The sequence below is a fragment of the Streptomyces sp. NPDC007929 genome (genome assembly GCF_042959065.1).
GTDB lineage: Bacteria > Actinomycetota > Actinomycetes > Streptomycetales > Streptomycetaceae > Streptomyces.
The window spans coordinates 332100-376637 of the sequence record NZ_JBIBKD010000006.1; the positions used below are offsets into that span (position 1 = coordinate 332100).

At 72.9% G+C, this 44538-nt stretch carries 40 protein-coding genes; 15 read left to right on the plus strand and 25 right to left on the minus strand.

Features of this window, described 5'->3' with window-relative positions; translation table 11 throughout:
• Positions 1 to 43 precede the first annotated feature (43 nt).
• The gene (locus ACFZDE_RS22295) at positions 44 to 448 is read right to left on the minus strand and encodes a nitroreductase/quinone reductase family protein (RefSeq protein WP_391202059.1); all 405 of its coding nucleotides are present in this window, start codon (positions 446 to 448) and stop codon (positions 44 to 46) included.
• Positions 449 to 490: 42 nt separating this feature from the next.
• The gene (locus ACFZDE_RS22300; RefSeq protein WP_391202062.1) at positions 491 to 2005 is read right to left on the minus strand and encodes a CehA/McbA family metallohydrolase; all 1515 of its coding nucleotides are present in this window, start codon (positions 2003 to 2005) and stop codon (positions 491 to 493) included.
• 197 nt (positions 2006 to 2202) lie between these two features.
• On the opposite strand from ACFZDE_RS22300, the gene ACFZDE_RS22305 reads away from it, so the two are divergent.
• Both ACFZDE_RS22305 and ACFZDE_RS22310 read left to right on the plus strand, forming a co-directional pair.
• Positions 2203 to 3051: a TIGR03619 family F420-dependent LLM class oxidoreductase gene (locus ACFZDE_RS22305; RefSeq protein ID WP_391202065.1), complete on the plus strand. Its 849-nt coding sequence runs from the start codon at positions 2203 to 2205 to the stop codon at positions 3049 to 3051.
• Positions 3052 to 3253: 202 nt separating this feature from the next.
• Positions 3254 to 5839, plus strand: a complete 2586-nt coding sequence (locus ACFZDE_RS22310; RefSeq protein WP_391202068.1) for a bifunctional FO biosynthesis protein CofGH — start codon at positions 3254 to 3256, stop codon at positions 5837 to 5839.
• Between the two features lie 4 nt (positions 5840 to 5843).
• On the opposite strand, the gene ACFZDE_RS22315 is transcribed toward ACFZDE_RS22310, so the two are convergent.
• A complete protein-coding gene (locus ACFZDE_RS22315) occupies positions 5844 to 7253 on the minus strand; it encodes a hypothetical protein (RefSeq protein WP_391202071.1) in 1410 nt (469 codons plus the stop codon).
• Positions 7254 to 7271: 18 nt separating this feature from the next.
• Positions 7272 to 7742, minus strand: coding sequence for a GtrA family protein (locus ACFZDE_RS22320; RefSeq protein ID WP_391001076.1), 471 nt, complete (start codon positions 7740 to 7742; stop codon positions 7272 to 7274).
• Between the two features lie 133 nt (positions 7743 to 7875).
• On the opposite strand from ACFZDE_RS22320, the gene ACFZDE_RS22325 reads away from it, so the two are divergent.
• Together ACFZDE_RS22325 and ACFZDE_RS22330 are read left to right on the plus strand one after the other, a co-directional pair.
• Positions 7876 to 8874, plus strand: a complete 999-nt coding sequence (locus ACFZDE_RS22325; protein WP_391001079.1) for a glycosyltransferase — start codon at positions 7876 to 7878, stop codon at positions 8872 to 8874.
• A gap of 84 nt (positions 8875 to 8958) precedes the next feature.
• The gene (locus ACFZDE_RS22330) at positions 8959 to 9513 is read left to right on the plus strand and encodes a hypothetical protein (RefSeq protein ID WP_391202074.1); all 555 of its coding nucleotides are present in this window, start codon (positions 8959 to 8961) and stop codon (positions 9511 to 9513) included.
• Here the strand turns inward: ACFZDE_RS22330 and ACFZDE_RS22335 are convergent.
• From ACFZDE_RS22335 to ACFZDE_RS22345, 3 genes are read right to left on the minus strand one after another with little or no spacing between them, the layout of a single operon-like run.
• Positions 9506 to 10018, minus strand: coding sequence for a DUF2165 family protein (locus ACFZDE_RS22335; RefSeq protein ID WP_391202076.1), 513 nt, complete (start codon positions 10016 to 10018; stop codon positions 9506 to 9508). The genes ACFZDE_RS22330 and ACFZDE_RS22335 overlap by 8 nt on opposite strands.
• 45 nt (positions 10019 to 10063) lie before the next feature.
• A complete protein-coding gene (locus ACFZDE_RS22340) occupies positions 10064 to 10246 on the minus strand; it encodes a DUF397 domain-containing protein (protein ID WP_391001087.1) in 183 nt (60 codons plus the stop codon).
• Positions 10243 to 11055, minus strand: coding sequence for a Scr1 family TA system antitoxin-like transcriptional regulator (locus ACFZDE_RS22345; RefSeq protein ID WP_391001090.1), 813 nt, complete (start codon positions 11053 to 11055; stop codon positions 10243 to 10245). The genes ACFZDE_RS22340 and ACFZDE_RS22345 overlap by 4 nt, the downstream gene beginning before the upstream one ends.
• Before the next feature lie 113 nt (positions 11056 to 11168).
• On the opposite strand from ACFZDE_RS22345, the gene ACFZDE_RS22350 reads away from it, so the two are divergent.
• Positions 11169 to 11624, plus strand: coding sequence for an ATP-binding protein (locus ACFZDE_RS22350; RefSeq protein WP_391202079.1), 456 nt, complete (start codon positions 11169 to 11171; stop codon positions 11622 to 11624).
• Positions 11625 to 11628: 4 nt separating this feature from the next.
• Positions 11629 to 12525 (plus strand): amidohydrolase family protein, encoded by an 897-nt coding sequence (locus ACFZDE_RS22355; RefSeq protein WP_391202082.1) that lies wholly within the window; start codon positions 11629 to 11631, stop codon positions 12523 to 12525.
• Here the strand turns inward: ACFZDE_RS22355 and ACFZDE_RS22360 are convergent.
• Together ACFZDE_RS22360 and ACFZDE_RS22365 are read right to left on the minus strand one after the other, a co-directional pair.
• Positions 12515 to 12937 carry a glutaredoxin domain-containing protein gene (locus tag ACFZDE_RS22360; protein ID WP_391202084.1) on the minus strand — a complete coding sequence of 141 codons (423 nt, stop codon included), beginning with the start codon at positions 12935 to 12937 and terminating at the stop codon, positions 12515 to 12517. The genes ACFZDE_RS22355 and ACFZDE_RS22360 overlap by 11 nt on opposite strands.
• A gap of 37 nt (positions 12938 to 12974) precedes the next feature.
• Positions 12975 to 13814, minus strand: a complete 840-nt coding sequence (locus ACFZDE_RS22365) for a hypothetical protein (protein ID WP_391202087.1) — start codon at positions 13812 to 13814, stop codon at positions 12975 to 12977.
• An 84-nt stretch (positions 13815 to 13898) separates the two neighbouring features.
• Here ACFZDE_RS22365 and ACFZDE_RS22370 point away from each other — a divergent pair, with 84 nt between their 5' ends.
• Positions 13899 to 14684 carry an SDR family oxidoreductase gene (locus ACFZDE_RS22370; RefSeq protein WP_391202090.1) on the plus strand — a complete coding sequence of 262 codons (786 nt, stop codon included), beginning with the start codon at positions 13899 to 13901 and terminating at the stop codon, positions 14682 to 14684.
• A 126-nt stretch (positions 14685 to 14810) separates the two neighbouring features.
• Complete coding sequence (locus ACFZDE_RS22375) at positions 14811 to 16379, plus strand: sodium:solute symporter family protein (protein WP_391202092.1); 1569 nt, start codon at positions 14811 to 14813, stop codon at positions 16377 to 16379.
• A 61-nt stretch (positions 16380 to 16440) separates the two neighbouring features.
• Here the strand turns inward: ACFZDE_RS22375 and ACFZDE_RS22380 are convergent, their stop codons facing one another.
• From ACFZDE_RS22380 to ACFZDE_RS22390, 3 genes are all read right to left on the minus strand, one after another.
• The gene (locus ACFZDE_RS22380; RefSeq protein ID WP_391202095.1) at positions 16441 to 17556 is read right to left on the minus strand and encodes an ADP-ribosylglycohydrolase family protein; all 1116 of its coding nucleotides are present in this window, start codon (positions 17554 to 17556) and stop codon (positions 16441 to 16443) included.
• Between the two features lie 92 nt (positions 17557 to 17648).
• A complete protein-coding gene (locus tag ACFZDE_RS22385; protein ID WP_391202594.1) occupies positions 17649 to 19343 on the minus strand; it encodes an MFS transporter in 1695 nt (564 codons plus the stop codon).
• 406 nt (positions 19344 to 19749) lie between these two features.
• Positions 19750 to 22521 (minus strand): D-alanyl-D-alanine carboxypeptidase, encoded by a 2772-nt coding sequence (locus ACFZDE_RS22390; RefSeq protein ID WP_391202098.1) that lies wholly within the window; start codon positions 22519 to 22521, stop codon positions 19750 to 19752.
• A gap of 236 nt (positions 22522 to 22757) precedes the next feature.
• Between ACFZDE_RS22390 and ACFZDE_RS22395 the strand changes: the two genes are divergently transcribed.
• From ACFZDE_RS22395 to ACFZDE_RS22405, 3 genes are all read left to right on the plus strand, one after another.
• On the plus strand, positions 22758 to 23513 hold the full coding sequence (locus ACFZDE_RS22395; RefSeq protein WP_391001114.1) for a GPP34 family phosphoprotein: 756 nt from the start codon (positions 22758 to 22760) through the stop codon (positions 23511 to 23513).
• Between the two features lie 245 nt (positions 23514 to 23758).
• Positions 23759 to 24616 carry a Scr1 family TA system antitoxin-like transcriptional regulator gene (locus ACFZDE_RS22400; protein WP_391001116.1) on the plus strand — a complete coding sequence of 286 codons (858 nt, stop codon included), beginning with the start codon at positions 23759 to 23761 and terminating at the stop codon, positions 24614 to 24616.
• Between the two features lie 214 nt (positions 24617 to 24830).
• Complete coding sequence (locus tag ACFZDE_RS22405) at positions 24831 to 25022, plus strand: DUF397 domain-containing protein (RefSeq protein WP_391001119.1); 192 nt, start codon at positions 24831 to 24833, stop codon at positions 25020 to 25022.
• Between the two features lie 106 nt (positions 25023 to 25128).
• On the opposite strand, the gene ACFZDE_RS22410 is transcribed toward ACFZDE_RS22405, so the two are convergent.
• The 6 genes from ACFZDE_RS22410 to ACFZDE_RS22435 form a co-directional block, all read right to left on the minus strand.
• Positions 25129 to 26025: a MerR family transcriptional regulator gene (locus ACFZDE_RS22410; protein WP_391202101.1), complete on the minus strand. Its 897-nt coding sequence runs from the start codon at positions 26023 to 26025 to the stop codon at positions 25129 to 25131.
• Positions 26026 to 26094: 69 nt separating this feature from the next.
• On the minus strand, positions 26095 to 26598 hold the full coding sequence (locus ACFZDE_RS22415) for a glutathione peroxidase (RefSeq protein ID WP_391001125.1): 504 nt from the start codon (positions 26596 to 26598) through the stop codon (positions 26095 to 26097).
• Positions 26599 to 26648: 50 nt separating this feature from the next.
• Positions 26649 to 27332: a hypothetical protein gene (locus ACFZDE_RS22420; RefSeq protein WP_391202104.1), complete on the minus strand. Its 684-nt coding sequence runs from the start codon at positions 27330 to 27332 to the stop codon at positions 26649 to 26651.
• 205 nt (positions 27333 to 27537) lie between these two features.
• Complete coding sequence (locus tag ACFZDE_RS22425) at positions 27538 to 28338, minus strand: SAM-dependent methyltransferase (protein ID WP_391202107.1); 801 nt, start codon at positions 28336 to 28338, stop codon at positions 27538 to 27540.
• Between the two features lie 130 nt (positions 28339 to 28468).
• Positions 28469 to 28960 carry a hypothetical protein gene (locus ACFZDE_RS22430; RefSeq protein WP_391202110.1) on the minus strand — a complete coding sequence of 164 codons (492 nt, stop codon included), beginning with the start codon at positions 28958 to 28960 and terminating at the stop codon, positions 28469 to 28471.
• A gap of 87 nt (positions 28961 to 29047) precedes the next feature.
• Positions 29048 to 30301, minus strand: coding sequence for an FAD-dependent monooxygenase (locus tag ACFZDE_RS22435; RefSeq protein WP_391202113.1), 1254 nt, complete (start codon positions 30299 to 30301; stop codon positions 29048 to 29050).
• A 292-nt stretch (positions 30302 to 30593) separates the two neighbouring features.
• On the opposite strand from ACFZDE_RS22435, the gene ACFZDE_RS22440 reads away from it, so the two are divergent.
• From ACFZDE_RS22440 to ACFZDE_RS22450, 3 genes are all read left to right on the plus strand, one after another.
• Positions 30594 to 31592, plus strand: coding sequence for an ATP-binding cassette domain-containing protein (locus ACFZDE_RS22440; protein ID WP_391001139.1), 999 nt, complete (start codon positions 30594 to 30596; stop codon positions 31590 to 31592).
• A complete protein-coding gene (locus ACFZDE_RS22445; protein WP_391202116.1) occupies positions 31589 to 32422 on the plus strand; it encodes an ABC transporter permease in 834 nt (277 codons plus the stop codon). Before ACFZDE_RS22440 ends, ACFZDE_RS22445 begins: the two co-directional genes overlap by 4 nt.
• A gap of 87 nt (positions 32423 to 32509) precedes the next feature.
• Complete coding sequence (locus ACFZDE_RS22450; RefSeq protein ID WP_391202118.1) at positions 32510 to 33028, plus strand: YceI family protein; 519 nt, start codon at positions 32510 to 32512, stop codon at positions 33026 to 33028.
• 92 nt (positions 33029 to 33120) lie between these two features.
• Here the strand turns inward: ACFZDE_RS22450 and ACFZDE_RS22455 are convergent, their stop codons facing one another.
• Genes ACFZDE_RS22455 through ACFZDE_RS22480 form a run of 6 tightly spaced genes read right to left on the minus strand, consistent with a single transcriptional unit; the run spans position 33121 to position 43422 of the window.
• Entirely contained in the window at positions 33121 to 34053 is a 933-nt protein-coding gene (locus ACFZDE_RS22455) for a thiopeptide-type bacteriocin biosynthesis protein (RefSeq protein ID WP_391001148.1), read from the minus strand.
• 41 nt (positions 34054 to 34094) lie between these two features.
• Entirely contained in the window at positions 34095 to 35642 is a 1548-nt protein-coding gene (locus ACFZDE_RS22460) for a nitroreductase family protein (protein WP_391202121.1), read from the minus strand.
• A complete protein-coding gene (locus tag ACFZDE_RS22465; RefSeq protein ID WP_391202124.1) occupies positions 35639 to 37582 on the minus strand; it encodes a TOMM precursor leader peptide-binding protein in 1944 nt (647 codons plus the stop codon). The genes ACFZDE_RS22460 and ACFZDE_RS22465 overlap by 4 nt, the downstream gene beginning before the upstream one ends.
• Positions 37569 to 39740, minus strand: coding sequence for a hypothetical protein (locus tag ACFZDE_RS22470; RefSeq protein ID WP_391202127.1), 2172 nt, complete (start codon positions 39738 to 39740; stop codon positions 37569 to 37571). Before ACFZDE_RS22470 ends, ACFZDE_RS22465 begins: the two co-directional genes overlap by 14 nt.
• The gene (locus ACFZDE_RS22475) at positions 39737 to 42349 is read right to left on the minus strand and encodes a lantibiotic dehydratase (RefSeq protein WP_391202130.1); all 2613 of its coding nucleotides are present in this window, start codon (positions 42347 to 42349) and stop codon (positions 39737 to 39739) included. The genes ACFZDE_RS22470 and ACFZDE_RS22475 overlap by 4 nt, the downstream gene beginning before the upstream one ends.
• Positions 42346 to 43422, minus strand: a complete 1077-nt coding sequence (locus ACFZDE_RS22480; protein WP_391202133.1) for a hypothetical protein — start codon at positions 43420 to 43422, stop codon at positions 42346 to 42348. Before ACFZDE_RS22480 ends, ACFZDE_RS22475 begins: the two co-directional genes overlap by 4 nt.
• Positions 43423 to 43752: 330 nt before the next feature.
• On the opposite strand from ACFZDE_RS22480, the gene ACFZDE_RS22485 reads away from it, so the two are divergent.
• Positions 43753 to 44349, plus strand: a complete 597-nt coding sequence (locus ACFZDE_RS22485; protein ID WP_391202136.1) for a DUF7010 family protein — start codon at positions 43753 to 43755, stop codon at positions 44347 to 44349.
• Positions 44350 to 44454: 105 nt separating this feature from the next.
• Here ACFZDE_RS22485 and ACFZDE_RS22490 read toward each other — a convergent pair whose 3' ends face one another.
• Positions 44455 to 44529, minus strand: a complete 75-nt coding sequence (locus ACFZDE_RS22490; protein ID WP_234325538.1) for a thiopeptide-type bacteriocin — start codon at positions 44527 to 44529, stop codon at positions 44455 to 44457.
• Positions 44530 to 44538: the final 9 nt, after the last annotated feature.

The window sequence follows — 44538 nt, forward strand, 5'->3', positions numbered from 1 at the left end:
CCCGAGGTACGGGTGACCATTCCAGTAAGCAGGTGACGCAGTGTCAAGAGCCGCTGCCGGGCCGTAGATCCACCCGTACGGTGAGCAGGTCCGTGCCCAACGCCCGTACTCCCAGGCTGTTGAGCCGGGGCAGTCGGCGCAGCCGGGCCACGGGGTCGTCGCCGGGCATCAGATGGGCCGTCCCCGTGTGCCAGCGCCCCCGGATCCGTACGCGCACCCGCGGATCGGCCGTGATGTTGCGCACGTACTGCGACCGTTCGCCGAACTCCGACACCAGCCAGAAGTCGTCGCCGACCCGGCGCCCGCCCACCGGCGTCCGGCGGGGCAGCCCGGAGACGCGGCCCGTGGTCTCCAGGAGCGTCTGGAGGGGGAGGCGGCGCAGCAGCGGGTTGATGCGGCGCTGTACGGACGTGGTGGCGCGGAACCGCAGGTCGGTGAGGCGGGGCATGGGGGTTTGGGCTCCTTCGTGGCTCTCGGGGGCGCGTCGGGGTCAGACGGCCGGGCGTCCGAGGAAGATCGGGTTGGTGAACGCCGCCAGTGCGCCGGGCAGCGGTCCCGCGGCCGCCTCGTGGCGCAACTCGGCCCGTACGTACGCCGCGTACGACGGGGTCGTGCGCCACTCGACCGCACCCGAGCCGGACACCGGCAGCGGGGGGCCGGTGTGGACGACGCCCTGGTCGGTGACGAGGCGGACCGTGCAGCGCGGGGCGCCGGTGACCTCCAGGCGCACGGTGACCGGGGTGTCGCGGCCGACCGGGAGCCGCTCGCCGATGCCCGCGTGCTCACCGCGCCCGCCGGACGCCCGGAAGGACAGCGCGACCCGCGCGGACTCGGCGACGTAGGACCGCCCGGCCCGGATGCCCTCCTGGATCGCCTCCCGGGTCAGGTCGTCGGCGAGGACGACCGTCTGCGGGCTGCCCACCGCGTCCGGGGAACGGTGGGCGTCGCTGCCGCCCATCGCGGGGAGCCAGCCGCGCCCGTCCCGCACGGACGCCACCAGCATGCTGTCCCAGTCGGCCAGCGCGACCTCGTCGTCGGGCGTGTAGGGGCCGTTCCACACCTCCACCGCGTCCGCCTCGCCGAAGCCGAACTTCCAGTTGCAGCCGATGCAGGTGGCGTGCGGGTGGGCCGGGACGACCAGGCCCCCGGCGCGGCGGATCTGCCGGGCGAACCGGCCGAAGCGGTTGTCGCGGGCCCGGTAGCGCCAGTCGACGAAGGTGCCGGGGTCGGTGCCGAGCGCGACCACGTGCCCGTTCCTGGTCGTGATCTCCTCACCGAGCAGGACGAGCAGGTCGTCCCCGGCCACGTCGGCCCAGTGGGGGTGCGCGGAGTGCGTGTTGTGCTCGGAGGAGTTGATGAAGTCCAGCCCCGCGGCCCGGGCGAGTTCCCCGATCTCGGCGGGGGTGCGGCGGCCGTCGGAGTGCCAGGAGTGCAGGTGGCAGTCGCCCCGGTACCAGGCCCGGCCCCGCCCCTTCGCACGCTCCGGCGGATACACCGGCCGGGCGGCCTCGCCCGGCGCCCCGTAGGTCAGCGTGATCGTGATCTCGTACGACAGGCCCTGCGGGGCGACGGTGTACGGGCCGAGCGTGATGTGCCAGGTGCCCTCGCGCACCGGGCCCGGGAGGTAGCCGGGCGTCGCGTCGTCCGCGCGCAGGAAGAACTCGGTGCGCGCCCCGCCGGACCAGCCCCGGAAGCCCCGGCCGCCGAGCTCGGTGCCGCGCTCGTCGAAGACGCCGATGTCGAGGGCGTTGCCCAGCGTCCCGGCCGGGACGGAGGGCCGGTCGTAGCGGTAGGCGACCTTGAGCTCCCGGACACCGGCCGGGACCTCGACGGGCACGTACACGAAGTCGGGGGAGCCCGGCGGCAGGGTGCCCCTCACCGTCCTGCTCTCCCGGTCCCCGTCGGCCGCTGAAGCGAAGCTCACGCTTCCCAAGGTAAGCGCGGCCGCCGCTCCCGTCATGAACAGAGCGCGCCGGCCGAGCCCACCGTGGCTGTCCTCGCACATGCTGCTGCTCCCCGGGTGTCGTCGGTGACGTGGCGTGGGTGGTGCGGGGGTGGAGCGGGGTGGTGCGGGGGTGGTGCCCCGCAACCCTTGTATTGAGTGGTGAAGTCGCGCGCAAGGGAGGGGAACCGGACGGCGAACGGACGATCGTCCGACCGGTCGGTATGGACACGTGGAGCGCTCTCGGGTACAGAGGAGCCATGCGCATCGCCGTGACGATCTTCCTCACCGACGAGACGATCACCCCGACCCGGCTCGCCCGGGAGCTGGAGGACCGCGGATTCGCCGGGCTGTATCTGCCCGAGCACACGCACATCCCGGTGGAGCGGACCACCCCGTACCCGGCCGGGGGCGATCTGCCGCCCGAGTACGGGCGCACCCTCGACCCGTTCGTGGCCCTCGGTCAGGCCGCCGCCGTCACCGAGCGGCTCGGGCTCGGCACGGGCATCACGCTCGTCGCCCAGCACGACCCGATCGCCCTGGCCAAGCAGATCGCCACGCTCGACCACCTCTCCGGCGGCCGGTTCACGCTCGGGCTCGGCTTCGGCTGGAACGTCGAGGAGGCCGCCGACCACGGCGTGCGGTGGGGCGCCCGGCGCGAGCTGGTCCGGGACCGGATGGGCCTGATGCGGGCCCTGTGGTCGCGGGAACCGACCGCGTACGAGGGGGAGTTCGGCGGCGTCCGGGCCAGCCACGCCCACCCCAAGCCCGTGCAGCCACCGCGCGGCCCGGTCGTCGGCCCGCGCACGCTCGTCGGCGGGGCCGCGGGGCCCAAGCTGTTCGCGCACATCAGCGAGTACGCCGACGGCTGGCTGCCGATCGGCGGGCGTGGTCTGGGCGAGGCGCTGCCGCTGCTGCGCACGGCCTGGGCGGACGCGGGCCGTGACCCGAAGGCCCTCCAGGTGGTCCCGTACGCCGTCCACCCGTCCCCCGGCAAACTCGCCCACTACGCCGACCTCGGCATCGAGGAGGTCGTGGTGCAGCTGCCTCCGGCGGGGGAGGCGGAAGTTCTGAAGGTGCTGGACCAGTACGGGGCGTTCGTGGTGTAGCCGGCCTCTCGTCTGCCGGGAGGGGTGCGTGGCCGTGTGCGGGTTCGTCGCGGCTGGTCGCGCAGTTCCCCGCGCCCCTGAAGGGCCGCAAGGCCTTCCTTCAGGGGCGCGGGGAACTGCGCGCGCAACCACGTACCACCCGCAGCCGCCGACGCAGCAGCCGCTGCCCCGGTCCTGATCAGCGCACTCGTATGCTCGAAGGATGACGACCTCCGCGAGCTCCGGAACCGGACCCACCGAGAACTCCATGCGTCGCGCCCTGAAACGGGCCAGGGACGGTGTCTCGCTCGACGTCGCCGAGGTGGCGGTGCTGCTCCAGGCCCGGGGGGAGCAGCTGGAGGACCTGTCGGGCTCGGCCGCCCGGGTGCGGGACGCCGGGCTGGAGGCGGCCGGGCGGCCCGGTGTCATCACGTACTCCAAGTCCGTCTTCATCCCGCTGACCCGGCTGTGCCGGGACAAGTGCCACTACTGCACCTTCGTCACCGTCCCGGGCAAGCTGCGCCGGGAGGGCCACGGGATGTTCATGTCGCCGGACGAGGTGCTGGACATCGCCCGCAAGGGCGCGGCCCTCGGCTGCAAGGAAGCCCTCATCACCCTCGGCGACAAGCCCGAGGACCGCTGGCCGGAGGCGCGCGAGTGGCTCGACGCGCACGGCTACGACGACACCCTCGCCTATGTGCGGGCGATCTCCATCCGGATCCTGGAGGAGACCGGGCTGCTGCCGCACCTGAACCCCGGCGTCATGAGCTGGTCGGACTTCCAGCGCCTCAAGCCCGTCGCGCCCAGCATGGGCATGATGCTGGAGACCACCGCGAGGCGCCTCTGGTCGGAGCCGGGCGGCCCCCACCACGGCTCCCCGGACAAGGAACCGGCGGTGCGGCTGCGGGTGCTGGAGGACGCCGGGCGGTCCTCGGTGCCCTTCACCTCGGGCGTCCTGATAGGCATCGGCGAGACCTACGAGGAGCGCGCCGAGTCGCTGTTCGCGCTGCGGAAGGTGTCGCGGGCCTACCACGGCGTCCAGGAACTGATCATCCAGAACTTCCGTGCCAAGCCGGACACCGCCATGCGCGGCATGCCCGACGCGGAACTCGACGAACTGGTCGCCACCGTGGCCGTCGCCCGGCTCCTCATGGGCCCGGGCGGCAACATCCAGGCCCCGCCCAACCTCGTCGACGACGAGTACGAGCGGCTGATCCGCGCCGGGATCGACGACTGGGGCGGGGTCTCCCCGCTGACCATCGACCACGTCAACCCCGAGCGCCCCTGGCCGCAGATCGAGCAGCTCGCCGAGAAGTCCCGGGCGGCGGGGTTCGAACTGCGTGAACGGCTCTGCGTCTACCCGGAGTTCGTGCGGCGCGGCGAGCCCTGGCTGGACCCGAGGCTGCGTCCGCACGTGGCCGCGCTGGCCGACCCGGAGACCGGCCTCGCGCGCTCCGAGGCGCTGCCGCGGGGCCTGCCGTGGCAGGAGCCGGAGGAGGTCTTCACGGCGTCCGGCCGCACCGACCTGCACAGCTCCATCGACACCGAGGGCCGCACCTCCGACCGCCGGGACGACTTCGACGAGGTGTACGGCGACTGGGGCGCCCTGCGCGAGGCCGCCGCCCCGGGCATGGCCCCCGAGCGCATCGACACCGACGTGCGCGAGGCCCTGCGCACGGCGGCCGACGACCCCACGCGGCTCACCGACGACGAGGCCCTCGCCCTGCTGCACGCGGACGGCCCGGCGCTGGACGCGCTGGCCCGGGTCGCCGACGACGTACGCAAGTCGGCCGTAGGGGACGACGTCACCTACATCGTCACCCGCAACATCAACTTCACCAACGTCTGCTACACCGGCTGCCGCTTCTGCGCCTTCGCCCAGCGCCGCACCGACGCCGACGCCTACACCCTCTCCCTGGACCAGGTCGCCGACCGGGCCCAGCAGGCCTGGGAGGTGGGCGCGGTGGAGGTGTGCATGCAGGGCGGCATCCACCCGGACCTGCCCGGCACGGCGTACTTCGACATCGCGCGGGCCGTGAAGGAACGCGTCCCGGGCATGCATGTGCACGCCTTCTCCCCGATGGAGGTCGTCAACGGCGCGACCCGCACCGGCATGTCGATCCGCGAGTGGCTGACAGCCGCCAAGGATGCGGGCCTGGACACCATCCCGGGCACGGCCGCCGAGATCCTCGACGACGAGGTCCGCTGGATCCTCACCAAGGGCAAGCTGCCCGCCGCCGACTGGATCGAGGTCGTCAGCACCGCCCACGAGCTGGGCATCCGCTCGTCCTCGACGATGATGTACGGCCATGTCGACCAGCCCCGGCACTGGCTCGGGCACCTGCGCACCCTCGCCGGCATCCAGCAGCGCACGGGCGGCTTCACCGAGTTCGTGACGCTGCCGTTCGTGCACACCAACGCGCCGGTCTACCTCGCGGGGATCGCCCGCCCGGGCCCGACCATGCGGGACAACCGCGCGGTCACCGCCATGGCCCGGCTGCTGCTGCACCCGCACATCCCCAACATCCAGACCAGCTGGGTGAAACTGGGCACCGAGGGCGCCGCCGAGATGCTCCGCTCCGGCGCGAACGACCTGGGCGGGACGCTCATGGAGGAGACCATCTCCCGTATGGCGGGCTCGTCGTACGGCTCGTACAAGTCGGTGAAGGACCTCATCGCGGTGGCGGACGCGGCAGGGCGTCCCGCCCGGCCCCGCACCACCCTGTACGGGGACGTCCCCGAGGAGCGGCAGCGGGCGGCGGCGGCCTCGGACGGGCATCTGCCCGAGCTGCTGCCGGTGCTGGACTGACGCGCTACTGGCCCCCGGCGTCCGCCGGCTGGTGCACCGTAAGGGTGCGGCCGGTCGCGGCGCCGGGGTCCGCGGGGGGCGGCGGCAGCGGGCGGCGGCCCAGGAGGAGCAGCAGCAGGCCGAGGGTGCAGGCGAGCGCGGGCCAGTACACGTAGCGGAAGTCCGTCGCGGGCATGATCGGCAGATAACCGAGGATGTAGGCGGCCGAGCTGATGCCCAGGGCCCGCACGGGCATGGCGAACAGGCCCCGGCCGGGGCGGACGGCCAGCACCAGCGCGACCGTGAGCCAGAACCAGCCGCGGAACAGCCACCGCAGATCCGCGGCCATGCCCTCGACGTACGTGCCGAGCGTGGCCGCCAGCTGAGGGTGCGCCACCTTGACGCCGAGGTCGTTGCGGGTGATGCCCGCCTTGTACACGTAGTCGGTCTCGAACAGCAGCGTCGCGAAGAGCCGCAGCCGGTACTGGAGATAGCCCGGCACATGCCCGCTCATCTCACGCAGCCACAGCGAGGTGATCTCGCCGGAGTCCCCGCGCAGCCCGTCCGCCGGGCGCTGGTAGCAGGCCCAGTAGGCGTCCGACAGGGCCCCGACCCGGTCGCACTCCCGCGCGGAGGCCACGAGGCGGTCCCGCAGGGCGGGTGACACATCCGCCGACCGGAGCTCGTCCACGCTCAGCACGTGCACCAGGTCGTCGAGCATGATCTGCGCGCCCTGTTTCGTCTGGAGGGGCTGGGCGAACAGGGAGATCGCGGCGGCGGGCACCACCAGGGCCGCGACGAGCGCGGCCGTGCACGTCACCCACGTACGGCGGCCCGGAGCGCGCCACAGGGCGAGGACGAGCATGACGAACACCGGGATCGCGGCGACGAAGGCGTTCTTGCGCACCAGCATGGCGTAGGCCAGGAACAGCGCCCCCAGCACGAGCAGCGCCCACCGCACGGCCGGACGCGGGTCCCGGTCGCGCAGCCGCAGCCCGGTGAAGGCGACCGCGCAGGCGGCGAGCAGCGCGAACGCCGCGTGCACGTCCTTCCACACCACCCCGGCGAAGTTCAGCACGAAGGGCGCGAGCCCGACGCCGAGCACGGCGAGCGACCCGCCACGGCTGCGGGTCAGCTCCCACACGCACCCGGCCAGCACCCACAGCGCGCCCCACAGGACGGCGGCCTGGAGGACGAGCATCGACGTGATCGCCCCGGTCACGGCGATGAGGGCCCGCCACACCAGGCTCAGCACCGGTGGATGCCAGTCGGTCAGGGGGGCCTCGCCCTCAGCCTGCCGGAGCTGGTCGAGGCTGTCGGGGCTCAGGAACCCGGGGGCGAAGACGAGGACCGTGGCCAGGCAGCACAACGCCGCGATGGCGGCCAGAACCCAGACCCAGCGCTGCGCACGCGCCACCGAAGGCTTTTGTCCCATATGCCGGATGTTAACGGCTCACTGTGCGACGAAGACGTAGCGCCGGTAGGCGTAGAAGCGGAACAGCGTCGCGAGGACCCAGCCGAAGACGCGGGCGGTGTTGTCGCTGAGCGGCGAGTCAAGGCCGAGCAGATGCCGCGAGGCGTAGACCGTGCCCGCGGTGATGGCGAGCCCGACCCCGTTCGCGACGAGGAACAGCAGCAGTTCGCGGGTCACCTTCTCGCGGTGCCGCCCGCGGTAGGTCCAGTAGCGGTTCCCGACCCAGCTGAACAGCGCCGCCGCGGTCGTCGCGATGACCGACGCCTGCACGGGAGCGGTCCCCATCACCCCGCCCTCCGCACCGCCGGGCAGCCCGAAGACCAGCAGGTTGTAGCCGCCGTTGTCGACGACGAAGGCCAGGGCCCCGACGACGCCGAACTTGGCGGCCTCGCGCCAGATGCCCTTGATGGCGTCACGCGCACGCAGCGTCACAGAGTCGAGGACCGGCACACGGCGAGCCTAACGACAGCTCATCCGCCATCCGGTCAGGCGCGCTCATATCGCACTATGTCGGACTGTGTGAGGTGCTGACTGTATGAGGTGCCGACCGGGTGACGGACCGGCCGGGTGAGTCGAGCGAGGAGTGGGCGTGGAACCGACGATCGCGTGTGTCGTGCCCTGCCACAACGAGGAGGCGGCCGTCGGCAAGGTGGTCCGCGACCTGCGCGCGGCCCTGCCCGAGGCCGTCGTCTACGTGTACGACAACGCCTCCACCGACCGGACCGTGGAGGTCGCCCGGGCCGCGGGCGCGCTCGTCCGCGAGGAGACCCGCAAGGGCAAGGGCAACGTCATCCGCCGCGCCTTCGCCGACGTCGACGCCGACGCGCTGCTCATCATCGACGGCGACGACACCTACGACGCCTCCCGCGCCCGCGACCTGGTCGACCTGCTCTTCGAAGGACCGTACGACCAGGTCGTCGGCGCCCGCCGGGTGACCGACGACGGGGCCTACCGGGCCGGGCACGCGGTCGGCAACAAGGTGCTCACCGGGGCCGTCAGAGCCCTGTTCGGCAACGACGTGACCGACATGCTCAGCGGCTACCGGGTCTTCTCGCGGCGCTTCGTGAAGTCCTTCCCGGCGCTGGCCCGCGAGTTCGAGACCGAGACGGAGATGACGATCCACGCGCTGCACCTGCGGCTGCCCACCGCGGAGATCCTCACGGACTACCGGGTCCGGGCCGCGGGCGGCGAGAGCAAGCTGCGCACCTACCGGGACGGCTGGCGCATCCTGCGGGTCATCCTCGATCTGGCACGGCGCGAGCGCCCCTCGCTGGTCCACACCGTGATCGCGGGCGTCCTCGCCCTGGTATCCGTCATCCTCGGCATCCCCGTCATCGCCGACTTCGTCGAGACCGGCACCGTCCCCCGGGTCCCCACCGCGATCCTCGCCGCCGCGATCATGACCATCGCGGCGCTCGTGCTGCTCGTGGGCTACATCCTGGAGTCGCTCACGCACATGCGCCAGGAGCAGACCCGGCTGGTGCACCTGTCCTACCCGGCCCCGGTGCGCACCCCGCGCTACACCGCCCGCGGCGCCGGCACGGGCCCGGTCCCGGTCCGCAAGGCGGCCGACGGCCCCTGAGGGCACTGAGGGGCATGGGGTGCGCAGTACGATGATCGGAACCCCCTTCGGTGTGGGGTCCCGTGACTGAGGAGATGCGTGCCGGTGCCTGCCCGACTTCCTTCGTGGGCCTGGGTGACCGGCCTGACCGTGGGAGCGATAGCCGCGGTGACGGTCCTGGGCGTGCAGGCGGACCGGGGCTCGCATCCCACCGCCACCTCGGCCAAGCCGAGCAGCACGGCCTCGGCGCAGCCCACCCCCACACCGTCGGCCCCGGCGCGGGTGCCCGACGGCTCCGGCACCGGGCGACGCGTCGTCTACTCCCTCGGCGAGAAGCGCGTCTGGCTGGTGGACGCGAGCGAGGCGACCCGCCGGACGTTCACCGTCTGGCCGGGCTCGGTCAGCCCCGACCCGGGCAGCTACACGGTGTCGTCGCGCAACGCGGCCACGACCGGCTCGGACGGCATGCAGATCGAGCACATCGTGTACTTCGCCGCAAAGGACGGGGTCTCCGTCGCCTTCTCCAACGCGGTCGACGGCGCCTCCCCGCCGCCCGCCGCCTCCGGCACCAAGACGGGCGGCGTCAGGATGCGGAAGGCGGACGGCACGGCACTGTGGGCGTTCGGCACGGTCGGCACGACCGTGACCGTGGTCAAGTAGCGGAGGTCTCCGTACGCGGGGCCGACAACTGGTTGACGATCAGCACGACCCCGCTGAACAGGAAGATCCGGGTCGCGGCGTCCAGTCCGTTCCAGCTCTTCGACTGCCACATCGAGAACCACTCACCGCCGATCGCGATGAACCCGGCCCCGAACAGCAGCATCACCATCAGCAGCCCGTACGTGGACATCCGCCGGGCGCGCAGGTCATCACGTCTGGCCCACAGCCAGCTCCCGTATATGAGGACCAGCGCGGCGACGGTCTCCCAGACGATGATCCCGACGTAGGCGGCGTCCTGGAGCCCCTGGCTCGTGACGGCCCGCCACATCAGGTCCTCGTCCTTGAACGTGGTGTCCATGGCCAGCACATGCCGGACGAACTGCTGGTTGGTCCCGAAGTCGGTGATGTTCCCGAACGCGACGAGCGCCATGTAGAAGGCGATGATCGCGGTGAGCACGGTGGCGGCGAGTGACAGTGTGCCGCGTGATGTGGAGGAGGTGGCCATGGCGATCATTCTCCCCGTGCCCGGCCCTCCGGTGTACCCCGCCGATCAGCTCCCGGCCGCGAACTCCAGGAAATCGGCCCAGACTTCAGCGGGGAACGCCAGGCGGGCGTCCTTGGCCTTGGAGTCGCGGATGTGAACGGTGGGGGCGGATATGGCGACCTCCACGCAGTCGGGGCCGTCGTTGCCGCTGTAGCTGCTCTTGAACCACGTCAGCGAGGTGGGCGTCATGTCTCTTCTCCCAGCACTTTCTCGATGAAGGTCAGTGAATCGCGGGGCGAGAGGGCCTGTGCCCGGATCATGCCATAGCGCATGTCGAGGACCTGGACGTCCCTCGGATCGCTGATCACCCGGTCGTACAGCTGGCTTTCCGTGTGTCCGACTGCCTTGCCGTCCTGGAGCTTCAGCAGCCGGAACGAACCCATCACGGCCGCGTGGTCCTCCCTGCCCATGGGCATCACCTGGATCTCGACGTGCCTCAACTCCGCGATCTCCAACAGGTGTTCGAGTTGGCGGCGCAGTACCATTTTGCCCCCGAGAGGCCGCCGCAGAGTCATCTCTTCCTGGACAAACGTGACCAGGGGGCGGGGAGTCCGATCGAAGACGGCCTTTCGTGCCATGCGCGCGGCCACGTGGCGCTCGATCTCGTCCTCGCTGTAGGACGGCCGTCGCATCGCGTACAGCGCCTGGGCGTACTCGGGCGTCTGCAGCAGCCCGTGGATGTGCAGGGCCGAGTACGCCCCGAGTTCGACGGCCTGGTCCTCCAGCTTGGTCAGATCCCGCACCGTCTTCGGATACCGCGCCTTCTCCACGTCCTCCCTCATCGCGGAGAGCTTGCCGCCCGCGCCCAGGACGTCATCCGCCTTGTCGAGAAAGTCCGGCTTGGGGATGCGCCGCGCCCGTTCGACGGACGACACCATCTCCTCCCCGTACCCGATCGCCGCACCGAGTTCCGCCTGCTTCAGCCCCGCCGCCTCGCGCCACAGCCGGATCTGCCGCCCGACCGTCCTGAGTACGGCTGCCGCTTCCTCGTCCTCCATGCCTTCCCCTCCTGACGTACGAGCCGTACGACCCCGCCGCGCGCCCGGACAGTCACGCTCCGTACCGTGGTCGTCGCTGTTCAGAGTAGGGACGGACGACCACGCTGGGTGACATGAGCCAGAAATTCCTCGCCGAAACCACCGTCCCCGTACGCCACTTCGCGATCCAGCTGTCCGCCACTCGAAGAGGTGCTCGACTGGCGCGCCTGCTCGCCGAACGTCAACTCGACGAATGGGGCGAGGCGTACGAGGCCGCCGCGCAGGTCGTGGCCGAGTTGGCGTCCAACGCGGTGCTGCACGGGCGCGTCCCGGGCAGGGACTTCCGGCTCGCCCTGAGGCTGCACCCCGGCGGCACGCTCCGTATCGAGGTCACCGACGCCCGGGGCGACCGGATCCCGCGTGCCCCGGGGCCGGTCGCGGACGACGCGGAGGGTGGGCGGGGGCTGCGCATCGTCACGGCGTGCGCGGACCGCTGGGGGGTGGTGGAGACGGCGGCTCACGGCAAGACGGTGTGGGCTGAACTGGGTTCGAGCCAGGGGAACTCGTCCGGGACCGACGTACTACGGTGATTCGATGAGTGAGCAGCGCACAGTGTCCGAGGAGGCCGGTGAGGTCCGCCGGTTCTGGGAGCGGCTCGGGCTTCCCGGGCTGATCGACGTCCACACCCACTTCATGCCGGAGCGCGTGCTGCGCAAGGTGTGGGAGTACTTCGACAGCAACGGGCCGCTGGTCGGCGGGCTGGAGTGGCCGATCACGTACCGGAGGGTCGAGGAGGAGCGGGCGGCGCTGCTGCGGGACTTCGGTGTGCGGGCCTTCACCTCGATGCTCTACCCGCACAAGCCCGGCATGGCCGAGTGGCTGAACGGCTGGGCCGCCGACTTCGCCCGTCGCACGCCCGACTGCCTGCACACCGCCACCCTGTACCCCGAGCCGGGGGTGGAGGAGTACGTCCGCGAGGCCGTGGAGGCGGGGGCGCGGGTGTTCAAGTCACATGTGCAGGTGGGTGCGTACGATCCGGCCGACGAGCGGCTCGACCCGGCGTGGGGGCTGCTGGCCGAGGCCGGGATACCCGTGGTGATGCACTGCGGCTCCGGGCCCGCGCCCGGCAAGCACACCGGCCCCGAGCCCGTCGCGCGGGTCCTGGCGCGGCACCCGGGGCTGCGGCTGATCGTCGCGCACATGGGCATGCCCGAGTACGGGGAGTTCCTCGACCTCGCCGAGCGGTACGGCGAGGTGCGGCTGGACACGACGATGGCGTTCACGGACTTCACCGAGGGCTTCATGCCGTACCCGCGCGAGGCCCTGCCCCGGTTCGCCGCGCTCGGCGACCGCATCCTGTTCGGCTCCGACTTCCCCAACATCCCCTACCCGTACCTGCACCAGCTCCAGGCCCTGGAGCGGCTGGGCCTCGGCGAGGAGTGGCTCCGGGCCGTCTGCCACGACAACGCGGCGGCGCTCTTCAACCGGTGATCTGCTCGCGCACCCACGCCGGGTCGGGATTGGTGTGCGCCCGGCCCGCCACGACGACCGTCGGCACGGTCTCGTCGCCCTGGTTGGCCGCCCGCACCACCGCGGCCCCGGCCGGGTCCCGCCAGATGTCGACCCAGTGCACCCGGCGGGCGTCCCGGCCCAGGCGGAGGCGCAGCCGCAGGCAGTACTGGCAGCCCGGCCGCCAGTAGACGACCGGCTGGCCGTCGGCCGCACTGCGCCGCTCCGCCTCCCGCGCCCCGACGGACCGGGGGAAGACCAGCGGCGAGTGCACGCCCGCGAGGAGCAGGAAGAACAGGAGCAGGACGACGGCCGCGGCGGTGCTCCCGGTGAGGACCAGGCCCGCGGCACCGCTGAACACCAGCAGGATCGGCAGGGTCCAGGCGCGCTTCATGGAGGCGAAGGATAGTCGCCGTGCCGTGCGGCGCTCTTCAGCGCAGCAGGTCCACGTACGTGTCCGTGCCCGGCACCGTCGGGATGAACGGGGCCACCAGTTCCACCCTGCCCAGGCCCGACTCCGTCACCGCCGTGTCGAGGCCGGTGAAGTAGGGCTCCCAGCACTCCCTCGGGTCCGTCTGGAGGAACCACAGCAGCGTCAGCCGGGTGTCGACGCCCTCGACCTGCTTCACGTAGGTCATGCGGTCGCCGGGCAGGGGCGTCGGGCGGAAGAGCGTCACCAGCGCGGCCGGGGAACCCGCCAGGCGTTTGGGCAGGTGGCGGGTGCGCAGCCACTGAAGGAGCGGGGCGCGCTGTTCGGGGCTGTCGGCCTCGACGACCTGGAGGACCAGGCCCGCGTAGGGGTGGTCCAGGGCGTGGACGTCCCGGGGTCCGGCCGCGCCGTCGCGGTACACCGTCGCCTCGTGGTTCTGGAACGCCGTGAGGACGTGGGTGCGGTCGTGGTAGACGCGGGCGTCCCGGTTGAGGCGCTTGTTGATGGCGACCGTCCAGCGCATGTGGTCGTCGTAGCGGCCGTCGGTGATCCAGTACGTGGAGAGGTAGCAGCCCGCGGTGACCGGCTGGGCGATCGCCGACTTCTCGGGGGAGCGCAGGAGTTGCAGGTCCCGGGTCGCCACCCAGCGGCGGCCGGCCTGCATCCAGGGCATGGCCATCGCTCCGGCGTAGTAGTGGTCGTCCTCGTACCAGCGGTTGTAGGCGTACTCGTGGCCGGGGTGCGGCTCGACCATGGTGATGAGGGCGTGGCCGGGGTGGGTGCCGTAGGGGCCGACGGCGGCCAGTTCGGCGTACTGCTCGCTGCGGGTGTCCTCGCTCATGCCCTTCCCCTTCGTCGGTGGCTGACCCATACTCTGACGCTCCGTCAGATAGAACGCCAGGGTCCGGTCCGGGGAGGTCCTGCCATGTCACTGCTCGCGGGGAAGACGGTCGTGGTGTCGGGGGTGGGGGCCGGGCTCGGACGGCAGGTCGCGGCGGCCGTCGTACGGGACGGCGGGCGGGTCGTGCTCGGGGCCCGCATGGAGGCGAGCCTGGCGAAGACGGCCGCCGAGATCGATCCCGGCGGGGCGTGTACGGCGTACCGCGCCACGGACATCTGCGACGAGGCGCAGTGCGAGGCGCTGGCCGGGGTGGCGCGGGAGCGGTTCGGCGGGATCGACGCCGTCGTCCAGGTGGCCGCGCTGGACGGCTACTTCGGCGGTCTGGAGGACGCCGACTTCGAGTCCTGGCGGTCGGTCCTCGACGTGAACCTGCTGGGCACGCTGCGGATGACCCGGGCCTGTCTGCCGTCGCTCAAGGAGGGCGGCGGGTCCGTCGTGTTCATCGGGACGCAGTCGGCGGTGGCGGCTCCCTCGCAGGTGCGGCAGGCGGCGTACGCGGCGTCGAAGGGGGCGCTGACGAGTGCGATGTACTCGCTCGCGCGAGAGCTCGGGCCGTACCGGATCCGCGTCAACACCGTGCTGCCGGGCTGGATGTGGGGGCCGCAGGTGCAGGCCTACGTGCAGTTCGCCGCACAGTCGGAGGGGGTCGAGGAGGCGGCCGTCCTGAAGCGGCTGACCGGGCGGATGGCGCTGCCGGAGCTGGCCACGGACGGCGACGTGGCCGACGCGGCGGTGTTCCTGGCGTCGGACCGGGCGCGGTCGATCACCGGACAGTCGTTGCTGGTCAACGCGGGGGAGCTGATGCGGTGAGTTCATGTAGATGAACCGAGGCCATCAAGTCGAACATTTTTACCTCCCTTTGACCCTCCGCTCACTTGTCGTGTTCACGCGGCAGCGCCCACGATGAGCGCCGGGCTGATCCCTGGGAGGGCGCACATGAACGGTCTCGACTGGGCCGTGCTCATCGGATACTTCGCCGTGATGGTCGCGATCGGCGTCTGGTCCCACAAACGCGTCGACAACGTCAGCGACTTCTTCACCGCCGGCGGCAAGATGCCCTGGTGGCTGTCCGGCATCTCGCACCACATGTCGGGCTACAGCGCGGTGATGTTCACCGGGTACGCGGGCATCGCCTACACCTACGGCGTCACGTCCTTCGTCACCTGGTCCTTCCCCATCGCCCTCGGTATCGCCATCGGGTCGAAGCTGTTCGCGCCGCGCATCAACCGGCTGCGCTCCCGGCTCCACGTGGCCTCCCCGCTGGAGTACCTGAAGAACCGCTACGACCTGAAGACGCAGCAGGCGCTGGCCTGGTCCGGGATGCTGCTGAAGATCGTGGACGTGGGCGCCAAGTGGGCCGCCATCGCCACCCTGCTGTCCGTCTTCACGGGGATCTCCCTCAACCAGGGCATCCTCATCACCGGCGGCATCACGGCGATCTACTGCACGATCGGCGGCCTCTGGGCGGACGCGCTGACCGAACTGGGCCAGTTCATCATCCAGTTGCTGGCCGGCGTCGCGATGTTCGTGGCGGTGTTCGTACGCCTCGACGACCACGGCGGCTTCTTCGGCGTCTGGGACTCGCCCGAACTCCAGGGCCACGGCAAACCGCTGGTCGGCCCCTACGGCACGGTGTTCCTGCTCGCGTTCCTCTTCATCAAGCTCTTCGAGTACAACGGCGGCATGCTCAACCAGGCCCAGCGCTACATGGCCACCCCCAACGCCAAGGAGGCCGAGCGCTCCGCCCGCCTGTCGGCGATCCTCTGGCTGGTCTGGCCGCTGGTGCTGTTCTTCCCCATGTGGATGTCGCCGCTGCTGGTGGAGTCGCAGAAGCCGGACGGCTCCGATTCGTACGCCCTGATGACCGAACAGCTCCTGCCGCACGGCCTGCTGGGCCTGGTCATCGTCGGCTTCTTCTCCCACACCATGGCCATGTGCTCCTCCGACGCCAACGCCATCGCGGCCGTCTTCACCCGGGACTGCGCGCCGGTGATCTGGGCACGGGCCCGGACCTGGAACCAGAGCCAGGGGCTGCGGGTCGCCCGGGTCGCCACGGTCGTCTTCCTCGGTCTGTCCATGGCGGCGGCGACCCAGGTCAATTCCCCCGCGTTCAAGGACATCATCACGGTCGTCATCAAGTGGGTGGCCGGTCTGATGGGCCCGATGGCGATCCCGATGATGCTGGGCCTGCTCCGCGCCTTCCGCCGCTCCGGCCCCACGGCGGCCCTGGTCAGCTGGTCCATGGGCCTGCTCGCCTTCTGGCTGGTGAACTACCCGGTCAACTGGAACGTCGAGGGCGGCGTCCCCCTCCAGTACCAGGTGTCGATCCCCCTGGCGGTCTCACTGGTCCTGTACATCCTCGTCGGCTACATCCGGCCCGAGGACACCCCGGAGCGGCTGGCGATCATCGAGCGCATCAACACGGACGACGACGGCACGGCGGCGGCCCCGGTCCCGGCCCCGACGGGCCCGACGGACGAGGTCGTCCGCACCGCCAAGGACTGACTCAGCCCCGGGTGACCCCCCCTTCGCCGGGGTGGTCACCCGGCCGCACCGTGGGGCCGGTTCAGGCTCTCGGGTAGCGGGTCAGCCAGGCTGGGGAGGATCCGGCGGGGCCGTGCAGGGCTGGGCCCTGGGTCATCTCCATGGCGAAGTCGTCGGCCAGTTCCAGGATGGTGGGGCGGCCCTCCAGCTCGGCCAGCCAGCCCGGCGGCAGGGCGGTCTCGCCGTGCAGAGCGCCGAGCAGGCCGCCGGTCAGCGCGCCGACGGTGGCTGAGGGGCCGTCGTGGTTCACCGCCAGACACAGCCCGTGCCGTACGTCCGCCGCGACCAGCGCGCAGTACACCGCGGCGGCCACCAGACCCTCAGCCGTACCCGCCCCGCTCAGCTCGGCCACCCGCTCCGGGCCCGGCATGCCCTGCCGCACGGCACCCAGCGCATGCTGGAGCGCGTCCGACACCGGCTGGTGGCCCGGCCGGGCGGCCAGCAGCCCGAAGGCACGCTGCACGGCGCCGTCCAGGCTCTCGCCCAGCGCCAGCGCGTGCACGATCACGGCGTACGCGCCCGCCGCGAGCGAGGCCGTGGGATGGCCGTGGGTCTGCGCGGCGCACTCCACCGCGAGCTGCACGACCAGCTGCGGCTCCCACCCCACCAGCAGCCCGAACGGCGCGGACCGGGCCGCCGCCTCGGCTCCGGCCTCCCCGGGGTTCTTGGGCGCCTCCGGGGTCCCCATGGTCTCGTCGCCGAGACCCAGCAGCAGGCAGCGAGCGGGGTGGCGCCGCGCGTACAGCCACTCCTCCCGCGCCAGCCACCCGTCTTCCTTGCGCCGCTCGTCCGGCCCCCAGTCGCGCTGCGTGGCGGCCCAGCGCAGATACGCCCGGTGCAGATCCGTCGGCGGATGCCAGGCGCCGGTGTCCCGTCTGACCTGGGCCCGGATCAGCCCGTCGACGGAGAACAGGGTGAGCTGCGTGAGGTGCGTGACCGCGCCGCGTCTGCCGTAGGCGGGGGCCAGGTCCACCAGGCCCTCCGCCCCGTGCGCCTCCCGAACGGCGTCCATGCCCAGCCCGTCGACCGGCGTGCCCAGCGCGTCCCCCACGGCCACGCCGAGCAGCGTCCCGCGCACCCGGCTGCGGAAGTCCTGCTGCTCTGTACGGCCCCAGACGGCGCCGGCAGTCGCACCCACCTAGACCTCCCCGGGGCACCGTCCATACGTACGACAGCTCAGCACTGTAATCGAACGGGAAGGACGGGTTCAGAGGGGTGCGAAGGACCGGCTCAGCGCAGCTCCTCCGGGCACGGCGTGCCCCGCGGGAACTGGTACGGCGCCGCGAGCCGGTACGTCCCGGCCTTCGGGGCGAGCAGCTCCGTCCACTTGTCGCCCTGCGCGTCCTCCTCCGTCTCCGACAGACAGCCGTTGACGTTCACGTACGTCTTCGGCTCGCCCTCGGGACGCTCCTTGGACTCGTCCGTCTCCTGCGGCGGCTTCAGGCTCTTGCCCTCCGCGTCGACGATGCTCAGCCACGGCGAGTAGGGGATGCGGACCAGGATCCGGCCCGCCTTCTTCACCTGGAGGACCATCTCGCCCTGCTCGGCCCGGTCCACCACCGCGTTCGGCTCGGCCAGCGGGGTCGGGGCGGTCACCCGGAACAGCTGCCAGGTGTCATTGCCCCAGATCTGGGTCAGATACGGCAGCCCGCGCTGCACCAGCGCCCGCTCCCGCTGACCCCCGTCCCCGTCCGGCTCGCCCTTCGGCAGCACGACGTAGTGCACGGCCCAGCGCTTCAGCCACTCGTGGTAGTTCGCCGAGTTGAGCGTGTCGTCGTAGAAGAGGGGGTTGCGCTCCATGTCGGCCTGGCGGTTCCAGCCGCGGGCCAGATTGACGTACGGCGCGAGCGCGGAGGCCTCGCGGTGCGAGCGGGCCGGAACGACCTCGACCCGGCCCTTCTCGGCACCGACCTCCTGCAACTCGTTGACCAGCGGCGCGAGCTCGCGCGACCAGGACGCCGCGGGTGCCGTGTGCACGATGTCGTCGACCGTCTTGAAGCCGATCCACACACCGAAACCGCACAGCGCCACGACCGCCGTGTACCAGCGGCGGCTGCGCGGCACCGTGAACGGCAGCGCCGCCACCAGCGTCACCCCGGCGAACAGCATCGCCAGCCGCGTGATGTTCGAGCCGATCTGGGAGCTGATCAGCCAGACCAGCACGACCCCCAGCCCGTACACCGCGGCCGTGAGCCGGACCGTCTTCCACTCCCGCGGCACCAGCACATAGGCCAGCACGGAGAACGCCAGCGGCAGCAGGACCGAGCCGATGATCATCGGCTGCGTGCCCGAGAACGGGAACAGCCACGCCGACAACGCCACCACCGCGCTCGGCGCCAGACCCAGCGCCCACGCGCCCGGCCGTCGCTTCTGCAGGAACAGCGCCACCGCCACCAGGCCCACGAACAGGCCCGCGACCGGCGACGCCATGGTGGCCAGCGCGGCCAGCGGCGCCGCGCTCAGGGCCTTCGCCCAGCGCTTGTACCGCCACCGGTAGGGCCAGCAGAACACGACGGCGACCGCGCCGAGCGCGAACATCATGCCGAGACCGAAGGTCACCCGCCCGGACACCGCGTTGCAGAACAGTCCGAACACGCCCGCCAGTGACGCCCACAGGGGGTTCAGCACGGAGCGGCTGCGCAGCAGGAGCAGGGTGAGCAGCCCGGCGGAGACCGTCCCGGCGATCATCATCGTGGTCCGCACGCCGAGCACCGACATCAGATACGGCGACACCACGCTGTACGACACCGGGTGCATCCCGCCGTACCAGGCGAGGTTGTACGCCGAGTCCGGGTGCCGGCCGACGAACTCGGCCCACGCGTCCTGAGCGGCCAGATCGCCGCCGCTGTTCGCGAACGTGAAGAACCAGAGGATGTGCAGTGCCGCGGCCAGGCCCGTGATGGACAGGACCGGGTGGCGCAGCATGCGTTCGCGCAGTGCGAGCACGGGGGCGGGCCACTCGAACCCGGAGCCGCGGTCCTCGGGCTTGCCGGTGCTGTCCTCAGGTGTGCCGGTCTCGGGTGCGCCGGTCTCAGGTGCGCCGGTCTCGGGTGTGCCGGTCTCAGGCGGGTTGTCCGTGCCGTCTTCCGGTGTTTCGGGCAGGCCTATTCGCGGGCTGGATACCGAGCCCGGTCCGGTGTCGTCTGCGCGTGTCGGCTCCGCAGTGGCCACTCGAAGGCACTCCCCGTGTCCCGTCTTCTGTTCTCGGCTTCCGCTGCCGCGCCGCCGCGAGCGGCGACCTGTCCCGGTTCGGGACGCTAGCACGCACCCCGCCGGGCAGCGCCCGGACGGGCCCGTCGCCGGCGGAGTGCGGTGCCGCGGCCGCCCCGGCTCAGCCGAGGCGCGTGAGCTTGGCCCCGAAGCCCGGCTCCGTCAGGTCCTTCTGGAGGGCGACCGGGACCTTCACGGCGCTGCTGCTGCCGTCGCCGACGGTGAGCGTGCCCACCTTCGTGCCGGCCTTGGCCGTGTGCGGCAGGTCGTCACCGGCGAACGTCAGCTTGACGGACAGACCCGCCCAGCCGACGGCAGTGACGTCCTCGGTGACGGCGACCGGGGTGCGGCCGCCGAGACCGTCGTCGGCGTACCCGACGACATCGCCCTTCTTCAGGATCGTCGCCGACTCCAGCGCGCCCTGCGCGGCCTTGATCAGCTTGTCGCCCTCGTGGAGCGCGGCACCCAGGATCGTGTTGTCCGGGCCGCCGGCGGGCTGGCGCACGACCGCGCCGATGATCCGGTGCGTCTCGCCGTTCACGTCCTTCTTGGCCGCGAAGACGAGGTTGCCGAGCGCCGAGGTGGTGGTGCCGGTCTTGATGCCGGTGACGTCGTTGTAGCCGACCAGGCGGTTCCAGTTGTCGTGCTTCTTCTGCTTGTAGTCGACGTACGACATCATCGCCGCGACCTCGCGGAACGCCGGCTGGAGCATGGCGGCCTTGGCGAGCTTGACCTGGTCCACGGCCGTGGAGACGGTCGTGTTGTTCAGGCCCGACGGGTCGGTGTACGTCGTGTTCTTCATGCCGAGGTCCGTCGCGGCCTGGTTCATCTTCCGCACGAACGCCTTCTCGGACCCCGCGTCCCAGCGGGCGAGCAGCCGCGCCACGTTGTTCGCGGACGCGATCAGGATGCTCTCCAGGGCCTCCCGCTCGGTGATCTTGTCGTCCTTGGTGACGTCGACGGTGGACTCCTGTCCGGCGTCGGACTGGTCCTCGGCGGCCTGGTCGATCAGGATCTTCGGGCCGTCCTCGCCGCTCTTGAGCGGGTGGTCGCGCAGGATGACGTAGGCGGTCATGACCTTGGCGACGCTCGCGATCGGGACGGGCTTCTGCTCGCCGGAGGACCCGAACGTGCCGATGCCCTGGACGTCCAGCGCGGCCTGGCCGTCGGTGGGCCAGGGGATGTCGACCTTGCCGCCCTCGAAGGTGTAGCTGTCCTTCGCGGTCAGTTCGAGGGTGGGCGAGGGGAGCGGGCGCACGGTCTGCACGACCGCGAAGACGACGATCAGGAGCAGCACGAGCGGCGTCCAGATCTTCACCCGCCGGGCCGCCGTCCGCAGCGGGGTCTCCGGGGGCGGCGGGGTGTTCGTCAGCTCGGCCAGCAGATCCAGGGGCGGCTTGGGCGGCAGCGGCTGCTGCGTGGTCCGCTCGGGTCCGACGGTGGGGACGGGCGCGGTGGCCTCCGCCGGGGCGGGCCTCTTCGCCGCCGGGTCGTCCAGGGGCTTGAGCGCGACGAACTTGCTGGTCCGCTCGGCGTCCTTCTCCGGGACGTCCTTCTTCGGAGCGTCCGTCTTCGGCAGGTCCGACTTCGGAAGGTCCTTGGCCGCGCCCCCGAGCTTCAGCATGGTGGTGGGCTGATCGACCGGGGGCCGCAGGGTCTTGAAGACGGCGGTGGGCTGGTCGACGGGGGGTGCGGCGGGGGCGTCGTCGTCGGCGTCGTCGGAGGCCTTGGGGGCGGCCTTGAAGACGGCGGTGGGGTGGTCGACGGAGTCGGTGCGCTTGGCGTCGGTGCCCTTGGCGTCGGGTGTCTTGGCGTCGGGTTTCTTGGGGGTGGCGTCCTCGGGCGCGGTCTTGGCGGAGGCCTCGGCCTTGCCGGACACCCGCGGGTCCGCGGGCTCGTCGCCGGCCTTGGCCCCGGAGGCACTCCCACCGGTGGCGGAACGGTCCGCCTCGGGCTCGTCGCCCTCGTCGGCGGAGTCCTGGCCCTCGGCGTCACCTTCGGCGGCGGACTCCTTCTCCCCGTCCGCCGAGGCGACCCACGCGGCTACGGCATCCCGCAACCGCCCGTCACTACCCTCAGCGCCCGAGCCGCCCTCAGCCCGCCCGCCGTCACCGGCCGCGGCGTCCACCGGGTCCTCGGCGTCCGTACCGCTCCGGGCTGGCCCGGCGTCACCGGCGGAGCCCTCCGCCGCGCTCTCGGCGCCCGAGTCGTTCTCGGTGTCCGTACCGTGCTCGGCGGACTCGTCCGCGCCCTCGGCGTCCGAGCTGTCCTCGGCCCGCCCGGCGTCACCGGCGGCGTCCGCCGGGTCCTTGGCGTCCGAACCGCTCCGGGCCCGCCGGGCGTCACCGGCGGAGCCCTCCGCCGCGCTCTCGGCGCCCGAGTCGTTCTCGGTGTCCGTACCGCGCTCGGCGGACTCGTCCGCGCCCTTGCCGCCGGAGCCGTTCCCGGCGCCCTCGGCGTCCGAGCTGCCCTCGGCCCGCCCGGCGTCACCGGCGGAGCTGTCCGCAGGGCTCTCGGCGTCCGGGTCGCCCTTGGCGCACTCCGCGTCCGAGGCGTTCTCGGAGAGCTCTGCGTCACCCGAGGCGCTCTGGGCGCGCTCCGCGTCACCCGAGGCGTTCTCGGCGCGCTCCGCGTCAGCCGCGGTGCTCTCCGTGTCCGGGGTGCCCGTCTCGTGCCCGGTGTTCTTCGGGGACTCGCCCGTGCGCGTGGACAGCACGCGCGTCGCCGTGTCGGCGCCACCCCGTGCCAATGACCTCTCCGTGTCCCGGGCCACCGCGAGACGCGGGTCGGCCGCGGATTCGCTCCTGGCCTCCGGAACCGGACTCGCGCTCCCCGACGTCTCTCGTGCCGACGACTCGCGCTGCTTCGACCTGTCGGGGGACTCGCCCGCCACCGATGCCTCCTCCTCGCGCCGCTGCTCCCCGCGTGCGCGTACCGAACCGTGAACCGCCGCCCGTGACACCGCTCCGGCGCTGTCCGAACCATGTACCAGTGTCCTGTGTGCGGGCCAAACCCATCCGGTAGACGAGAACGACATACCTACTGGTTCCACTACGAACCGGTCACGCACCCTCGACAGACCAATGTGAGAGGGGTCACCCTGTCTTTCATCCACGCGGGGAGGCATGGATGGGCAGGAGCCGCAGAACACTTCCGGAGGAGCTTCTGCTGCTGGCGTTGGACCCGACCACGGGCACCACCGCACAGCCGCAGTCGCTCGACCTCGGTCTGGCCGGAGCACAGCTAGTAGAGCTGGCGCTGGCCGGACGGATAGCCCCAGACGGGGATCGTATCGCCGTGGTGGCGCCACGGCCGACTGGAGATCCGACACTGGACTGCGCACTGGAGTTGCTGCGAAGGCGTGGCGCTCCCGTGCGAGCCGTCCACTGGATTGGCGGGCCGCGTCTCGGGCTGCGCCAGACCTACCTCTCGCATCTGGAGCGGTGCGGCATGGTGCATGCCGTGGCGGGCCAGATGTGCGGGGTGCTGCCGACGACTCGCTACCAGGCGACGGACACCGAGATCAGCCGGGAGATCAGGGCCCGGCTGGACTCCGCGATCCGCACCGGCGTACCGCCGGACCCGCGGACCGCGGCACTCGCCGCCCTCGCTCACGCGGTCGGCCTCGGCAAGCACCTGTACCCGGGCAACGAGGGACGCTCCTCTCGCTCCCGGCTCAGGGACCTGATCAGGCACGACCCCATGGGCGGTCTCGTCGCGCACGCGGTGATGGACGTCCAGAACGGCGTCGCGGCCCAGCCGCGCCGCAACGCCGCACCGTCCGGCCGCCAGGCCACCGGCGGCACCCGGCCCGCAGCGGAGCCCGCCCGGGGGGTTCCGATGCAGCCACGCCACGGAAGCATGGCGCGCGTCGCGGCCCACTGAGCCGCGCCGCGCCCGCCCACGACCGGTGCACGCACCACGGGACCCACGAACCCGGTCACGGGAGCCGCTGTCCGAGCGGGGCGGAGAGAGCACACACTCTCTCCGCCCCGCTCGGCGTGCCGTGCCCGAACTGGCGTGTACCCGTCGCATATCCACCGTTTCCCAGCGGTAGTGAGCACCTTGGTGGCAGTCTGCTCAACAGCAGATACGCAAAGTAGAGGCACGCAGCCGGAGGTGCACGTCCCGTGGCGTCCAATGTCAATCCCACCGTCAGGCGGCGCCGGCTGGGCCAGGAGCTCCGCAGGCTCCGTGAGCTCAAGGGCATGACGGCCGAAGAAGTGGCCGAGCGGCTGCTGGTGTCGCAGTCGAAGATCAGCCGTCTGGAGAACGGACGGCGCAGCATCAGCCAGCGCGACGTCCGCGACCTGTGCGGGGTCTACGAGGTCGAGGACCAGCGCATCGTCGACTCGCTGATGCAGATGGCCAAGGACTCCCGGCAGCAGGGCTGGTGGCACGCGTTCGGGGACATCCCCTACAGCGTCTACATCGGCCTGGAGACGGACGCCGAGTCGCTGCGGGTCTACGAACCGCAGATCATCACCGGCCTGTTGCAGACCCGGGCGTACGCCGAGGCCATCATCCGCGGCGGCTCGCCCGAGGCGTCGGACGCCGACAACGACAAGCGCGTGGAGGTCCGGCTGCGCAGGCAGGGCCGGATCACCGCCGAGACCGACCCGCTGCGGCTGTGGGTGGTCCTGGACGAGGCGTCACTGCACCGGATCGTCGGCAGCCGCCCGGTGATGCGCGAGCAGCTGGAGCACCTCATCGAGATGTCGCAGCTGCCCCACATCACCGTGCAGGTCCTGCCGTTCGAGGTGGGCGCGCACGCGGGCATCAACGGCCAGTACTCGATCCTGGAGTTCGCCGACGCGGCCGACTCGAGCGTGGTCTACATCGAGGGCGTCACCAGCGACCTGTACCTGGAGAAGCCGCTCGACGTGCAGAAGTACACGGTGATGTACGAGCACCTGCGCGCCCAGTCGCTGAACGTGGACCAGTCCCGGCAGCTCATCGAGAACGTGGCGAAGGAATACGCGCGCTGAGCCGCCGCGGGAGGGCCATCCGCCGCCGGGGATGACCTTCCGTCGGGCAAAGCGCGGGATGCTACACCCCTGACACGCCTGACTGGAAGTCTCCTCTGGAATATGCCATCCAGTCGAGTGAATGACTGCTCCGAACGAGGATGTTGGCGAGTAGCGTCGATCACGCCAACCACCAGCACGGGTTGGCGTAAACGCAACTGGCAACGGAGCGAACATGGCAATTCGTCTGGGCGCCACGGAAACGTGGACGACGTCCTCCTACACCAACAACAACGGCGCGTGCGTGATGGTCAGGTCGACCGTGACCGAGGCCCTGGAACTCGGGGACACCAAGGTCCCCGAGGGTCCCAAGCTGGCGTTTCCCGCCGACGCGTGGAACGCCTTCGTGGCCTCGGTCAAGGCCTGACCCCCGCGATCGACCGCACCACAAGCACCACCGACAGAGCCCTCTCGACCAGCATCGCCGTCCTTGCCGAGAGGGCTCCGCTTGTGCCCGCGGTCCGCTGAGGGGATCAGCTCACCGGGAACGCCACGTCACACGCCGGGTCCTCGGGCCCTGTCGCCGCCCAGTCCGCGAAGTAGAGCTCCCGGCAGGGACCCGTCGCCGTCAGCCCCCGGGCCGCCATCCACTCCTCCACCGCCTCGAACGCGGCCAGGATCTGCGGGTGCGCCACCTGCGCCTTGGTGATCCTGGTGTACGCCAGCCGCCGGGGCGGCTCCACCCGGACCGTCGTCTCCCACGCCCTGCCCCGCCGCTCCACCCAGGCCCGGGCCGCCGCCTCGTCGGCCACCGGCACACACGCCTCGGCCGGGCCGTCGCTCTCCGTCGACACCTCGGAGTGATAGGCCACGTACGGCACCCCGGCCACGCCCCCGCACTCCTCGGCCGCCCGCATCAGCCGGTCCAGCGCCGCCCCGATCCACGCCGGCAGCTCGTCCACCAGCGTGTGCCGCTTCTCGCAGATCACCACCTGCGCGGCGGTCTCAACCGTCTCGACCGTGAACGTCCCGTACATCGCGGAGCTCCTCCCCGACAGTCGTCCACGGAGGTACGCGGCGAGCGTCCGTTGCCCCGCCACCCGCGCCTCGACATCCGCCCAGTACGCGCCGAGCAGCTCGGCCGCCCCGGGCCCGTCGCCCGCCTCGACCACCTCGGCGATCCGGGCGAGCGGCATGTCCAGCTGCCGCAGCATCGCCACGAGCCGGGCCCGTTCGGCCTGGCCGGCGCGGTAGTAGCGGTAGCCGGTCGCCTCGTCGACATGCGCCGGTGCGAGCAGGCCCAGCCGGTCGTACAGGCGCAGGGCCTTCGGCGACAGGCGTGCACGCGCGGCGAACGCCCCGATGGTGAGCAGCTCCCGGTCCTCGCCCGGGCCCGTGTCCGGTTCGTCCACCACCGCATCCTCCGTCATCGGGCGGCTCTTCCGCCCGATGACGAGGACGCTCGGGCCTGACCCAGGGGCAAGGTCAAGCGGCGGCCGTCAGGCCAGCTGGGCCTCGATCGCCGCCACGACCTCCGCCGCGTCCGGCTCGGTCTGCGGCGAGAAGCGGGCCACGACCTGCCCGTCGCGGCCGATGAGGAACTTCTCGAAGTTCCAGCGGATGTCCCCGCTGTGCCCCTCGGCGTCGGCGAAGCCGGTCAGGCGGTCGTACAGCGGGTGCCGGCCGTCGCCGTTCACCTCGACCTTCTCCGTCATCGGGAACGACACGCCGTACGTGGCCGAGCAGAACTCGGCGATCTCGTCGGCGCTGCCGGGCTCCTGCCCGAGGAACTGGTTGCACGGCACACCGAGGACGCTGAAGCCGCGGTCCGCGTACTGCTCGTGGAGCTTCTCGAGGCCCGTGTACTGCGGGGTCAGACCGCACTTGGAGGCGACGTTCACGACGAGCACGGCCTTGCCCGCGTACTGGGCCAGGTCGGCCGGACCGCCCTGCAGCGCACCGATCTCGACGTCAAGGGGAGAGGAACCGTTGGTAATGGTCATGAACAGACCCTAGCTCTGCCCACCACCGGCCCGTCCGCGGCCCGTGCGGGTCACTCCTCCTGCGGGGCCTCGCCCTCGATGAGGCGCTCGGCGATGTCGTCGGCCCACTCCTGGGCCCAGCGGCGCAGCCCGGCGACGGACGGACCGTCCAGGCCCTGCGCGGTGAACGCCCTGTCGTCGAGCCAGTCGGTGCCGGTCAGCCGGGCCTGGAGGTCGGTGAGGTCGAAGGTGTCGGGGGCGTGACGGCGGCCGAGCTCCTCAAGTTCGGGACGGCTCCAGCGGGCTGAGGCGGCCCGGACGTCGACCAGGTCGCGCGCGAGACCGCGGTCGGCAAGGTCCCGCACCCGGGTGCCGACGAGGTCGTCGAGGGAGAGCGCCGGACCGAGCTCCGTCTCCACGGCCGGACGCCACAGCACCTCCTTGTGGAGGGCGACCTGGCACTCCACGCCGCTCGGCGCGTCCGTCACCAGGAACTGCGCGGACAGCGGCCCCGCCTCCAGCGTCTGCACGAGCCACCCGCGCCCCACCAGACCGCTCCGCACGGTGTCCGCGACGTCCTCCAGCGCGGCCGGATGCCCGGTGGCCACATCCACGTCCGGCCCGGTCCGCTCCACCAGCCCGTGCGCCAGCATCGCGTACCCCCCGGCGAGGACGAGGGAGCAGCCCTCTCCCACGCCGAGCAGATCCCCGAGAAGCCGACCAACGGGCTCGGAAAGGGACAGGGACTCGGACATGCCCTGATTATCGCGTGGTGTCGCTCTTGGAGGCGCGGGGAACTGCGCAAAGACCCCCCACTCACCCGCACCCGACGACGCACGTCTTCAGGGGCGCGGGGAACTGCGCGAAGGCCCCCCACTCAGCGGCACCCGACGACGCACCTCTTCAGGGGCGCGGGGAACTGCGCGAAGACCCCCAACCCACCCGCGCCCGACAACGCGCCTACACCTTCCGCCCCACCCCGCAGAACGCGTCCACGGCCCCGGCGTCACCGGCGTCACCGGAGGTCACCGGTCGCCACTCAGGAACCCGCACCACCCCCGGCTCCACCAGCTCAAGACCGTCGAAGAACCCCGCGATCTCGGCGACCGGCCGGACGTAGTACGGCACCGCCCCGCTCGCGTTGTACGCCTCGGACGCCGCGATCATGCCCTGACTCGTCGCCGTGCTGTCGCTGATCACCAGATGACTGCCGGAGGGCAACCCGGCCATGAGCCGCCGCACCAGCTCACGCGCCCGCTCGTACTCGGCCACGTGCCCGAGCGTGTTGAGGATCATCAGCCCCACCGGCCGCGACAGATCGAGCGTGCCCGCGGCAGCCTCCAGCACCGCCTCCGGGTCGTACAGGTCGGCGTCCAGATACGCCGTCCTGCCCTCCCGCGTGCTGGTCAGCAACGCGTTGGCGTGCGCCAGCACGATCGGGTCGTTGTCGACGTACACGATCCGCGCGTCGGGCGCGACCCGCTGGGCGACCTCGTGCGTGTTGTCGGCGGTGGGCAGCCCGGTGCCGACGTCCAGGAACTGCCGCACCCCCACCTCACCGGCGAGGTACTCCACGGCCCGCCCCAGGAACCGGCGGCTGGTCACCGCCACGTCGACCAGACCCGGGAAGATCGACTTGATCTGGTCGCCGATCTCACGGTCGACCTCGTAGTTGTCCTTGCCGCCGACGAAGTAGTTCCAGAAGCGCGCCGAGTGCGGCTTGGACGTGTCGATGCGGTCGCGCAGGCTGTCGTCGGGCATGGCGGGGCCTCCTGGGGGGCGGGGAAGGGGGACCGGCTCACCAACCTAGGCGAACTTCCCCCTGGGGCACCGGTGTTGTCCCTGCCGGCCGCACCCCACCGTGGCATTTCAGCCACGCCCCGTGCGGGAGCTACACCCCGCGCGAGGCGAAACCCCCCAGCTCGCCGCCGCCCCCGTGGTGCCCACGCCCCTGTGTGGCCAGCCAGAACGCCCACGCCACGGACCACAGCAGCAGCCCCGCCGCGATCGGCGTACCGAAGAGGATCAGCAGCCCGGCTCCGATGTTGGCCCCGATGCCTCCCGCGGTCAGGATCCGCCACCCCACACCAGCCAGGAGACCGAGCGCCACCAGCGGTCCGAGCACGCCCCACCACCGCTGGTCCATCGCCCCGCGCAGGGACCGCCGCACGAGCACCACCGCACCGGCGACCGCCAGCACCAGCCCGAGCCCCCCGGCGACCGCGGCCACGCCGTCCCCGATGTCCCACGGCTGGAACGCGTAGTCCAGCTCGCTCGCCGGCAGCCCGGCGTGGTTCTGCTGCCCCATCAGCCCCCAGGCGGCCACCGGCACCCCGCCGACGAGCGCGGCCCCGGCCGCCGCCATGCTTCCCCGATTCGTCATACGATCAGGATCGGCGGGCGGCCCGGGGGCGTCATGAGCACGCGTACTCAAGTACGCCCCCGCACGCGGCGGCGCGACGCCGGTGGATCAAGCCGGCACCACGCTGCGGCCCGTCTCGTGGGCGTAGAGCGCCGCCCGGTCGTGCAGCGCCGCGTGCACCGCCATCTGGGCGTCCCGGCGGCGCTGGGCGGGGCCGTCCGGGAGGTGCAGGATGCCCGCGTTGCCGCGGGACCCGCGCTGGACCTCGGCGGTGCGCGGAATGCGCAGCGCCTCGTAGTGGGCCAGGCGCTCGGGGATCGCCCCGGCCGGCGCGTCGGCCAGGCAGGCGGCCAGGTCCATCGCGTCCTCGATCGCCTGGTTGGCGCCCTGCGCCATGAACGGCAGCATCGGGTGGGCCGCGTCGCCGAGCAGCGTGATGTGGTCGGTCGACCAGGTCCGCAGCGGCGGCCGGTCGTGCAGCGCCCACTGGTGGGTCGTCTCCACGGCCGCGACGATGTCGGCGACCAGACCCGTCCAGGAGCCGAAGACCGCCCGCAGCTCGTCGGGGTCCCCGGGCCGCGACCAGGACTCGCGGGGCGGCGCGTCGGAGGGCAGCGGCACGGTCGCCGCGTAGCTGAGGTACGCGCCGGACGCGACCGGGTAGGCGACGAAGTGCCCGCCCGGCCCGAGCCACAGCCGCACCAGGCGCTCACGGGCCCCGGCGGGCAGCGCCTCCACGGGCACCAGGCCCCGGTAGATGCCCAGGCCCGAGTAGACCGGCTCGTCGCGGCGCAGCGTCTCGCGGACCGTGGAGTGGATGCCGTCCGCTCCGACCACCACGGCCGCCTCGCGCACCGAGCCGTCCTCGAAGGACAGCCGCACGCCCGCCCCGCCGGGGAGTTCGCGCGCCGCGCTCAGCCTCTGGCCGAGGCCCAGCCGGTCCCGGTCGACCAGGGACAGCAGCGCGTCGTGCAGATGCGCGCGGTGGATCGTCAGATACGGCGCGGCGAACATGCGCTCGCAGTCGGCGCCGAGCGGCGTGCGCGCGATGGGCCGCCCGTTCCAGCCGCGTACCTCCATCGCGTCGATCCGCACCGCGTGCTCCTCCAGCGCCGGGCCGAGGCCGAGACGCAGCAGCGGGCGGATCGCGTTGGGGGAGAGCTGGACACCGGCGCCCACCTCGGCCAGTTCACGGGTCTGCTCGTGGATCACGTACGGCGTGCCGCTCGCGCTGAGCGCGCCGGCCAGGGTCAGTCCGCCGATGCCCGCGCCGACGATGGCGACCGTCGGCCGCTCCCCACCGGCCGGCTCCGCGGTGTTCCCGGGCAGCCGCCGTCCTCCTGTGTCTTCGCCCAACAGCACCTCAGGGACCGCCTTCCGGGTTTTCGCGCCCCGTCCGCGCTCCGCCGCGGGGCGGGCGCCGTGGACGCACTGTCATCGGTCGTGAACCCGAGCATGTGGCGCCCGCCGGACGGGCGGCAACGTCACGCCCCGGCCTGCTGACAACTGTCGCCGCTTGCGTGACGGACGTCATCGAAACCCCCCTCACGCCTGCTGCCGCACCCCCGCCCGGCCCTAACTTCCGGAAGGAGAAGACCGGTTACGACACCTGGAGGCACGCGGTGACACGCGAACGAGAAGTGGAGCGACCGCGGTGACCGCGGTGGCCGTGGAAGGCCTGCTCAAGAAGTACGGGGACCACGAGGCCGTGCGCGGCGTCGACTTCGCCGTCGCGGAGGGCGAGATCTTCGCCCTGCTCGGACCGAACGGCGCCGGCAAGACCACCACCATGGAGATCCTGGAGGGCTTCCGGCAGCGCGACGGCGGCGACGTCCGGGTCCTCGGCCGTGACCCAGGCGACAAGGCCGACGGGCGCTGGCTGCGCGGGCAGATCGGGCTCGTGCTCCAGGACATCGCCGTCGAGCCGTACCTGTCGGTGCGCGAGACCATCGCCCGCAACGCCGGCTACTACCCGGCCCCGCGCGACGTCGACGAGGTCATCGACCTGGTCGGCCTGGACGAGAAGCGGGACGCGAAGGTCAAGGACCTGTCCGGCGGGCAGAAGCGGCGGCTCGACCTCGCCCTCGGCGTGATCGGCGACCCGAAGCTGCTCTTCCTCGACGAGCCGACCACCGGCTTCGACCCGGGCGCCCGGCGCGGCGCCTGGGAGGTCGTACGGAGCCTGCGCGACGCCGGCACGACCATCCTGCTCACCACCCACTACATGGACGAGGCGCAGGCCCTGGCCGACTCCGTCGCCGTCATCGCCGCCGGACGGATCGTCGCCGCGGGCACGCCCGACACCATCGGCGGACGCGACAGCGCCCTCGCCCGGATCCGGTTCGCCCTGCCGCCCGGCGCCGCCATCGACGACGTGCCGATCCGGGTCAGCGACGCCGAGGACGGCCTCGTCACCGCCGAGGCCGAGGAGCCGACCGCCGCCCTGCACCGGCTCACCTCCTGGGCGCTGGACCGGGGCACGCCGCTGGAGCGGCTGACCGTCGAGCAGCCCACCCTGGAGGACGTCTACCTGGGGCTGACCAGTTCGTACGCAGATCAGGACGCCTCCTCCCCGTCCACCGAGCGGGGCAGCACACCGTCCTCGGCGGCGCGTGCGCGCCGAGGGCGCCGACCCGGACGGAGCCGACGATGACCAGCACCCTGCCCCCCACCACCACCGAGACCACCCGTCGGGCCGGCCGCGCCGGTCGCGAACGGCCCGACGAACGGGGCTCGCTCGCCCTGCTCGCCCACCAGATCCGCTACGAGCAGCTGTCGTTCTGGCGCAACCCGCAGTCGATGGTGTTCACCTTCGTGCTGCCCATCGTGATCATCTCGGTCTTCGGCGCCGTGTTCTCCGGCAGCGAGGGCGAGGACTTCTTCTTCGGCCTGAGCGGCCTGCAGTACTACACGCCGACCATCGCGGCCGTCTCCGTGCTGGGCGCCTGCTACGGCCAGCTGGCGATCGTCCTCGCCATGCGCCGTCAGACCGGTGTCCTCAAGCGGCTGCACGCCACCCCGCTGCCCGCCTGGGTCTACTTCGCGGGCCTGCTCGTGCACTGCGTCGTCGTCAGCGTCGTCGACGTGGCGCTGGTCATCGGCATCGGGCGCCTGTACGGGGTGCCGTGGCCCGCCGACTGGTTGGCCCTCGCGCTCACCCTGGTGCTCGGCGCGGCCAGCTTCTGCGCCCTCGGCGTCGGTGTGGCCTCGCTGATCCGCAACTCCGAGGCGGCGCCCGCGGTCGTGCAGTTCATCCAGTTCCCGCTGGTGTTCATCTCCGGCAGCTACTTCCCGATCCACTCCGACGTCATGAACACCATCGCCGGGGTGCTGCCGGTGAAGCCGTTCAACGACGCCATGCTCGCGCCGTTCGCGCACCAGGGCGGCTTCCAGTGGAAGGAACTGGCCGTGCTGGCGGCCTGGGGCGTCGTCGGCGCCCTGATCGCGGTGCGCAGCTTCCGCTGGGACCCGCGCCCCGAGTAGCGCGACCCGTCCCGACCATCGAGGGGGCCTCCCGCAGGCCCCCTCGGCGCATGTCCCACCCCCCCACTCCCGGAAGGAACCCCCACCATGTCCCTCGACCCCACCACGCGCCCTCCCACCGCACCGGCCGGCACCTGGCGCCTTGAACCGGACGGCTCCACCGTGGAGTTCACCGGCCGGCACTTCTTCCTCCTGCCCGTGCACGGCTCGCTCCCGGTGCGCTCGGGCCGTGTCGAGATCGCCCCGGGCGGCCGCCTGGTCCGCCTCGACGCCGCCGTCGCCGCCGCGGGCTTCGAGACCGGCAACCCGGGACGGGACACGGCCGTGCGAGGCCCGCGCTTCCTGGACGCCGAGCACCACCCCGAACTGCGCCTGACCGGGGAGGCCTTGGCGGACGACCTGAGCCTCAGCGCGCGGCTGGAGGTCAAGGGCCGTGCCACCCCGGTCACCTTCACCGTCGACGAACTCACCGAGCAGGGCGAACGGGTCGTCGTACGGGCCACCGCCCGGGTCGACCGGCACAGCTGCGGGGTCGGCGGCATGCGCGGGCTGGTCGGAGCGGAACTGCTCGTGCGGGTGCGGGCCGTGTTCGCCCGGGAGGGATGAGCCGAGCCGCGCTGCGCACACACGTCAAGAGGCCCGGCCGGTGAAGGGGAATCCGGCCGGGCCTCCGCGTGGGCGCCCACGGGCGCGGGGGATCACCCCGCGGGCGCCAGGTCGGGTGTGGGCGTCGGTGCCGGCGCGGGGAAGACGTGGGACAGCCAGGCGTAGGTGCGCAGTTCCTCCAGCAGGCTCAGGCCGAGCCGGTTGTGGAGCATGTGCGCGTGCGAGAAGAGGATCATGCCCGGGTGGACCGGTGAGTGGCGCCGGATGTCCGCGGCGTGCGCGGTCAGGGCCTCGTACCAGTCGGTGAACGGGCCGTGGGCGTCCGGGGAGACACCGGCCGAGGCGGGGTCCTGGCCGACGGTGGTGATCCGGTCCAGCAGCTCGTCGGGGTGCCCGGCGTCCCGCGCCCAGGCCCGCCAGGCGTCCCGGCCGCGCGCGAAGTAGTGGGCCCGCTCCTGCGGGCCGCCGAGGGCGACGGCGGCGGACAGCGTGCCGCGCAGGGCGAGCCGGGCGCGACGGGCCTCGGAGGTGACGAGCGGGGCCAGGCGCAGGACGAGTTCGCTGGAGCGGTGGAAGAGGGACTCGGCGGCCGGCATGAGGGCCGGGCCGCCGTAGCGCTCGAACTCGGGGTCGTAGTCGGCGCGGTGCACACCGGGCGGCAGCAGCGCGTGGACGGAGGCGTTGACGCCGGTCTCCCCGGCGGCGGCGAGCCGGGACGCGCCCTGCCGGTACGCCTCCTCCGCGAGGGGTTCCTCGCCGGGTGCGAGCCGGCCCGCCTCGGCGAGCCGGTCCCGCAGGGCCCGCTCCACGCGCGCGTGCGCGGCCGTGCCCTCGGGCAGGTCCGCGACGCGCAGCCGCAGATGGGGCCCGGACTGCCAGTAGCGGATGAAGAACCAGGGGGTGCCGGGCGGGAGTTCGGCGACCGTGGGGCCGATGACGTCCGTGAGGACGCGGTCGTGGGCGCTGCGGGCCGTGGTGCCGAGGTGCAGGTGCCAGGCGCTCCAGCGGTGCGGTGTGGTGGGCATGCGGGTTCCTTGTCGTCGTCGTCCGTGGGGTTTCGAGAGCCTTACGTGCGCAGGTCCAGCACGGCGCCCCCGGTCTCGCGCGGTACGCCGACCACCGCCGACAGCACGATCGTCTCGTCCTCGCCCAGGCCGATGACCTCCTTGGTCTGGATCTCCTTGAACGCCCGGACCGGCCGGGCGAACAGGCCCTCCGCGGCGGCGGCCAGGCACAGTCCGTGCACCGCCCAGCCGCAGGCGTGCTGGGCGGCGCTCCAGCCGGCCGGGCCGAAGCGGGCGAACAGTTCGCGGGGGCGGACCGAGAAGAAGACGGTCAGCGGGGCGTTGGCGATGCCGCAGCCGTTGACCGGGGTCAGGCCGTAGCCGTAGTTGGCCTCCAGGCCGGCGGGGGCGGTGGGGTCCCGGCGGAGCAGGTGGGCGGTGCCGTTGTGGGTGCGGTGCACGCCAGGGGTGTGGCCGTCGATGTGCTGGACGACGGCGGTGACGGTGACCGCATCGAAGGCGGCGGCGAGGGTGGGGTGCGGTGGGGGGACGCCGAGCCAGGCCAGGGCGGTGGTGAGGGTGCTGGTGGGGAGGGGGGTGAGGCACTTGGCGGAGTCCATGCCGTGGAGGGATCTGGGCATGCGGCCGGAGTGGCGGTGCCAGAGGAGGTCCGACCAGGTGGGGGTGTGGGGGGAGTGGGGGACGGTGGGGGGTACGGCGGTGGTCAGGGGTGCGGGTGCGTTGTGGCTTGTCGCGCAGTTCCCCGCGCCCCTGGGGACGTGCCCCTGAGCCCGGTTGACACGGACCACGTCCGTGAGGGAAGGGTCGCCCTCGGGCACCGGAGTCTCCATGAAGCCGTTCGCTTCGCGACCTGCGCCAGGTGCCTCATCCAGCTCGACCAGCCACGGCAGCGACCACTCCCAGGTCTGGTCCATGCCCAGGTCGCGCAGGAGGTTCGGGCCGTCCGGTGTCGGTGGGGTCAGGGTTGCCGGGGTGCCGAACAGCTCCAGGCCCAGGCTCAGTGCGCGCAGCACCATGCCCGTTTCGATGGCCACCAGGGAGCCACGGAACCACTGGTACGCCCGGGGGATCGCGGTGTAGCGGCCGGTCAGGGCGATGCGGGTGGGGGTGCCGGTGCCGGGGCCCGTGAGGGTGTGGCGGGTGGGTTCCAGCAGGCGCCAGTCGCGGCCGTCCCCCACGAAGGCGTGCACCGGGAACAGGCAGCGCGGCGAGGCGTAGGGGCGGTGTTCGTTGTACGGGTTCTCCGGCTCGCGGCGCAGCGGCGCGAACGTGGCGGTCAGGGCGTGGGCCAGGGCGTCCGGTGCGGCCGGGCCACCCGGGGCCGGGACGTGCGGGTACGGCAGGGCCGACAGGTGGTCCGTCGTGCCCGGCGGCAGCAGGGTCGCCGGTCCCGCCGGGCGTGGGGGCGGGGGCGGCACATGGGCGTCGGGCGGCGGTGTGGCCTCCCAGGTCCACGGCGGCGGTTCCGGGGCGTCCACGCCGGTGCCGTAGGCGTACCAGAGGGGCTCGCGGGCGATGCTGTTGTCGCCCTCGGGGCCCGGCAGGTCGACCGGGGCGCGCCGCGTCCAGGGCTCGGCGGGGGCCGTCACGGGAACGGGTGCGGGTCGTAGGGGATCGCCCGGTGCTCCTGGCCCGTGCCGCGCAGGGCGGCGCGCAGCCGGGGCAGTCCGTCCAGGCGCTGCTGGGCGTGGCCGAAGCACATCGGCACGATGCCGGGGACGACGGCGCGGGCCACCGCGATACCGGCGTCGGCGTGCTCCCGGCTGGTCTGGTCGACGATGACGATCCGGTCCAGGCCCGCGTCGGCGAAGAGCGAGGCGACGTACTTCAGGGTGCCGCGTACGTCGCCGCCGGACGCGCGCTCCAGCCGTCCCGGCCAGTCCGGGAACGCCTCCTCCAGGGTGACGGCCGGGCCGCCGAGTCCCGCCAGGGCGCGGTCGCGGGTCTCGGGGATGGAGGAGAAGCGGACGTGGTCCTCCAGTTCCTCCACCAGCCACGGGTCCTCGACCATCCGCTCCACCTGCTCGCGCGTCCAGTCGACCGGGTTGGTGACGAGCTGGGCGACCTCGCGCAGGGCGCCGCGGATCGCCGACTCGGGTTCGGCGCCCGAACCCGCGGAGGAGAAGGTCGCCGGGAAGGGGTCCTTCTCGTTCACGGCGATCACCCACACCACCGGCAGTCCGATGTCCCGGGTGGCGACCAGGAGATGCACGTCGTAGCCACGTGCCCTGATCAGCTCGACCATGGCCCGGCTGGTGGGGTCGGTGAGGGTGCCGACCGGGATGTGGGGGAGCGGCTCGGCGCGGTACCAGGAGGTCAGGAAGGCGTCGCGCTCGGCCAGTTCGAAGAGGGAGTGCAGGGCCGCCTCTTCGTAGTTGGCGCCGACCGCGCAGCCGCTGGAGCAGTCGAAGAAGTAGTGCCGGCGGTTGGCGGCCCCGGCCACGCGCGCCGCGCGCCGGTCCCGGCGGAAGGCGTACTCGTACTGGTAGAAGGCGTGGTCGGCCGGGACCAGCAGCGGAGTGCCGTCGGCCAGGTCGTGGCCCCAGGCCCAGTCCATCGGGGTGTCGTCGGTGAACGGCGTGGCCCTGCTGGTCGGGTGGGCGAGCTGCTCGGCGGTGTAGCGGCCGAGGCTGCCCGGGTCGACGGCCCGTTCGGCGACCTCGCGGTACGAGCGGCCGGTCAGCAGGGGGATGTCGTAGGGGTAGCCGCCGAGCCGCTCGTAGGCCTCCAGGACGGCGACCGGTTCGGTCTCGGCGAACGTACGGGCCCTGCCGTGCCCCATGGCCGGGGCGTCGGCGACGACGGCCATGCTCATCGCGAACGGGGCGTGCGACTCGCGCAGGATCGCGCGGACCGGCCCGAAGCGGTCGTCGACGAGCCGGTCCCGCAGGAAACCGGGCTCGACGAGACGGCTCGCCGCGGTGCGGGTGGCGTCCCCGGGCACGGCGGGCCGGGAGCGCAGGGAGCGGGGCGCCGGGGTCCCGGTCGCCACCAGGTCCTCGGGGGCAGGGCCGCAGGCCGGGCAGTGGAAGCTGCGGGCGATGCCGTGCCGTCGGGTGCCGCGGACGGTCACCGAGTAGGCCTCGCCCGGCGCGAGGGGGTGGGCGGCGAGGTGGTCCAGGCCGGTGCGCAGGAGTTCGGGCAGCAGGGGCGCGGGCGCCGCCGGGACGCGGGTGGCCTGGGTGAGGTCGCCCACCAGCGGGTGGTCGAGGACGGTGCGTTCGCGGACCTCGGCGCAGACGGCACAGCCGGAAGTGGTGCCGGGCACCCACAGGGGGCCCACCATGACCTCGTCGTCGTGGACCCGCACGGACAGGTGCGGGCCCGTCGCCCGGGTGACGCGCTCGCGCTCCCAGTCCAGGTCCCAGCCGAGGTTGACGGAGACGGTGGCCCCGGTGGCGCGGGCCAGGGGCGCGAGGGCGGGCAGCCAGTCGCCGTACGCCGACACCGGCAGGGCGGGACCGGCCTGCACGGCGGTCGACGGTTCGGTGGCCGGTGGTTCGGTGGCCAACGGCTCAGTGGTCGGCATCGGTGGCCTCCTCGGCGCTCGTGCGGACGGGGTGATCGGTCACCGGGCCGTACCAGAAGGGGAGTTCACCCAGCACCGGGTCGGTGCGCAGGGGGTGCCCCTGGTGGCCGGCGCGGGCCGTGAGCTGCGCGCGCAGCGCCGCCCGGGTCGCGTCGTCCGCGGTCAGCAGGGCGTCGGTGGAGAGCCGGTCGGCCGTGCCGCCGGTCTGCGTGACGGCCAGGGCCGTGCACAGCGCGGCGTACGTCGCCTCCGTGGCGGTCGGGCCCCAGCCGGCGCCGCGCGGACGCCCGTCGACGGTGACCTCGGCCAGCGGCCAGCCGACCCCGGCGTACCGGGAGACGGCGAGGACCGGTGCGGTCCCGCCGAGCAGCGCCCGCAACTCGGCGGCGATGCGGTGGCCTTCGGCGTGCAGCGGGGCGTCCTCGTCGAGGACGTCCCCGGCCGTCCGGGCGAGTCGGCGCAGGGCGCCGTCCAGCAGCCAGTGCTCGCGGGTCAGGCCCGCCGCCGGGGTGCCGGAGGTGTCCTCGACGCGGTCGCGCAGGGCGGCCAGGGCGGCGGCGAGGGTCGCCGTCTCCTGGTGGGCGGCCCAGGCGGTGACCGTGCCCGCGCGGTCCGCCCGGTGCTCCGCCGCGCGCAGGGCGAGGGGCATCTGCGGCAGGTCCTCGCCCCGCGCGGAGGCGAAGAGGCCGGTCCAGCGGGCGGTGAGCACACCGGCGGCGTCCAGCGCGTCCTCGGGGGCGGGGTGGGGTTCGGCGGGGGTGTCGGCGAGACGGACGGCGACCGCTTCGCTCACGGGGACGCCCGTGACGGTGACGCGGTCGGCCGTCAGATCGGGGCCGTGCACGACATGTGCCTCCCCGGGCTCCGCGACACCCGTGAGGGTGTCGGTCAGGAGCTGTGCGGCGAGGGCTCCCGCGAGGGAGTGGGCGATCGGCCCGGTCGCCGGTTCGACGCCCTCGGCGTCCGCCCAGGCCCTGGCCCGGTCCCGGAGGACCTCCCAGGCGCCGGGTGCGACGCCGACCGGCCCGACCAGCACCGGCCCGGGCCCGAGCAGCACGGGCACGTGCAGCGTGCCGTCCTCCTCGGTCCACGTCCGGTCACCGTCGAGGAACTCGACGACGACCCTGGGCACGCCCTCGTCCGTCACAGATGTCGTCACCGCCGGGCCGCCGACGGGAGTTGTGGCACCGTGTCCGTGCACCGCCGGGTCGCCGACGGGGGTTCGGGTACCGGTCCCGTGCACCGCCGGGTCGCCGACGGGAGTCAGGGGATGCTGCACCGCCGGGTCGCCGACGGGCGTTCGCGTACCGGGTCCATCCACCGCCGGGTCGCCGGCGGGGGTTCGGGTACCGGTCCCGTGCACCGCCGGGTCGCCGACGGGAGTCAGGGGATGCTGCACCGCCGGGTCGCCGACGGGCGTTCGCGTGCCGGGTCCATCCACCGCCGGGTCGCCGGCGGGAGTCAGGGGGTGCCGCACCGCCGGGTCGCCGGCGGGAGTCGAAGGTGTGCGCACCGCCGGGGCGCCGGCGGGGATCAGGGCGCGGGAGCCGCCTGCCGAGCCGCTGCTGCCGGACAGCAGGGCGGGGTCCGCGTACATCGCGGGATCGCAGACCGGGACCAGGGGCCCCTGCGGCGTCACCGGGGCGTCCGTCGCCGTCACGTCGGTCACGCCCGCCCGGCGCAGTCCGCGCAGGGCGGGAGCCGTCGCCGTGGCCGGGCCGTGCAGCCGTACCCGGGCCCGGCGCAGACGGGCGAACGCCGCGTACGGGTCGTCGAGGCGGGCGGTGAGGCGGGCCAGCGTCTCGGCGTGCCGGGCGGCCAGTTCGGCCGGCGGCTCCGGCTCGGTGAGCGCGGCGGCGTCGAGCAGCAGGCCGTTCTCCCGGAGCTTGCCCAGCAGGTGCCGTACGGCGGGCCGGGCCCGCTCGGTGCCGAACTCGGCGACCAGCGCGTCCTCCGTCGTCCCCGCCCGCAGCAGCGGCACGCAGCCGTCCGCCACCGCGTACAGCAGCTCCGAGCCGCGCAGCACGAACTGCCCGCGTGTCCCGCTGAAGTAGACGCCCCCCGGCACGGGCGCGTAGTGCAGCCCGGGCCGGGCCCTGAGCGGCGTGGTGGCCGGGGGCGAGACGGCCGCGTTCCTCTCCACCTCGGTCACGGTCATGGCCTGACTCCTTCCGCTGCCCCGTTGTTCGCCGGGTCGTACACGAAGCGGCCACCGGCCCGCCGCCCCACCTCCAGCACCCACTCCGTGGCGTGGGTGCCGTCGGTGACGCCGGGCAGGGCCTCCTCCAGATAGCTCGTGCCGGCGCCGCGGCGCTCCAGCATCCGCGGCAGCACCCGCACCGCCAGCGCGCTGGACAGGTCGACGTACTGCGGTTTCTGCGCCAGGCGCTTGGACTGCACGTCGGGGGCGCCCACCGAGAGCGGGCCCTCGTCGTCCGGCACCGACTTGATGACGACCTCCTCGGGGACGCCGTGGCGGGAGCGCCAGGCGGTCAGTCCGAGGAGCCGTTCGTGTTCGTCGGGCCCGGCGGCGACGGCCGTGTCCAGTTCGGCACCGCCGTACCAGCGGCGGCGGCCGATGAGGACGTCGCCGACGGCCATGCGCGGCGCGACGCGGGTGTGCTTGCCGTCCCAGGGGGTCGCCGCGTGCCAGGAGTTGGGCAGGCTGTTGAAGAGCCGGCCGCTGATCACCAGGCCGGAGGCGACCGACAGCGGCGGCGGGAACAGGCCCGGGTGGCCGGTGCCCAGCGGCAGCACCCGCAGCGGGGCGCCGTCGGCGTCCTCGACGCGCAGCGTGTCGGTCTCCGGGTCGTGCGCGAGGCGCAGCGTGAACCAGTCCTCGGCCGTGAGGCCGCCCGGCAGCACCGGTGTGTGCGCGTTGACGTTGAGGCGGTGCAGGCCCAGGTCCTCGGTGATGCGGGTGCCGTCGTGGCCGTAGAAGCGTTTCAGGTGCTCGGCCAGCCGGGGCAGGGCCTGGCCGCCCTGGCGGCGGTCGGCCTCCAGGAAGCGCGCGTACAGCATGCCGTGGCCCGGCAGTCCGTCGTTGAGGACGAGCTGGTCGCCGGCCTGCTGGAGCAGCACGCCGTAGATCAGCGGGTCACCGCGGAAGCGGTCGGGCAGCGCCCGGGTCAGCTCGGCGACGTCCGCCGCGGTGAGCCGCAGGGTGTCCGCACCGGCCTGGGCCGTCTTGGTGAGCAGGGCGTGCACCTCCTCGGACAGCTCGCGGCGCAGCAGGTACATGCGCTCCAGGGAGCCGTCCGCCGGTCCGATCCCGGACAGCGCGGCGGCCTGGCCGCTGCCCTCGGGCCCGTACACGGCGGCCATCGCCGCGGCCCGCCGGGAGACCTCCCCGACGACGAACGCCGCGTGCTCGGCGAGCGGCACGTTCGCCCCCGGCCCGAACCGCTCCACGAACGCCGCGGTCATCAGCACCCGTACGTCGTGCAGCCAGTCGAAGACGGTCAGCAGCTCCACCGCGGGGCCGAGGTCGGCCAGCGGGGCGTGCCAGTCGGAGGCCGCCACCTTCAGCGGCGGCATGACGTAGTCCTCCTCGACCGTGATGTGCGCCGGGCGGCCCACGGCCTGGCTGAACCGGCCGAGGTCGCCACGCAGTCCGGCCAGCAGCGAGCCGCGCTCGGCGGCCGGGGCCTCGGTCACCCGGGGCAGCCCGGCGCGTACCCGGCTCGCCAACTCCCGGACACCGGGCGGCTGTTCACCGTCGGGCAGGGTCAGCAGGTCGTCGTAGTCGCCCGCGGCGGACTCCTCCTCGGGCCTGCTGAACGTGCACAGCACGCCCTGCTGCAGGGCCTGCCGCACGCGCCGTTCGGCCTCCTCGGCGGGGCAGCCGGCCCGGGCGGCGACGTGGGCGACGACCGCCGGGAACCTGCGCGGCCCCATCGACAGGGCGTCGAGCAGATCGCCCACCGGCCCGTCGAGCGGGACGGCGAGGCGGTGCATGCCCTGCTCGGAGAACTTCAGGAAGAACAGCTTGCCCGACTCCGGGTCGGGGGCCGAGGTGGGCGGCATCCCCACCCACAGGGTGGTGAGGTCGGTGCCGTCGGCGGGCAGTCCGCCGAGGACGTAGTGGAGCATGACCCGGTCCAGGCCCGGCACGGCCCGGGCGCCGGTGAAGGGCACGTCACCGGGACGGACGGCCTCCGGGTCGCCGGCCGGGGCCGGTTCGGCGATGCCCACCGCGGTGAACCGGGAGAGCGGGCTGGTGCGCACCATCGCCCGGGTGACGTACTGGATCAGGCCGCGCTCGGACTTGCGGGTGCGGGCGGACACCTTGCCCGGGCCCTCGACCGCGGCCCGGTAGCGCTCGGCCTCCTGGTGCACCTCGGGGGCGATGAGCGCGAGCGAGCGCAGCAGGTCGCCGTCGCCCAGCAGGGCGGCCAGCACGGCCCGTTCGCGGTCGGCGGCGGCCGGATAGCCCTCGGTGATCGTGGTGCGCAGCCGCTCCCGGCCGTTCCAGGCGGCCAGCCAGCGGGCCACCGACGGGGTCGCTTCGAGGCTCTCGGGCGTCTTCTTGGGGGCGCGGCCGTTGTGGATGGCACGGCGCAGTGCGATCAGCTCGCGCCGCTCGGTGTCCGAGCCGGCCGCGCCGATCCGCTCGTACAGCTCCTGCGAGCACACCTCGGCGGCCTCGGCCAACTCGGCTTCCGCCGTGGCCAGTTCATCGAGCAGACGGCGCTGCTCGGGGTCGGCGAGGCGGGCCCTGCGCAGCGGGTTGACGCGCAGGAACCACTGGGGTTCGGGGCTGGTCATCGCGGGGCTCCCGTCGGTTCCGTGGCGGTGAGGCGCTCCCGCCAACTGCTGCCGAGCACCTCGTCGACGGTCTCGGCGAGCGCGAAGCACATGTAGTAGCGCTGCATCGGCGAGACCGTGAGCAGGGGCAGCTGCTGGTAGAAGAGGTTCGTCAGCAGGCGGTAGGCGGCGAAGAACGGGGACGGGGTGCTGATCGCTCCCGAGCCGTGCACGGTCCGGTGGAAGTCGGTGTCGGGCTGCTCGCCGCGCGGCACCACCGTCTCCGCTCCGGGCGGGCCCATCCGGCTGCGGTCGACGCCGTCGGTGACGGAGTCGAGCAGATCCGGGGTGAGGGCGCCGGTGGCGACCGCGTGGTCCAGGACCCCGGCGCCGTAGGCGAACGCCGTGCGCCACTGGGCCGCCGCCGGGGACACCGCGCCGTTCAGGCGCTGTTCGACGACCTCCCGGATGCGCGGGCCCTCCTTGGCGAGGCGCTCCCGGAAGACCGGGCGCATGTCCTTGCGCGGGGCGGCCCAGGCCAGGAAGGCCTCCACGTGGGAGCGGGGCGAGAACACCCCGTAGGCGGCCCCGAGGGCATGGGTGTCGACGAGGGCGGCGAACGCCTCCGCCAGGCGGACCGTGCCGCTGCCCGGCTCCTCGGCCATCCCCTCGATCATCGTCAGCACCGGCGTCGCGAGGGCGCCGTGGACGACCGTGCGCAGGGCGTCGAGGCGCGGCTCCCGGGAGCGCAGCGAGGGGTCGCCGGGGGTGACGCGCAGCACCGCGCCGTGCTCGCGCAGCGGCAGATACGGCGGCTCCACCGCTTCGAGGCGGCCGAACTCGCGGGCCTGGTCCAGGTACACCTCCTCGGTCAGGGCCCGGGCCGGGTCGAGGGGGCCGGCGTCCAGCGCGGCCTCGATCGCCGCCCAGTCGACGGCGCCGCCGGGCGGCAGGGCGCCGGCCGGGGCGAGTATGTCGACGTGCGGTCCGTGCAGCCAGCCGCGCCGCACCTGCACGCCGGGCACGCCCAGCTCGCCCAGTGCGCGGGCGACCGGGACGACGTGCCGGGCCAGCCAGGCCGGAGTGACCGGCATCCGGGTATGGAGTCGCACCCCCGTCAGGCCGGCGGAATCCGGCCTCACGGCAATGCGCTCCGGAGCGTGAACCCCCATGTCCTTTCACCTTCCGAGAAGAGCCACAATGAATTCGTGAACCTGAATCCCATGATTGGCGCCGGGAATTCGAGCCGGAAGGGAAAAAGGTCCTGCGCTTACATACGTCATCGTTTCCGTGACGCCCGGCCACTGATCAAGATGACGGAATGCCGTATTCCGCTTCGAGGGCGGCGGTCGACCCGTTCGGGGCTGCCGGTGAACTGGCCGGAAACCGCCAAGAAGGCAGGTCGGCAGGTGTACTCTCCGCGAGTGACATCTACGTCCCCCACAACACCCCCCACCCCGTCCGCGACGGACGCCGAGTGCCTCGCCCTCACCCGCAACCTGCGCCGCCGAGGCGTGGCCGTGCTCTCCGTGTTCGGCCTCATGTGGGCCGTGGCGGCGGCCTCCGGGACCGGCTCGGCGACGGATGCCGCGCCGCTCGCCATCGAGGTGGCGGCGCTGCTGATCACCGCCACGGCGATCTACCTGGGGTACCGCAAGGGCGCCGCGCCCTCGCCCCGGATGGTGGCCCTTCCGGCCAACTGGGCGCGTGGCGTGGGCATCGTCAACACCGTGGAGCTGGCGGCCATCTTCGCCGTCATCGCCGCCTCCAACGCCGCGGGCCGGCCCGAGTTCATCCCCGCCGGCATCGCCCTCGTCGTGGGCCTGCACTTCTTCCCGCTCGCCCGGCTGTACGACCAGTGGCAGTACCGGTGGACGGCGTCGCTGCTGACGGTCGTCGCGGTCGCCGGGTTCGTGCTCGTCGCGGCCGGCGTCGCGAGCGAGACCGTGCGGATCGTGGTGGGCCTGGGCAGCGCGGTGGTGCTGTGGGCCTCGTCGTACCACCTGGCCCTGCGCGGCTGACACTCCCCGACCAGCGCTGAACGCAAGGATGTGCCCGACCGGCCGAGGCCGGACAGGCGCATCCTTGAAGCGTTCACGCGGTGGTGCTTGTGCGCTGACGCTGGTTCAGCAGGCCGAGCAGGTGCTGGACGAGGAGGACGAGGTGCCGATCGAGCCGCTGGAGGCGCCCATCTCCGGCAGGGCGACGCC

What these genes read in the sequence shown, in the direction of transcription:
- ACFZDE_RS22295 (WP_391202059.1), bottom strand. Translation starts at nt 448, where the DNA reads ATGCCCCGCCTCACCGACCTGCGGTTCCGCGCCACCACGTCCGTACAG.
- ACFZDE_RS22300 (WP_391202062.1), bottom strand. Translation starts at nt 2,005, where the DNA reads ATGTGCGAGGACAGCCACGGTGGGCTCGGCCGGCGCGCTCTGTTCATG.
- ACFZDE_RS22305 (WP_391202065.1), top strand. Translation starts at nt 2,203, where the DNA reads ATGCGCATCGCCGTGACGATCTTCCTCACCGACGAGACGATCACCCCG.
- ACFZDE_RS22310 (WP_391202068.1), top strand. Translation starts at nt 3,254, where the DNA reads ATGACGACCTCCGCGAGCTCCGGAACCGGACCCACCGAGAACTCCATG.
- ACFZDE_RS22315 (WP_391202071.1), bottom strand. Translation starts at nt 7,253, where the DNA reads ATGGGACAAAAGCCTTCGGTGGCGCGTGCGCAGCGCTGGGTCTGGGTT.
- ACFZDE_RS22335 (WP_391202076.1), bottom strand. Translation starts at nt 10,018, where the DNA reads ATGGCCACCTCCTCCACATCACGCGGCACACTGTCACTCGCCGCCACC.
- ACFZDE_RS22340 (WP_391001087.1), bottom strand. Translation starts at nt 10,246, where the DNA reads ATGACGCCCACCTCGCTGACGTGGTTCAAGAGCAGCTACAGCGGCAAC.
- ACFZDE_RS22345 (WP_391001090.1), bottom strand. Translation starts at nt 11,055, where the DNA reads ATGGAGGACGAGGAAGCGGCAGCCGTACTCAGGACGGTCGGGCGGCAG.
- ACFZDE_RS22350 (WP_391202079.1), top strand. Translation starts at nt 11,169, where the DNA reads ATGAGCCAGAAATTCCTCGCCGAAACCACCGTCCCCGTACGCCACTTC.
- ACFZDE_RS22355 (WP_391202082.1), top strand. Translation starts at nt 11,629, where the DNA reads ATGAGTGAGCAGCGCACAGTGTCCGAGGAGGCCGGTGAGGTCCGCCGG.
- ACFZDE_RS22360 (WP_391202084.1), bottom strand. Translation starts at nt 12,937, where the DNA reads ATGAAGCGCGCCTGGACCCTGCCGATCCTGCTGGTGTTCAGCGGTGCC.
- ACFZDE_RS22365 (WP_391202087.1), bottom strand. Translation starts at nt 13,814, where the DNA reads ATGAGCGAGGACACCCGCAGCGAGCAGTACGCCGAACTGGCCGCCGTC.
- ACFZDE_RS22370 (WP_391202090.1), top strand. Translation starts at nt 13,899, where the DNA reads ATGTCACTGCTCGCGGGGAAGACGGTCGTGGTGTCGGGGGTGGGGGCC.
- ACFZDE_RS22375 (WP_391202092.1), top strand. Translation starts at nt 14,811, where the DNA reads ATGAACGGTCTCGACTGGGCCGTGCTCATCGGATACTTCGCCGTGATG.
- ACFZDE_RS22385 (WP_391202594.1), bottom strand. Translation starts at nt 19,343, where the DNA reads ATGCTGCGCCACCCGGTCCTGTCCATCACGGGCCTGGCCGCGGCACTG.
- ACFZDE_RS22395 (WP_391001114.1), top strand. Translation starts at nt 22,758, where the DNA reads ATGGGCAGGAGCCGCAGAACACTTCCGGAGGAGCTTCTGCTGCTGGCG.
- ACFZDE_RS22405 (WP_391001119.1), top strand. Translation starts at nt 24,831, where the DNA reads ATGGCAATTCGTCTGGGCGCCACGGAAACGTGGACGACGTCCTCCTAC.
- ACFZDE_RS22410 (WP_391202101.1), bottom strand. Translation starts at nt 26,025, where the DNA reads ATGACGGAGGATGCGGTGGTGGACGAACCGGACACGGGCCCGGGCGAG.
- ACFZDE_RS22415 (WP_391001125.1), bottom strand. Translation starts at nt 26,598, where the DNA reads ATGACCATTACCAACGGTTCCTCTCCCCTTGACGTCGAGATCGGTGCG.
- ACFZDE_RS22420 (WP_391202104.1), bottom strand. Translation starts at nt 27,332, where the DNA reads ATGTCCGAGTCCCTGTCCCTTTCCGAGCCCGTTGGTCGGCTTCTCGGG.
- ACFZDE_RS22425 (WP_391202107.1), bottom strand. Translation starts at nt 28,338, where the DNA reads ATGCCCGACGACAGCCTGCGCGACCGCATCGACACGTCCAAGCCGCAC.
- ACFZDE_RS22430 (WP_391202110.1), bottom strand. Translation starts at nt 28,960, where the DNA reads ATGACGAATCGGGGAAGCATGGCGGCGGCCGGGGCCGCGCTCGTCGGC.
- ACFZDE_RS22445 (WP_391202116.1), top strand. Translation starts at nt 31,589, where the DNA reads ATGACCAGCACCCTGCCCCCCACCACCACCGAGACCACCCGTCGGGCC.
- ACFZDE_RS22450 (WP_391202118.1), top strand. Translation starts at nt 32,510, where the DNA reads ATGTCCCTCGACCCCACCACGCGCCCTCCCACCGCACCGGCCGGCACC.
- ACFZDE_RS22455 (WP_391001148.1), bottom strand. Translation starts at nt 34,053, where the DNA reads ATGCCCACCACACCGCACCGCTGGAGCGCCTGGCACCTGCACCTCGGC.
- ACFZDE_RS22465 (WP_391202124.1), bottom strand. Translation starts at nt 37,582, where the DNA reads ATGCCGACCACTGAGCCGTTGGCCACCGAACCACCGGCCACCGAACCG.
- ACFZDE_RS22470 (WP_391202127.1), bottom strand. Translation starts at nt 39,740, where the DNA reads ATGACCGTGACCGAGGTGGAGAGGAACGCGGCCGTCTCGCCCCCGGCC.
- ACFZDE_RS22475 (WP_391202130.1), bottom strand. Translation starts at nt 42,349, where the DNA reads ATGACCAGCCCCGAACCCCAGTGGTTCCTGCGCGTCAACCCGCTGCGC.
- ACFZDE_RS22480 (WP_391202133.1), bottom strand. Translation starts at nt 43,422, where the DNA reads ATGCCGGTCACTCCGGCCTGGCTGGCCCGGCACGTCGTCCCGGTCGCC.